Source organism: Serratia sp. Nf2, from assembly GCF_003028435.1.
GTDB lineage: Bacteria > Pseudomonadota > Gammaproteobacteria > Enterobacterales > Enterobacteriaceae > Serratia > Serratia marcescens_L.
On record NZ_PYTW01000008.1, the window covers coordinates 112,474 to 167,404 of the forward strand.

Sequence of the window (54,931 nt, forward strand, 5' to 3'; positions counted from 1 at the left end):
CGCTGGCGGCGCGCGGCGTGCGGGTGGTCGGCCTGAACTATAAAGACGACCGCGCCAAGGCGGTGACCTGGCTGAATTCCCTCGGCAATCCCTATGCTCTCAGCCTGTACGACGGCGACGGCATGCTGGGGTTGGATCTTGGGGTGTACGGCGCACCTGAGACCTTCCTTATCGACGGCCAGGGGATTATTCGCTATCGCCACGCCGGCGACATGAATGAGCGCGTCTGGCAGCAGGAAGTGCTGCCGCTGTATAAAAAGTACGGGGGTGAGGCATGAGGCTGATTGTCCTGCTGTGCGCCGCGCTGCTGAGTTGGAGCGCCGTCGCGGCGATCGATACCTATCGCTTCAACTCCGTCGAGCAGGAACAGCAGTATCGCGAGTTGACCGAACAGCTGCGCTGCCCGAAATGCCAAAACAACAGCATTGCCGATTCCAACGCCATCATCGCCGCCGACATGCGCACCAAGGTGTACGAGCTGATGATGCAGGGGCAAAGCAAGCAGCAGATCATCGATTACATGGTGGCGCGCTACGGCAACTTCGTCACCTACGAGCCGCCGGTAACGCCGGCGACGCTGATCTTGTGGATCGGCCCGCTGCTGTTCGTGCTGATCGGCGGGGCGGTAGTGATCCTGCGCGCCCGTCGCCGGCCCGACGCGACGGTGGACGACGCATTCTCCGAACGGGAACGGCAGCGCCTGGCGGCGCTGTTGCAAGAGACTGACAGGAAGAAACCCTAATGGCTTTTTGGCTGATTATTTGCGTGTTGCTGGCCGGCGCCGCCGCGTTGCTGGTGGTGCCGGCGATGCGCCACGGCAAGCAGAGCGCCACCACGCGCGATGCGTTGAACAAGGCTTTTTATCAGGATCGCCTCAGCGAGCTGGAGCAGGACGAGCAGCAGGGCGTGGTGGCCGAGCGCCCGGAGCTGGTCAAAGAGCTGCAACAGAACCTGTTGAACGACATTCCCGTCGAGCAGGCGGTGCAGGCGCAGCCGATCAACCGCTGGGCGCTGGTGCCGGGCGTGCTGTTATTGCTGGCGGTGACCGTTGGCTTTTATCTGAAAACCGGCGGGTTGGCGCAGGTGCTGGACTGGCGTCTGGTGCAGGCGCAAATGCCGGAATTGCGTGAGCGCGTCGCCAATGAGCGCGCCAAACCGCTGAGCATGGAAGAGATCGCCCGTCTCGGGCTGGGGCTGCGCACCGCGCTGCAGCAGGACGATCGCAACATCAACGACTGGATGATGCTGGGGCGGGTTGGCATGGCGCTGAACAACGCTACCACAGCCACGCAGGCGTTTGCCCATGCTTATCAATTGGATCCGAATAGTCTGGAAGTGCGGCTCGGCTATGCCGAGGTCTTGACGCGCTCCAACGATCCGGAGGATAACAAGCGGGCGACGCAGCTGTTGCGGCGCATGATCGCAGAAAATCACGGCGATCCGCGGGTGCTGAGCCTGCTGGCGTTCAATGCCTTCGAACAGGGCGACTTCAAGCAGGCGATCGGCGCCTGGCAGGTGATGCTGCAGCTGCTGCCGGCCAACGATCCGCGCGCGGAAGTGATAAAGCGCAGCATTGCACAAGCAAAAGCCCAGGCCGGCGGAGAAACTGTTAAACTGAATGTGACCGTTTCGCTGTCACCGCAGGCGGCGAAAGCCCTGCCGCCGCAGGGGACGCTGGTCATCTCGGTTACCGACGGCGCCAGCCCGGTACCGGTGGCGGTAAAACAATTGCCGCTGAGCCGTTTTCCGCTGTCTTTCTCTCTGGATGACAGCAACGCCATGATGCCCGAGCGTCTACTCTCGGCACAGCATCAGGTGCAGGTGCGTGTGCGCCTCTCACAGGACGGATTGGCCACGCCGCAGCCGGGAGACTGGTTCGGCGAAAGCTCGCTGCAGACATTCAGCGGTAAAGAGCAGGTTAGCGTTCAGATAAACAAGCAGGTCCCTGAAAAATAAGACCGAACGTGTTTTTATGGAGAAAAATATGAACTTTCGCCTGACTGGGGTGGCATTCGCAACGGTATTACTGGTGGGCTGTGCCAGCGCGCCAGACAACGATCCGCAAGGGCGTTCCGATCCTCTGGAAGGATTTAACCGGACGATGTTCGACTTCAACTACAACGTCCTGGATCCTTATATCCTGCGCCCGGTCGCGGTGGCCTGGCGCGACTACGTGCCGATGCCGGCGCGTAACGGCATCAGCAACTTCACCTCCAACCTGGAAGAGCCGGCCAGCATGGTCAACGCCTTCCTGAAGGGCGACCCTTACCGCGGGATGATCCACTTCAACCGTTTCTTCCTGAACACCCTGCTCGGGATGGGCGGCCTGATCGACGTGGCCGGCATGGCCAACCCGAAACTGGCGCGCGAAGAACCGAACCGCTTCGGCAGCACGCTGGGCCATTACGATGTGGGTTACGGCCCGTACGTGATGCTGCCGGGCTACGGCAGCTTCACGCTGCGTGACGAAGGCGGCGATTTTGCGGATACGCTGTATCCGATGCTGAGCTACCTGACCTTCTGGATGTCGGCGGGCAAATGGGTGGTCGAGGGTATCGAAACCCGTGCCCAGCTGCTGGATTCCGACGGCCTGCTGCGCAACTCCTCCGATCCTTATATCATGGTGCGCGAGGCTTACTTCCAGCGCCACGATTTCATCGCCAACGGCGGCTCGCTCAAGCCGGAAGAGAATCCGAACGCCAAGGCGATCCAGGGCGAGCTGGACGAGATCGACTCGCAGTAATCACGGGCGTTACGCCAATGAAAACCCGCCGTCAGGCGGGTTTTTTTTATGTCGGCGGCAAGCGACGGGCAAAAAAAAGCGCCCCACGGGGCGCTTTGGCTTCTTTCTCAAGCGAGATTAGAAGCGGTAGTTGAAGTTGGCGCCGTACAGCCAGGCTTTACCTTCAGAGTTAAAGGTGTAAGGGCCTTCTTTGATGGTGACTTTCTGGCCGTGCATGTAGGAAATGCCGACGTCAACCGACGCGTCTTTGTTGAACGCGTAAGAGGTACCTGCGCTGATCCAGAAGCGATCCTGATCCGGAATGGAGATGGAACGGTTCTGTGCCGGCACCGGGCTGTCATCGAAGGCGACACCGCCGCGGAAGGTCCAGTTGTCGTCGTAGAAGTAGGTGGTACCCAGCGCGATGCGGTAAGCGTCTTTGAAGCCTTCATGCTTTTCGAACAGCGTCTGGCCGTTGTTGCCGGTAGCTCTCAGCTCCTGGAACTGGCTCCAGCTGGTGTACGCCAGGCTGTAGTGGATGGCCCACTGCGGCGCAACTTTGTTGTAGCCGGACAGTTCCCACATCTCTGGCAGGTTCAGATCCAGAGAGCCGGGGATGGTGCTGCCGTTGGTGCCCAAAGGCAGGCCGAGGGAACCCAGAATTGGGTTATAGGCCGATGGCAGGCTGCTTTTGTAATCGCCGTCAAACTTGATTTTGACTTCGGAGCGATAGGTGAAACCGTAGCGGTTATTTTCGTCCACTTCGTACAGGATGCCGGCGTTCCAGCCGTAACCCCATTTATCGCCTTTCAGATGCGAAATTTGGGTATCAGCCGGGATCTGTGATACCGGGCCGGCTAGCTGCGGCGGTAATTGGCCAGAACCTGCGATCAGCTTCGGCAATTCACCGGCGTAGCGTTCCAGTTTGGCTTTGGCGTACACCGCATCGAAGCCCAGACCGAAGCTGAAGTGTTGGTTCAGACGGTAGGCGCCGCTCAGGTTGAGGTTAACGGTAGTCAGATCGGTCTTGCCGCCGTAAGCGCCGGCGGTATAGCCGTCGTTGAATTCGGTCGCCAGACCGTAGTTGCTGGTGACCGAGCCGCCTACGGCGAACTGATCGTTAATCGGGTGAACATAATGCAGGTTCGGCACCCAGGCGACAGGGGCGATATTTTTTGAGTCCAGGCTGGCACCGGAAGGCGATTTACCGGTGATGTCAACGTCTGGGTCGATGAAGACTGCGCCGATGGAGAGTTCCGGGCGGGTATACATCATCAACAATGCCGGGTTGCGGCTCGCCGAGGCCGCCGTATCCGCCATGGCGCCTTCGCCAGAATACGAACGTCCTAAACCAGCTGATGAGAACTCATTCAGCTGGAATCCTGCGGCAGACACGTTTGAAGAAATAATTGCCACTGCAGCTGCGAGAGCTGATTTAGTCAATAGGTTTTTCTGGCTCATGACCAAAACCTCATTATGTGTTTATTATTTAAACTATTGTTACACGAGGTAACAAGGAGCGCGGGATTGTAGGGTCCGTTATCGTTCAGACAAATCAGACCAGTGGCTGAAGTATAGGTCTGACCTGTGAAAATGTTGCAAGTTTGTTTTTGAAATATTTACAATCTGATATCAAAAAAGAGATCTGCTTAACAAAAAGCCAGCGGTAAATAACAAAATTCTTACCATTCCTTAGCAGACGCTCATTTTTATTTGTGATTTCCATCACTTAAAACACCCAGTAAAAGTAAGTGCTAGTGATTGACGGCGTGGAAGCGTAAAATAACCGCAGAATTTTGTGGCTTTGTGCCGGTGAGTAAAACGGCAATTTGGGCTGATAACCGAGGCCCTTGAGGAGAACCAATCATGTCAGATGCAATTAATAAATGCAGCGCCCAGGAAACCGCCGCGTGTTGCTGTGTGGATGTCGGCACCGTGATGGATAACACCGATTGCACCGCGTCCTACAGCCAGGTGTTCAGCAATCAACAAGATGCGGAGGCGATGCTGGCCGCACTGAGCGAAAAGGCGCGCGCGGTAGAATCCGACCCTTGTGACATCAGCAGTAGCATTAAACCGGTTGACGGCGGCGTGCAGTTGGAGGCCGATTTCACCTTCGCCTGCCAGGCGGAAACCCTGATCTTCCAGCTCGGCCTGCGTTAATCCTCGCTTTACCCCCCGGTGCCGCCTGCTGCGCGCCGGGGATTGCTTTCCCCACCCCCCCCCGATAGAAAGTGCGCCTGCTCGCAGTTTTGATCTCTGCCGGTTTGCCAAATGTAACCGTTTGGTTAACAATGACCTCATCAGGTCAGACCTCTTTCTGCCCATTGCGCTGACGTTATTTTCTTCAGGAGCATTTATGAGTAAGGCACTGCCTTTGGTGACCCGTCATGGTGACCGCATTGCGATTGTGGATGGACTGCGTACCCCCTTTGCCAAACAGGCGACTGCCTATCACGGCATTCCGGCGGTGGATTTAGGGAAAACGGCGGTGAGTGAGCTGTTGGCGCGCAGCGGCATCGATCCGCAGCTTATCGAACAGCTGGTGTTCGGCCAGGTGGTGCAAATGCCCGAAGCACCGAACATCGCGCGTGAAATCGTGCTCGGTACTGGCATGAGCGTCCATACCGACGCCTACAGCGTGTCGCGCGCCTGCGCCACCAGCTTCCAGGCGATTGCCAACGTGGCGGAGAGCATCATGGCCGGCAGCATCAGTATCGGCATTGCCGGCGGGGCGGACTCTTCTTCCGTCTTGCCGATCGGCGTCAGCAAAGCGTTGGCGCGCACGTTGGTGGACGTCAACAAGGCGCGCACGCTGTCGCAGCGTCTCAAGCTGTTCAGCCGGCTGAAATTCCGCGATCTGATGCCGGTGCCGCCGGCGGTGGCGGAGTATTCCACCGGCCTGCGCATGGGCGATACCGCCGAGCAGATGGCGAAGAGCCACGGCATCACCCGCGAGGCGCAGGATGCGCTGGCGCACCGTTCCCACGAGCTGGCGGCCAAGGCCTGGCAGCAGGGGTGGCTGCGCGATGAGGTGATGACCGCCTATGTGCCGCCTTACCGCGCGCAGCTTTCTGAAGACAACAACATCCGTAAAGATTCCAGCCTGGCCTCCTACGCCAAGCTGAAACCGGCGTTCGATCGCAAGCATGGCAGCGTCACCGCGGCCAACAGCACGCCGCTGACCGACGGTGCGGCGGCGGTATTGATGATGAGCGAATCGCGCGCCAAAGAACTGGGGTTGCAGCCGCTGGGCTATTTGCGCAGCTTCGCTTTCGCCGCTATTGACGTGTGGGAGGACATGCTGCTGGGGCCTTCCTACGCCACGCCGCTGGCGCTGGATCGCGCCGGCATCGGTCTGGCCGATCTGACGCTCATCGACATGCATGAAGCTTTCGCCGCGCAAACGCTGGCCAACCTGAAGATGTTCGCCAGCGAAGAGTTCGCCCGCGAGAAGCTTGGCCGCAGCCAGGCGATCGGCGAGGTGGACATGGACAAATTCAACGTCTTGGGCGGTTCCATCGCCTATGGCCATCCGTTCGCCGCCACCGGCGCGCGCATGATCACCCAGACGCTGCGTGAGCTGAAACGCCGCGGCGGCGGGCTGGGCCTGACCACCGCCTGCGCCGCCGGCGGATTAGGGGCCGCGATGATCGTGGAGGTGGAATGATGAGCTTTGAAAACGCATTGCATGAACAGCGCGCCAAACCGTCGGCCTTTCAGCTGACGATTCGCCCCGACAACATCGGCGTGATCACCATCGATGTGCCGGGCGATAAGGTCAATACGCTCAAGGCCGAGTTCGTCGAACAGGTGAACGATGTGCTGATCCGGGCGCAGCAGCATACCGCGCTGGAAGGGCTGGTGATCGTTTCCGGCAAGCCGGACTCGTTTATCGCCGGCGCCGACATCACTATGATTGCCGCCTGCACCAGCGCCAAAGAGGCGGAAACGCTGGCCAAGAAAGGGCAGAGCACGCTGGCGCAGATCGCCGCCTTCCCGGTGCCGGTGGTGGCTGCCATTCACGGCGCCTGCCTGGGCGGCGGCCTGGAATTGGCGCTGGCCTGCCACGGCCGCGTCTGTTCATTGGATGACAAAACCGCACTCGGTCTGCCGGAAGTGCAGCTGGGCCTGCTGCCGGGCTCCGGCGGTACGCAGCGCTTGCCGCGCCTGATCGGCGCCGCCAAGGCGCTGGACATGATCCTGACCGGCAAGCACATTCGCGCCCGCCAGGCGCTGCGCATGGGGCTGGTGGACGACGCCGTGCCGCAGTCGATCCTGTTGCAGACCGCCATCGAGCGGGTGAAACAAGGCTGGAAGCATCAGCGCGAGCTGCCGTGGCAGGATCGCCTGCTCAACGGCCCGCTGGGCAGAAGTCTGCTGTTCAGCATCGTGCGCAAGAAAACGTTGGCGAAAACCCACGGCAACTACCCGGCGGCGGAGCGCATCATTCAGGTGGTGCGCACCGGGTTGGATCACGGCAGCGCCAGTGGCTATGAGGCCGAAGCGCGCGCCTTTGGCGAACTGGCGATGACGCCGCAGTCGGCGGCGCTGCGCAGCCTGTTCTTCGCCTCCACCGCGCTGAAAAAAGAGCGGGGCGGTAATGCCAAGCCGCATGCCCTGCATCGCGTCGGCATTCTCGGTGGCGGTCTGATGGGCGGCGGGATCGCCTGCGTCACCGCCACGCGCGGCGGTTTGCCGGTTCGCATCAAAGACATTAATGAAACCGGCATCAATCACGCGCTTAAATACAGCTGGGACGTGCTCGGCAAACGGGTGCGCAGCAAGCGCATGCGCCCGGCGGAACGGCAAAAGCAGATGATGCTGATCTCCGGTTCTACCGATTACACCGGCTTTGAGCAGGTGGATATCGTGGTCGAGGCGGTGTTTGAAGATCTGGCGCTGAAGCAGAAGATGGTGGCTGAGGTTGAAGCGAACTGTGCGCCGCATACCGTGTTCGCTTCCAATACTTCCTCGTTGCCTATCGGTCATATCGCCGAACAGGCCCAGCGGCCGGAGCAGGTGATCGGCCTGCACTACTTCAGCCCGGTGGATAAAATGCCGCTGGTGGAAGTGATCCCGCACGCCGGCACCAGCGAAGAGACCATCGCGACCACCGTGGCGCTGGCGCACAAGCAGGGCAAGACCGCCATCGTGGTGGGCGACAGCGCCGGTTTTTATGTCAACCGCATCCTGGCGCCGTACATCAACGAAGCGGCGCGCTGCCTGCTGGAAGGTGAGCCGATTGAGTCGCTGGACAAGGCGCTGGTGGACTTCGGTTTCCCGGTCGGCCCCATCACTCTGCTGGATGAAGTGGGCATCGACGTCGGCACCAAAATCATTCCCGTGCTGGTCGAGGCGCTGGGGCCGCGTTTCGCCGCGCCGGCTGCGTTCGATGCGGTGCTGAAAGACGGGCGCAAAGGGCGCAAGAACGGCCGCGGCTTCTATCTCTACCCGAGCGAAGGGCAGCAGCGGCAGCGGCGCAAACGTGCGGATACCTCATTGTATACGCTGCTCGGCGTCACGCCGAAGGCGCACATGCTGCCGGCGACCGTCGCTCAGCGCTGCGTGATGATGATGCTGAACGAAGCGGCGCGCTGCCTGGATGAAGGCGTGATCCGCAGCGCGCGCGACGGGGATATCGGTGCGGTGTTCGGCATCGGCTTCCCGCCGTTCCTCGGCGGCCCGTTCCGCTATATGGACGAGCTCGGCGCCGAGAAAGTGGTGAAGACGCTGGACTACCTGCGTCAGCAGCACGGCGAGCATTTCGCCCCGTGCGAGCGCTTGCAGCGCATGGCGCAGCAGGGCGAGCGCTTTTACCCGCTGGGGAGCTGAACGCAGGGCGGCCCGATTTGCACTATAGTTGCAACAGGGCCGCGTTGTGATCGCCATCACTCCTTGCAACAGCGTCAGCCGGTGAGGCTGTACAGCAAGGCGCAGGCAGCGGTAACTTAGCTTGACCGCCATCAATAAATTTCATGGCGGCAAGGTTAAAATTTAACCCGTTGAATTGATTGTTCTGTGAGCAATCGAGGTTTGCCAGGGGAGGGTTGCTGTAAAAAACAGCATTTTCTTTAGGCAAACTTTCAGGCAAAATGCCCGGCCGCCATAAAGAGACGGCGCGTTATCGTTTTAAAGCTTTGGCTTTGGGTTGTAAAACTCGGCGGTACAGCACGCACGGCGTTTCTGTATAGCGTTACTTTGTCAACAACAGCGGTGCAATATGCAAGTTTTGATTATGCGTCACGGAGAGGCGGCGCTCGAGGCAGCCAGCGATGCGGTAAGGCCCCTTACCCTGTGCGGCCGCGACGAGTCCCGTCAGATGGCGGCCTGGTTGAACACCAAGTCTGTGGATATTGAACGCGTGCTGGTCAGCCCCTATCTGCGGGCCGAACAGACGCTGGCGACGGTGCGTGAAGCCTTGACGCTGCCGGAGGGCGAAGAAGTGCTGCCCGAGCTGACGCCGGGCGGCAATGCCGAACAGGTCGGCAGCTATCTGCAGGCGCTGGCGATGCAAGGGGTGAGCTCGGTGCTGATCGTGTCGCACCTGCCGCTGGTGGGCTACCTGGTGGCTGAACTGTGCCCGGGCGAGTGCCCGCCGATGTTCGCGACCTCAGCGATTGCCAACGTCGATCTGCCGGCAGACGGCAGTTACGGCAAGTTTGAATGGCAGGTCAGCCCATCGCAGGTGATGGCCAAGGTGTGAGCCGCAGATGCGGTGCGGAATAAACTCAGGGCGATGTCTGACATCGCCCTGAGTCGTTTCTGCGGGCCTACTCGGCCAGCTCCACCAACAGCAGGATGGCGGCATTGCCGCCCCATTCCTTCGGCGCCTGGTGGAATGCCAGCACGTCGGGATGCTGCGCCAACCACAGCGGCGTTTGCTGTTTGAGAATGTGCTTGCCGTGCCCGTGCATCACGCAGGCGCAGTGCACGTGCTCGCGTTTGCAGGCGGCGATCAGCGCCCCCAACTCCTGCTTGGCCTGCAGCTGGGTCAGGCCGTGCAAATCGAGAAACAGCTCCGGCGAATAATCGCCGCGTCGTAGCTTCTTCAGCTCATACGGGCTGCTGCCGGGGCGCACGTAGCGCGTCGGGCCTTCCTCTTCCAGTTGCGGCTGGTATTCATCTGAAAAATAATAGCTGGCATCGACCTGCTCCTGCAGCAGCCGCTGCGGGGCAATCTGTTTGACCTTGGGCTTCGGCGGACGGTGGACGATGGTGTCCTGGCGCAGCTTTTTCGCGCCCGCCACCGACTCTCTGAAGAGCTGTTGTTCGTCTTTGCTCAGAGGGGGCTTGTTCTTCATGCTTCATTCACCGGAAATCGTTTATTTCGCTAGTTTACCTTGTGAATGAGCGCTGTCGACGCAAAACTCGGGCCAGAGTGAAAAGCGCGAGGGGCAAGCGTGATTTGTCGCGGGCTTCATGGCAAACTATGCGGCTAAATCATGAAACACAGCGCCTGCCGGAGGGCAAATTGGACAAAATTTTCGTCGACGAAGCAGTGAACGAACTGCACACCATTCAAGATATGCTGCGCTGGACGGTAAGCCGCTTCAACGCCGCCAATATCTACTATGGTCACGGAACCGATAATCCGTGGGACGAAGCGGTGCAATTGGTGCTGCCAAGCCTGTTCCTGCCGTTGGACATTCCGGAGGACATGCACACCGCCCGCCTGACCTCCAGCGAGCGCCATCGCATCGTTGAGCGCGTGATCCGCCGCGTCAACGAACGCATCCCGGTCGCTTACCTGACCAACAAGGCCTGGTTCTGCGGCATGGAATTCTACGTCGATGAACGCGTGCTGGTGCCGCGTTCGCCGATCGGCGAGCTGATCAACGATCGCTTCAGCGCGCTGATCCCGCACCCGCCACGCCATATCCTCGACATGTGCACCGGCAGCGGCTGCATCGCCATCGCCTGCGGCTACGCTTTCCCGGAAGCGGAAGTGGACGCGGTGGACATCTCCAGCGAGGTGCTGGCGGTGACCGAGCGCAACATTCAGGCGCACGGCGTCGAACACCAGGTGATCCCGATCCGTTCCGATCTGTTCCGCGACGTTCCCGCGATCCAGTACGATCTGATCGTCACCAACCCGCCGTACGTCGATGCGGAAGACATGTCCGATCTGCCGCAGGAGTTCCGCTTTGAGCCGGAGCTGGGCCTGGCGGCGGGCAGCGACGGCCTGAAGCTGGTGCGCCGCATCCTGGCCTGCGCGCCGGACTACCTGACCGACGACGGCGTGCTGATTTGTGAAGTGGGTAACAGCATGGTACATCTGATGGAACAATATCCGGATATTCCGTTCACCTGGCTGGAGTTCGAAAACGGCGGCGACGGCGTGTTCATGCTGACCAAGCAGCAGTTGGTGGATTGCAAGGAACACTTCAGCCTCTATCGCAGCTAAGCCGCATTTTCAGGGCCCGCAAGGCGGGCCTCATAACGATAAAAGACTAACGGTAAGGAGCCGTGATGGCAGGAAACAGTATTGGGCAGATTTTCCGCGTCACCACCTTCGGTGAATCTCACGGGGTGGCGCTGGGTTGTATCGTCGACGGCGTGCCGCCCGGTATCCCGCTCACCGAAGCCGATTTGCAACACGATCTGGACCGCCGTCGTCCGGGCACCTCGCGTTACACCACCCAGCGTCGCGAACCGGATCAGGTGCGCATTCTCTCCGGCGTATTCGAAGGCGTGACCACCGGCACCAGCATCGGTCTGATCATTGAAAACACCGATCAGCGCTCGCAAGACTACAGCGCGATCAAAGACGTGTTCCGCCCGGGGCATGCCGACTACACCTACGAGCAGAAATACGGCCTGCGCGACTATCGCGGCGGCGGCCGCTCTTCGGCGCGTGAAACCGCCATGCGCGTTGCGGCGGGTGCTATCGCCAAGAAATACCTGCAGCAGAAGTTCGGCGTGCAGGTGCGTGGCTATCTGGCGCAGATCGGCGACGTGACCTGCGAGCTGAAAGATTGGGATCAGGTCGAACAGAACCCGTTCTTCTGCCCGGATCCGGACAAGCTGGAAGCGCTGGACGAACTGATGCGCGCGCTGAAAAAAGAGGGCGACTCCATCGGCGCCAAGGTCAGTGTGATTGCTGAAAACGTGCCGGTTGGCCTGGGCGAGCCGGTGTTTGACCGCCTCGACGCCGATCTGGCGCACGCGCTGATGAGCATCAACGCGGTGAAAGGCGTGGAGATCGGCGACGGGTTTGCCGTGGTGACCAAGCGCGGCAGCGAAAACCGCGATGAAATCACCCCGGAAGGCTTCCAGAGCAACCATGCCGGCGGCATTCTCGGCGGCATCAGCAGCGGCCAACCGGTGGTTGCACATCTGGCGCTGAAGCCGACCTCCAGCATCATGGTGCCGGGCCGTACCATCAATCGCCAGGGCGAAGCGGTGGAAATGGTCACCCGCGGCCGCCACGATCCGTGTGTGGGCATCCGCGCCGTGCCGATCGCCGAAGCGATGATGGCGATCGTGCTGATGGATCACCTGCTGCGCCAGCGTGCGCAAAACGGTGATGTGGTTTCCGACGTGCCTCGCTGGTAATCGCCATGAGAAACTGGATGTTGGGCCTGGTGGCCTTGACGGCCTCCGCCTCCGCCATGGCGCTGACGCCGTGGCAGAAAATTGATCACCCGGTGGCCGGCGCGCCGCAGGCGGTGGGCGGTTTCGCCAACGGCTGCGTCATCGGCGCCCAGCCGTTACCGCTGAACTCACCGAACTACCAGGTGATGCGTACCGACCAGCGCCGCTATTTCGGCCATCCGGATTTGCTGGCGTTTATTCAGCGCCTCAGCAGCCAGGCGAACCAGAAAGCGCTGGGCACGGTGCTGATCGGCGACATGGCGATGCCGGCCGGCGGGCGCTTCAGCAGCGGCCACGCCAGCCACCAGTCGGGGCTCGACGTCGACATCTGGCTGCAGCTGCCGCGCCAACGCTGGAGCGCACAGCAGCTGCTGAAGCCGCAGCCTATCGATCTGGTGTCAAGTGACGGCAAGCAGGTAGTGGCGCGCCAATGGCAGCCGCAGATCGAGTCGCTGATCAAGCTGGCGGCGCAGGATGCGGATGTGACGCGCATCTTCGTCAATCCGGCCATCAAACAGCGTCTGTGTCTGGATGCCGGCGCCGATCGCGCCTGGTTGCACAAGGTGCGGCCGTGGTTCGGTCACCGCGCGCACATGCACGTGCGCCTGCGTTGCCCGGCGGGCAGCCTTGAATGTAAAGAGCAGGATACGCCGCCGCCGGGCGACGGCTGCGGCGCCGAACTGGCGAGTTGGTTCGTGCCGCATCAACCGAGCGCCAAACCGGGTAAACCGGTGCCGCCGCCGTTACCGCCGACCTGTCAGGCATTGCTGGATAATCACTTCGCAGCGGAATAATACATGGACTGGTTCGTCATCGGCCCCGAGATGCTCGGGGTGTTGTTTGCAGTAGCGCTGCTGGCGGGGTTTATCGACTCCATCGCCGGCGGTGGCGGGTTGCTGACGGTACCGGCCTTGCTGGCGGTGGGGGTTCCCCCGGCCCAGGCGTTGGCCACCAACAAACTGCAGTCGGTCGGCGGCTCCTTCTCCGCCAGCCTGTACTTTATTCGTCGGCGTGCGGTGAACCTCAACGATCAAAAGCTGACGATATTTCTGACGCTGATCGGTTCGATCATCGGCGCCATTCTGGTGCAGCATATGCGCGCCGATGTGTTGCGGCAGATGTTGCCGCTGCTGGTGATCGGCATCGGCCTCTACTTCCTGCTGATGCCGCGGCTGGGTGAGGAAGATCGTCAACGTCGCCTCGGCGCCTTGCCGTTCGGGCTGGTGGCCGGCGGCTGCGTCGGGTTTTACGACGGCTTCTTCGGCCCCGGCGCCGGATCGTTCTACGCGTTGGCCTATGTGACGCTGTGCGGTTTTAACCTCGCCAAGTCCACGGCACACGCCAAGGTGCTGAACTTCACCTCCAACGTCGGCGGATTGGCGCTGTTCATCATCGGCGGCAAGGTGGTGTGGAGCATCGGTCTGGTGATGCTGGTGGGGCAGGTGCTGGGCGCGCGTCTGGGCGCCCACATGGTGCTGACCCGCGGGCAGAAGCTGATTCGGCCGATGATCGTGATCGTCTCGCTGGTGATGAGCCTCAAGCTGCTGTACGACAATCACGGCGCGGAAATTCAGCAGTGGTTGACCGCCCTGGTGCACGGCTAAAGATGAAAAGTGGGCGCGGCTTACGCGCCCTGTCTTATTGAGTATAATGGCCTCTTTATTTCTGTGGTTATAGAGTTTTTATGTCAGACATGCAGACCCGTCATCGCTATGAACAGCTGATCGAGATCTTCAATCAGTGCTTCAGCGATGACTACAACACCCGCCTGGTGAAGGGCGACGACGAGCCGATCTACCTGCCGGCCGACGACGAACTGCCGTATCACCGCATCGTGTTTGCCCATGGCTTCTACGCCAGCGGCCTGCACGAAATCTCGCACTGGTGCATCGCCGGCGAAGCGCGCCGACAATTGGTGGACTTCGGTTACTGGTATTGCCCGGACGGGCGCGACGCGCAAACCCAGAGTGAATTCGAAGCGGTAGAGATCAAACCGCAGGCGCTGGAATGGATGTTTTGCGTGGCGGCCGGTTTCCCGTTCAACGTCAGCTGCGACAACCTGAACGGCGACTGCGAGCCGGATCGCATCGCGTTCCAGCGCAAGGTGCGCGCCCGGGTATTGGCGCTGCTGGAGCAGGGAATACCCACACGGCCTGCGCGCTTTATTCAGGCGTTGCAATCGTTCTACAATACGCCACCGTTGGCGGCCGAGCATTTTCCGTATCCGGAAGATCTCAACTGACGCCACAGCCCGCTATTTAATGAGGAAATTTGATGATCGCAGAATTCGAAGCGCGCATTTTGGCGCTGATTGATGACATGGTAGAGCACGCCAGCGATGATGAACTGTTTGCCGGTGGCTACCTGCGCGGTCATCTGACGCTGGCGGTGGCCGAAGCGGAAGAGCAGGGTGAGCACACTGCCGAAGCGCTGAAAGCGCGGGTGGAAGAGAGCCTGCATAAGGCGATCGCCGCCGGGGAACTTTCGCCGCCGGATCAGATCCTGGTGCGCGGCATGTGGGAAAACCTCTATCAGGCCGCCACGCCTGCCGCTTGACCGCCATGCCGGGGCGCATCATCGCGCCCCTCATTCATGAATTAAACCGCACGTCCTTTCAGCAGCTTCCGTACCCACATCCGATTCGGATTCAACGCCGCCAGCAGGCGCGCGTCGCCCGGCAACGGTTCGCCGAACAGCTGCGCCGCCAGAATTTCCGCCGCCAGCGGTGCCGAGCACAGGCCGCGCGATCCCAATCCGCCGATAGCGAACAGGCCGGGATAGACCGGCGCATCGGCGACGGTTTCACCGCGCTGGTTCTGTCGCTGCAAATCCTGATACTGCGTCACCGTGGCCTGATAGTCCGGCAGTGCGCCGACCATCGGCAGATGATCGCGGGTGGCGCTGCGCACGCCGCAGCGCGCCAGGTGAGCGCTGACGTCCACCTGCTGCGGCCAGGCTTGTTCCGGCAGGCAGCGCAGCAGGCGCCCGCGGTTTTCCTGTTGCTCCTGTTCGCGGTAGTCGGTGGCGGTGTCGCCACGCTGGTAGCTGGCGCCGATGCAGTGTTGGCCGTTGTTGGCGTTGACCGGCGTCAGGTAGCCGTCGTAGCACAAGACCTGTTTCAACTGACCGAGGGCCGGCGAGGTTGGGATGTGCGACACCTGCCCGCGTACCGCATACAGCGGCAGGGCTTGCGTCGGTGCCAGCTCGGCCAACCGGTGGCCGTTGGCCAGGATCACCGTCGCATGGCGGCGGCATTCACCGTGGGCGAAGTCGATACGCCAGCCGTTTTCTTCACGCGCCAGCGCCTGCGCATCGTGCCGGTAGTGGCAGACCAGACCCTGACGCTGCGCCAGCGCGATAGCGCCGCGCGTCAGCTCGGCCGGGCAGAGCCAGCCGCCCTGCGGGTAGGTGATGCCGCCAAAGCCGGTATCGACGCCGCACAGTTCGCTGAGCGTCTCGCGGTCGGCTGCCGCCGCCAGCGCTGGCGGCCAGTCGGTTTTCAGCATATTGGCGATCTTGTCGCCGCTCTTTTCGTCGTAGGCCAGCTGGCTGACGCCGCACCACTGGTGATCAAAGATGACGCCTAGTTGCAACAGGGTGTCGTATTGGCGACGGGCGAAGGGAAACGCGGCGCTGAAGAAACTCTCCAGCGCGTCGCCGCTGCCGTTCAGCAGAGGATAAATCGCCCCCTGGCGGTTGCCGGAAGCGCCCTCGGCCGCCTGTTCGTCGGCGCAGTACAGCGTGACGGTGGCGCCGCGCCGCAATAAGGCCAGCGCGGTAAGCGCGCTGGCGACGCCGCCGCCGATCAGGGCGATGTCGGCGGTGTTGTCCGCCGCCGGACGCCGATACCAGGGCGCCGGGTGGGGCGTGGGCTGCGCATCGGCCGGCAGACCGCCGGCGAGCATCTCACGTTTTTGGCCGAAGCCTTTGCAACGGTTGACCTGAAAACCGGCCTGCTGCAAGCCGCGGCGCACGAAGCCGGCGGCGGTAAAGGTGGCGAAGCTGCCTTCCGGCCGGGCGAAACGCGCCATGGCGGCGAACAGTTGCTCGGTCCACATGTCGGGATTTTTGGCCGGCGCGAAGCCGTCGAGGAACCAGGCATCGACCTGGTTATTCATGCTGGCGTCGAACTGAGGCAGCAGTTCGTTGACGTCGCCGAACCACAGATCGAGCGTAATACGGCCTTCGGCCAACAGCAGGCGATGACAGCCCGGCAGCGGCAGCGGCCATTGGGCGCGCAGCTCGTCGGCATAGGGTGCCAGCTCCGGCCAGCGTGCATGCGCTGCCGCCAGATCGGCCTGCTGCAGGGGGAATTTTTCGAAGCTGATAAAGTGCAGGCGCTGCAGCGCGGCGTCCGGCTCGCCCTGGCGGAAGTCTGCGAAGGCCTGCCACAGCGTCAGGAAATTGAGCCCGGTGCCGAATCCGGTTTCCGCCACCACCAACAGCGGGCGCGGGTGAGTGGCGAAACGCTGCGGCAGCCGGTTGCCGTGCAGAAAGACATAGCGGGTTTCTTCCAGCCCATCCTGATTGGAAAAATAGACGTCATCAAACTGTTTCGAAACAGGTGTACCCTGTTCGTTCCAGGTTAGCGTTGCGGTTTGGATGGGGGCGTGGTTCACGGTCAATAGCTCGAAATTCAAGGGATGTCGCGAATTCTAACGGCGCTGGCGCCCTGGCGCAAACTGGACAACAATAAAGCTGAAAAACGCTGATCGGACTTGTTCGGCTTACATCTGTACGCTAAAGTGCGATGCAAAATCCCGTAGGTAAATAGTGGAAGAGGTATTGAATGAAACGTGCAGTGATTACTGGCCTGGGAGTTGTCTCCAGCATTGGTAATAACCAGCAGGAGGTCCTGGCGAGCCTGCAGGAAGGACGTTCTGGGATCACTTTCTCCCAGGAACTGAAAGATTCCGGCATGCGTAGTCACGTATGGGGGCAAGTTAAGCTCGACACAACCGGCCTGATCGACCGCAAGGCGGTGCGTTTCATGAGCGATGCTTCCATCTATGCCTTCCTGGCGATGCAAGAAGCGATCGCTTCTTCCGGCCTGAAGGAAGAAGAGTATCAAAACAATCCGCGCGTGGGCCTGATCGCCGGTTCCGGCGGTGGTTCTCCGCGCTTCCAGGTGTTCGGCGCCGATGCGATGCGCAGCCCACGCGGCCTGAAAGCGGTTGGCCCATATGTGGTCACCAAAGCCATGGCTTCCGGCGTTTCCGCCTGCCTGGCGACGCCGTTCAAAATCCACGGCGTAAACTACTCCATCAGCTCCGCTTGCGCGACCTCCGCACACTGCATCGGTAACGCGGTTGAGCAAATCCAACTGGGCAAACAGGACATCGTGTTTGCCGGCGGCGGCGAAGAGCTGTGCTGGGAAATGGCCTGCGAGTTCGACGCGATGGGCGCGCTGTCCACCAAGTACAACGACACGCCGGAAAAAGCCTCCCGCACCTACGACGCCGATCGTGACGGTTTCGTCATCGCCGGTGGCGGTGGCATGGTGGTGGTTGAAGAACTGGAGCACGCGCTGGCGCGCGGTGCGCACATTTACGCAGAAATCGTTGGCTACGGCGCAACGTCTGACGGCGCCGACATGGTTGCGCCATCGGGCGAAGGCGCGGTGCGCTGCATGAAGATGGCGATGCAGGATCTGGATGCGCCGATCGACTACATCAACGTGCACGGCACCTCCACACCGGTAGGCGACGTGAAAGAGCTGGGCGCGATTCGCGAAGTGTTCGGCGACAATACCCCGGCTATCTCCTCCACCAAGGCGATGACCGGTCACTCGCTGGGCGCCGCAGGCGTGCAGGAAGCGATCTACAGCCTGCTGATGCTGGAGCACGGCTTTATCGCGCCGAGCATCAACATCGACACCCTGGATGAGCAGGCGGCCGGCATGAATATCGTGACTCAGCCGACTCAGCGTGAGCTGACCACCGTGATGTCCAACAGCTTCGGCTTCGGCGGGACCAACGCCACCCTGGTGATGCGCAAACTGGCGAAATAATTCCGCCTGAGCCTCACCTCGCCATCAAGCCCGCGTTTTCGCGGGCTTTTTACTGCCCGAACCCCGCCGGCTGGGCGCTCGGAGTTTTCCCAAATAACATCCCCTGACACATCATTACCTCGCCATTACATGCGTTGGGCATACAATAGCCAGGTAGCGTGATTATCGCTCGGCGTAGCTTTCTAAAGTGATCGAACATTGAGGCAAGAAGTATGAAAAAGTTAATTGCGGTTGGGTTACTGTCGGCCGTGCTGGCCGGATGCGCCACCGATTCCCCCTGCGTTCCGGTCTACGATGATCAGGGGCGTCTGGTGCACACCAACACCTGCATGAAGGGCACCACCCAAGATAACTGGGAAACCGCGGGCGCGATCGCCGGCGGCGCGGCGGCAGTGGCCGGTCTGACCCTCGGCATCATCGCGCTGACCAAGTGATCGGCGCGGCGCCTGCGGGCGCATGCAACCAGCCCGGCCATTGCGTGCCGGGCTTTTTTATTTCACTGCACCAAAAACGCCTTGAACTGCGGCGTCATCACGGCGCTGAAACCGTCGTCGGTTTTGCTGATCAGGTAGACCGCCAGCCCTTTCTCTTCGGCAAGCTTCAACGCTTTCTCCGTGCCCAGCACCATCAGGCCGGTATCCCAGCCGTCGGCCTCGAGCGCGGTGGGGGCGATCACCGTGGCGGAAACCAGCCGGTGCTTGATCGGCCTGCCGGTGGTCGGATCGATGACATGGGAGTAGCGCTGGCCGTTTTCTTCAAAGTAGTTGCGGTAGCTGCCCGCGGTGCTGATGCCGTAACCGTGCAGATCCACCAGCGCCTGCACCGCATTTTCACGGTCGGTCGGCTTTTGGATCGCCACCCGCCAGGGTTTGCCCTGGCCGTTGACGCCGCGTGAAGAGACCGCGCCACCGACCGATACCAGGTAGTTGGTAATGCCGTTGCGGTTCATCAGGCGCACCAGTTCATCGGCGCCGTAGCCTTCGCCCAGCGTCGAGAGATCGACATACATGTCCGGCAGATCTTTTTGCAGCCACTCCCCGCGATTGTCGCTGATCAGCTTCAGGTGCTGCAGGCCGATGCGCTGCTTCGCCGCGTCGATCTGCGCCTGTTCCGGCACCTTGACCGGATGCTTGTCGGGGCCGAACCCCCACAGGTTCACCAGTGGGCCGACGGTGATGTCCATGGCGCCGCCGGTATCGCGGCCGATGCGCTGAGCCATCAGCACGATGTCCGCCATGCCGCGCGGGATCGGCTGCGGTTCGAGGCTGGTGCTACGGTTAAATTGCGACAGCACCGAGTCGGCGCGGTAGGTGGAGATATCGTCGTTGGCCCGTTCGAGCACTGCGTCAATCTGCCGCTGCAATGCTTGCTTGCCGATCGCGACGTCACCGCTGACTTTAACGCTGTAGAAGGTGCCCATGGTCTTGCCGTCGATATCGATTTGCGGGCGGGAGGAGGCATCGTCGCAGGCGGCGAGCAGGGCGCATAAGGCGCTGAGCAATGCCCCTTTGGCGAACAGGGAAGCCATAACATGTCCTTTGAAAACGAGAAAGCCGCTACAAATAAAGTAAAGCGCGGCAAATGGAAAGTGGATAAAGGTAAAATAGCATTTTGCTGGCGTTGCGGCTGCGCCTGAGCTAACGTCTCGCTCATGCTTTTCGCTGAGGTTTCAAGCTGCCGCCATGAGTTCAACCGCCATTTCCCGGCTTATCCATCCCTTTGTCAAAGACCGCTTCCTGCATGTGCTGTTGCTGGCCGGCGCAGCGATGTTCGCCTTTCATCCGCAGCCACTGGCGGCGCTGGGCGGTTTCATCGACGGCCGCACCCTCATTACTCTGTTGGGGCTGATGCTGCTGACCAAAGGCGTTGAGGTCAGCGGCTACTTCGACTTCGTTGGCCGCAAGATTATCAATCGGTTGCACAGCGAACGGCGGCTGGCGCTGTTCCTGGTGTTTTCCGCCGCGCTGCTGTCGTCGTTTCTGACCAACGACGTGGCGCTGTTTATCGTCATTCCGCTCACCATCACGCTGAAAAAGCTGTCGGCGCTGCCGGTTGGCCGTTTGATCATCTTTCAGGCGCTGGCGGTGAACGCCGGTTCGCTGCTGACGCCGATAGGCAACCCGCAAAATATCCTGCTGTGGAGCCGCTCCGGCCTCTCTTTCCTCGGTTTCATCGGCCAGATGGCGCCGTTTGGCGCCGCGATGATGCTGAGCCTGTTGGTGTTGACCTGGTTCAGCTTCCCGGCGCGCGACATCGTGAAAACGCCGAATACCGAGGGCTACCCCTATCAACGGCCGCTGTTGCTGAGCTGCGTGGGGCTGTATGCGATCTTCCTGCTGTGCCTGGATATCGGTCTGCCGCTGTATGGGCTGCTGGCGGTGTTCGCCGGCTTTTTGTTGCTGGCGCGCCGGGTGCTGTTGCTGATCGACTGGAGCCTGATTTTCGTGTTCGCCGCCATGTTTATCGATGTCGGCCTGTTTACCCGCCTGCCGCCGCTTCAGCCGGCGTTTGCCGCCATCGCCGGGCTGAGCGACGGCGGGGTGTACGCGCTGGGCGTCGGGCTGTCGCAGATCGTCAGCAACGTGCCGGCCACTATTTTGCTGCTCAACTATGTGCCTTCCAGCGCGCAGTTGGCTTATGCGGTCAATGCCGGCGGCTTCGGGTTGGCGATCGGATCGCTCGCCAACCTGATTGCGCTGCGCATGGCGGGGGAGCGCAAGATCTGGTTGCGCTTCCACTATTACTCGCTGCCGCTGCTGGCGTGGGCCGCGCTGGTCGGCTGGCTGTTGAGCTAACTCTGATTACCGCTCTGCCGGGCGGCCAACAAGCAAATGCTTCGGGTCACTTGGTAGGATTTCACGAAGGCGCTGACGGGTAAAAATTCGAAGCGCGAGTGGAAGTTATGCGCGCCGGTGAAGTAATTGGGCGTCAGGATGCCGCGGCTCGAGAGCGCCGCGCCGTCGGTGCCGCCGCGCATCGGGATCACCTTCGGCGGGATGCCGTGGGCGGCAAGGGCGCCGAAGATCAGATCGATGGCGCGCCGATCTTCGCCGATGGCGTTGCTGATGTTGCTGTAGATGTCGCTGATGCTGCAGCTGACGTTGGCGCGCGGATAGCCGGCCGCCACCTGACGCACCGTCTCCTCAAGGCGAGCTTTGCGCGCCTCGAAGGTTGCGCGATCGAAGTCGCGAATCGACACCTTCAGCGTCGCCTGATTGGCATTGGCGGCCAGATCCGTGAACCAGAAATAGCCCTCGCGCCCGTCGGTGTGTTCCGGAGTATCCTGCTCGTCGAATTGGTTGATGATGTCGTTGGCGATGCGTATCGGGTTGATTAACACGTTTTTCGCCGACATAGGGTGGGCAGTCACCCCCTCGATGCGGATCTCCGCCGACGCCGCGTTGAAATTTTCGTACACCACTTCACCCAGTTCGCAGCAGTCGATGGTGTAGGCGAAATCGACGGGGAAACGCTGCAAATCCAGCGCCTTGGCGCCGCGCAGGCCGATCTCTTCATCCGGCACGAACGCCACCACGATATCGCCGTGGCGATCGGCGGCGGCCAGGTTGGCCAGCAGTGTCATCACCACGGTGACCGCCGCCTTGTTGTCGGCGCCCAGCACGCTGGTGCCGTCGCTGAACAGGATCTCTTCGTTTCGGTAGGGTAGGATCTCCGGGTGCTCGGCGACCCGCAGCCAGATGTCTTGCTCGGCGTTCAGGCATAAATCTTCGCCGGTGAAGCGCAGGCGCTGCGGCCGAATCTCGGGCGACAGGCCGACGTCCACGGTGTCGATATGGGTGATGAAGCCGATGCGCGGCGCGCCGGGGTGGGTGCCAGGCTTGCGGGCGGTGACGGTGGCGTGTTCGTCTATCTGCACGTCGGCCAGGCCGAGATGGCGCAGCTCTTCCGCCAGCAGCTGCGCCATCTCATGCTGCCCCGGCGTGCTGGGCAGGGTGGTTGCGGCGGCATTGCTCTGGCTGGTGACCGCCAGGTAGCGGAAGAAACGTTCGGTAAGCTGTTCGGCAATCGGGCTGGTCATCGGAATTCCTCGCGGTTGGCAATCTACCGGTTTTAAAACGAAATCAGCTGTTTGTCCAACGGTGCAATGCGTAAACTGCCAGAATGCGAAGCATCGCGCAGAAACGAAAAATAGCGGTGCAACTAGGAAATAGTCGCAGGTTTCTGCGGCAAAATCGGTGTTAGCTGTGGGCCGGGAAGCGCCTACATAACACTTATCTGTCCCTCAAGGAGAATTCATGCACACCGGTCACGCTCTGCTTATCACTTTACTGTCCCTGGGCATCTCTCACAGCGCCTGGTCGTCTGCCGATACCGGGCACGCCAACAGCAACGCCAACAGCCGCGAAGTGGCCAGCGCGTTGGGCGGCCTGAAGAACAAAACCTACGAGCTGGAGCAGGCGCCGAAGATCCGCGTCGCCAGCTTCAATATCGCCGCCGGCAAGGTCAGCGACATGACCGCCATTGCCAAGGCGATTCGCGCGATGAACGTCGACGTGGTGGCGCTGCAGGAGGTGGATAAACTCACCGCCCGCAGCGGCCGGGTCGATCAGGCGGCGGAGCTGGCGAAGCTGACCGGTATGCAGGCGGTGTTCGGCCGGGCGATCGATTACGATGGCGGCGAATATGGCCTGGCGTTTCTCTCGAAGTATCCGTTGCACGATGCCGTGATCTATCCGCTGCCGTCCGGCCAGCGCGAACAGCGCATCGCCTTCAGCGCCAAGGTTGACGTGCCGGAGTTCCCGGCGCCGATCACCCTGTTCAACGCCCACCTCGATACCAAGGAAGATCCGACGATGCGTCTGGATCAGGTGCGGGAGCTGAACGATCGCGCCATCGAAGTGCGTGGTATCAAGCTGCTGTTCGGCGACATGAACGATGTGCCGGGCAGCGTGACCTGGCTGGAGCTGAGCCGCTATTGGAACGACATCATGCCGAACGGGCAGGACGGCCGCAGCTGGCCGGCAGAAAATGCCGAGATCAAGGTGGATTACCTCTTCACCGGCAACGCGCAGCGCTGGCATCTGGACAGCCTGACGGTGCCGAACGCCAGCGGCGACTGGAACGGCGTGCATTGGCCGGCGGTAAGCGACCACCTGCCGCTGGTGGCGGAGATGCGCCTGACCGAGCAATAAGCGGGTGGGCGTTCCATTGGGGCCATTGGGGCCGCGCTAAGCCACGGCGATCTGCGCCAGCCGCTCGACGGCGCTGCGGATCTCGCCCGGCGCCAGGGCCGAAAAACCCAGCAGCCAGCCGTCGCGCTGTGCCTGTGCCGTCTGGTATTGCGCCTTCAGCCCGGGCGTGAGGATGCCGAGCCGCTGCGCCCGCTGGCTGAGCGCCGCCTCCTGGCCGGGCGGCAGCCAGACGCTGAGCTGTAGGCCACCGGCGGCGGGAGCGGGCGTGGCGAAGTGGCCGAGTTTTTCGCGTACTTCCGCCAGCAACACATCGCGCCGGCTGCGGTAGAGCTGGCGCATGTAGCGGATATGCGCGGCGAAGTGCCCCTGGCGGATGAATTCGGCGGTGACTGCCTGCATCAGCTGCGCGCTGTGGCCGTCATACACCGTGCGCGCGGTGACGAACGCTTCAACCAGCGCGGGCGGGGCGATCAGGTACGCCAACCGCAGCGAAGGGAACAGCGACTTGGAGAAGGTGCCGAGGTACAGCACCCGGCCACGGCGATCCAGGCCCTGCATCGCCGGTATCGGCAGGCCGTCGTAATGAAACTCGCTGTCGTAATCGTCCTCGATGATCCAGGCCTGATGCCTCTCCGCCAGCGCCAGCAACGCCAATCGGCGTGCCAGGCTGAGCGCTGCGCCGGTTGGATATTGGTGCGAGGGCGTCAGATAAATCAAACGAGGATCGGGCAAGGAGGGGTCAGCACACAGGCCGTCGCTGTCCACCGCGACCGGTGTCAGGGCGGCTCCGGCGCTGATAAAGGCGTTTCTTGCCCCGGTGTAACCCGGTTCTTCCATCCAGACGCTGTCGCCGCTGTCCAGCAGCAACGTGGCGATCAGCTGCAGCGCCTGCTGCGAACTGGTCAGCACGATAACCTGGCGAGCATCGCAGATCACGCCGCGCGTTTGGTTGACGTGAGCGGCAATCGCTTCGCGCAGCGGCAAATAACCCTGCGGGTCGCCGTAGCGCAGCAGGCTTTCTCCCTGTAGCCGCAGGCGCTGTGCGGTCAGTTGCTTCCACAAGGCCAGCGGAAACGCACGCAGATCCGGCGAGCCGGCAGCGAAGGCCTGAGGATGCTGCGGATCGCGGCAGCCGCCGGTTTGAACGATCTGTTGGCCGCGCTGCGAAAGGCGCGGTATGCCGGCGCCGGTCGCCGGCGGCGGCGATTTGGCGATGATAATCGCCACAAAGGTGCCCTGGCCGACGCGGCGCTGCAGATATCCCTCCGCCTCCAGCTGACCGTAGGCCGCTTCGACGGTTACCCGCGAGAGGCCCAGATCGCTGGCCAGCACCCGGCTGGAAGGCAGGCGTTGCCCAACGCTCAATGCACCCTGGTGGATGGCCTGCCGCAATGCGCCGCACAGGCGATCGCGCAGCGTGCCGGCGGCGTGGGGCGATTGCTGAAACAATGTGACCAGCGAGTGCCGCATAATGGGCCTTATCACGGTTGGGAAATGGGTATCAATCATAAGACCAAAATGGGGCACTATTGTCATCTGTCTTGATGCACGGGAGTGAGTGGTATGTTGAAAGAATCATTGGTGCTGGCTTTTCCGCCGGCGGCGCCGGAAGAGAGCCAGGCCTACCTGGCGACCAAGCTGAGCCGCTATGCGGATGCCTGGGACGTGGCGGAAGATCTGCGCAATGGCGTGGAAGAGATGGTAGTGATCGACACCCGCGCGGAGGCGCTGTATGCCGCCGGGCATATTCCCGGTGCGCTCAGTTTGCCGCATCGCCTGATGGATGAAGCCGGCACGGCGCAGCTGGATCGCCGAAAAGTGTATGTGACTTACTGCGACGGTATCGGCTGCAACGGTTCCACCAAAGGCGCTTACAAGCTGGCGAAGCTGGGATTCCGGGTGAAGGAGCTGATCGGCGGGCTGGACTTCTGGCTGCGCGACGGCCATCCGTTGGCCATCGGCGAACAGCCGGGATCGTTGCGCGATCGGGCGGCTGTTGCGGACTGCGGCTGCGCCTGAGGCGTTAAAACACCAGCGCCAGCACGACGGCCAGCGCCATCAGCAGCAGGATCAGCGCCACGGCCGGCTTGCTGAGCGCTTTTTGCAACGGCAGAGGCAGGGCGGCGATCAGCGGGTTGAGCAGCGGCTGCGGATCGACAGGGTGGCTGACGATAGGCTGGGCCTGGCCGGCTTTTTCCAGGCGGCGGGCAAACAGCTGATGAATGGCGTCGCTCATTTGCGGATGCGTCAGCGGCGAATTGGCGCCGCAGTTGAAGCGGGCTTGGCAGTAGTCGTTCATCTGCTGCAGCTCTTGCTCATCCGCCGGCTGTTTGAGCGCCGCCAACAGATTGTTCAGCGTCGGCGCGCTCTGCGGGCTGAGCGCCACCTTCACTTGCAAAAACTGGTTCAGCAGCTGGAAGTGGCGTGCCGGCAGCGGATCGTTGGTTTTCACGCCCGCGAGATCAAACAGCGTTTGCCAGATTTTAGCCGGCGCTTCGCCGGTGGCGGCGCTGAGTTTGGTTATCTGCTGCTGCAGGCTCTGATGCTCTGCGGGCAGCAGCGGGCGATCGCTGGTGGCGGTTTGCTGCGGCTGGGGAATGGCCAGGCCGCCGGTCTGCAACAGATTCAGCACCTGCTGCAACTGCGGCGGGCTCAACTGGCTCAGCACCGTGTGGCCGAACTGCTGGCGAATAAAGTCGCTGACGGCCTGGCGGTTGTTGCCCTGCGGCAGCAATTCGGCCAGCTGTTGCAACAGCTGGCGCCCGGCATGGTTTTGCTGCGCCTGCGTCAGGCGCGTTTGCAGCAGCTGTTCCGCCGGTTGAAAATGGCGCGCCAGCAGTTCGCCGCCGTTGTCGGCGCCGAGATCGTGACGCAGAGATGCCCAGATCTCCGCCGACTTTGCCGGGCTGAGTGCCATGATTTTCACGATCAGCTTTTCCAGCGTCGTGCGCTGCGCCGGAGAGAGGGGCTGATCGTCAGTGGCCGCCGTTTTGCCCGGGGAGGGAGGGCGTTCGCCGGCGATTGGGGTGCCCGGCCCACTCAAAGGTTGCATATCACCAGTCCTTCGCTGTGTATCCCCGCAGAATGCCTGGAGGAGAGAATCATCATCGTACCCGGCGAAAAGCGCAGGCTTACCCTCTATGATACCTGTAAATCGCCGCCATCAATACCGCCGCTCAGACATTTCTTTACCGACAAAACGTTGCTAATCGCGCCCGCGCCGCTAAGATAACCCCAGACCCGAACATGAGGATGGCATGGTTAAACGGCAGCGGATTGCAAAATGGTTTTTATGCCTGGCTTGCCTGGTGGTGCTGACGTGCATGACCCAGCGCATGGCGGGCCTGCATGCGCTGCAGCAAACGCTCGGGATCCCGGCAGCTACCGCCGTTCAGTCCAGTGACACCGCCGCCGAAGCGCAGCCGACGCCCTGTGAGCTGAGCGCCAAGTCATTGCTGGCCGCGCCGCCGGTGATGTTCGAAACCGTACTGTTCGGGCTGGGCCTACTGCTGGCGCTGTTGGCGCCGACCATCGCCGCGCGCCTGCGCATTCCTCCTCCTCGCGCCATTTCACCGCCCACCCTCAGGGTGCACCTTCGATTATGCGTATTCCGTGAATGAGTTAATCGCCCGTTTTTCGCGGTGAATTAATCATTTATGGAGAATTAACATGTTGAAAATTATCAGGCTGGCCTGCGCTTGCCTGTTTATGCTGTGGCTGCCTGCCTTGCAGGCGGCGGACAGCGGCTGGCTGCAAAACCCGGCCAACGATCATGCCAAGGTGCGGCTGCGCGCCGACACGTCACTGCCGGGGGAGACTCGCCTGCTGCTGTCGGTCGAGCTGCAAAAGGGCTGGAAAACCTACTGGCGTTCCCCAGGCGAAGGCGGCATCGCGCCGGCTATCGTCTGGCAGGGCAATCCGCCGCCGGCGACCTGGCACTGGCCGACGCCGCAGCGTTTCGAGGTGGCCGGCATTTCCACCCAGGGCTATCACGATCGGGTCACGCTGCCGATCGTGATGTCAGCCCACGTATCCGGCCCGCTGGCGGGCACCCTGACGCTATCCACCTGCAGCAACGTCTGCATTCTGACCGACTACCCGTTCAGCCTGGATCTGACGACGCCGAACGATCCGCAGTTTAACCACGACTTCGCGCAGGCGATGGGGCAGGTGCCGATCGCCGCCGGGGTGGCGGAGAGCGTCAAGGCCGGTTACCGCAACGGCGAGCTGCAGATCGCCGCCGAACGTGCCGCTGGCTGGCAGCAGCCCTCGCTGTTCTTCGATACGCTGGCGGATGCCGATCTCGGCAAGCCGAAGGTCGAGACCGACGGCGCTCAGCTGTTGGCGCGAGTGCCGGTCAGCGACGGTTGGGGCGATGCGGCGCCGGATCTGCGCGGTAAAATGCTGACGCTGGTGATCGACGACGGCGGCATGGCGCAGCAGATTACGCTGCCGATTGGCGATCCGCTGGCCGCGCCCGCCGGTACGGCGTTCTCGTTATGGCAGGCGGTATTGATGGCGCTGGCGGGCGGGTTGATCCTCAACCTGATGCCGTGCGTACTGCCGGTGCTGGGCATTAAGCTCGGCTCCGTCCTGCAGGTGGAACGGCGCGATCGGCGCAGCGTGCGTTTGCAGTTCCTGGCGTCGTCACTGGGTATCGTCGCCTCGTTTATGGCGGTGGCTTTGCTGATGACGTTACTGCGGCTCGGCAACCATGCGCTCGGCTGGGGCATTCAGTTCCAGAATCCGTGGTTTATCGGTTTTATGGTGCTAGTGACGCTGCTGTTCAGCGCCAACCTGTTTGGCCTGTTCCATCTGCGCCTCTCGTCCGATCTGAACACGTCGCTGGCCACCCATAACGGGCACGGTCTGAGCGGCCATTTCTGGCAGGGCGCGTTCGCCACGCTGCTGGCGACGCCGTGCTCGGCGCCGTTTCTCGGCACGGCGGTGGCCTTCGCGCTGGCGGCGTCGCTGCCGGTGCTGTGGGGCATGTTCATCGCGCTCGGCATCGGCATGAGCCTGCCGTGGCTGCTGATCGCCGCCTGGCCATCGCTGGCGCTGCGCTTGCCGCGCCCCGGCCGCTGGATGAATACCGTCAAGCTGGCGATGGGGATGCTGATGCTGGCGTCGTCGCTGTGGTTGCTGAGCCTGTTGAGCAATCATATCGGCGTGCAGGCCACGCTGTGGCTGGGGGCGTTGGCGCTGCTGGCGTTGCTGTTGGCGGTGTGGCGTCAGCAGGGTGCACGGTTGGCGGCCAAGCTGGCGGCGGGCACGTTGGTGCTGGCGGGCGTGGCCTTGCTGGCCGGATCGCTGACCGCCGGCCTGTGGCGCCAGCCGTTGCAGGATCGGGTGCAGTGGCAACCGCTGAGCGAACAGGCGATTGCCGAGGCGCTGGCTCAGCATAAGCGGGTGTTCGTCGACGTGACCGCAGACTGGTGCGTGACCTGTAAAGCCAACAAATTCAATGTGCTGCTGCGCGATGACGTACAGCGCGCGCTGAGCGCCGCCGACGTGGTTGCGCTGCGCGGCGACTGGAGCCGCCCGTCGGCCGACATCAGCGCCTTCCTGCAAAAGCGCGGCAGCGTCGCCGTGCCTTTCAACCAAATCTATGGCCCCGGCAGCCCGGACGGCGAGGTGTTATCCCCGCTGTTGACCCGTGACGCCGTGCTGCAAACGCTTTCCCATGCCAAAGGAACCGAACAATGAAAAAGCTACTGATTTTACTGATGATCATCGCCGCCCCAGTGTGGGCCGCCGAGCCTTTCACCCCGGCACAAGAGGCGCGTATCAAAGAGATGATCCGCGAAACGCTGGTGTCCAACCCGGACATTCTGGCGCAGGCGGTGGACGCCTGGCAGCAGCAAACCGCCGGCCAGCAAATCAGCCAGGCTATCAAGCAGAACGCCAAAACGTTGTACCAGGATCCGGCCAGCCCGCGCCTCGGCGCCGCCAACGCCAAACTGACGCTGGTGACCTTTACCGACTATAACTGCCCGTACTGCAAGCGTTTTGATCCGATGCTGGAGAAGATCGTCAAGCAATACCCGGACGTGGCGCTGGTGGTGAAGCTGCTGCCGTTCAAGGGCGAAAGCTCGGTCAGTTCGGCGCGCGTGGCGCTCACCACCTGGCAACAGCACCCGGATCAATTCTGGGCTCTGCACCAGCGGCTGATGGCGAAAAAGGGCTTCCACGACAACACCAGCATCGCCGCCGCGCAAGAGAAAACCGGCGTCAAGGCGGTGGCGCCCAGCGAACAGAGCATGACCACGCTGCGCACCAATATGGAGCTGGCGGAACAATTGGGCGTGCAGGGGACGCCGGCGACGCTGATCGGCGATCGGATGCTGCCGGGGGCGGTGTCGTATGAAGAGCTGGAAGCGATGGTGAAGCAGCAGCTGGCGAAGGCCACCAATGGCTAAGCTCAAGCGCTGGGGGCGCGAGTTGCTGCTGCTGGCGCTGATCGCGCTGGCGGTGGTGACGGTGATGGATTGGCTGAACGCGCCGCAGGCGCCGCCGGCCTTCGATGCTCAGACCCTGACCACGCTGGACGGCGAGAGAGTGTCGTTGGCGCAGCTCAGCCATGAGCGGCCACTGCTGGTTTACTTCTGGGCCAGTTGGTGTGGCGTCTGCCGTTTCACTACGCCGGACGTCGCCCGCTTGCAGGCGGCGGGCGGCAACGTGCTGACCGTCGCGCTGCGCTCGGGCGACGATACCCAGGTGAAACACTGGCTGACACGCAAGCGGCTGGCGCTGCCGGTGGTCAACGATCCGGCCGGTACGCTCTCGGCGCAGTGGCAGATTGGCGTGACGCCGACCTTCGTGGTGGTCTCGCAGGGCAAGGTGGTGCAGAGCACCACCGGCTGGACCAGCTACTGGGGGATGAAGCTGCGGCTGTGGTGGGCCGCCGTCTAACCGGCGTTTTTCTCCGTTATCACCTCCTCAATCGCCCGGCACAGCCGGGCGATACCTTCTTCAATCTGCGGCGGCGAGTTGGCGGCGAAGTTCAGCCGCAGGCCGTGCGCGCCCAGCTGTTCCTGCGCATAAAAGCATTCGCCGCGTGCGAAAGTCACTCCGTATCGCCAGGCGACCGGCATCAGCTCGGCGGTGGTCACCGCCGCCGGCAGCGTCAGCCAGATAAACAAACCTCCCTGCGGCGTTTCAAAGCGGCACCCCGGTGGTAGCCGCCGTTGCAAGGCATCAATCATCACCTCGAGATGGCGGCGGTAGACGCGCCCGGCGCGCCGCAGCTGCTTGTCGTAACGGCCGACGGTGACGAACGCGTCCAGCGCTCGCTGGATCAGGCTGGAACTGGTGAAGCTGTCGACGTGTTTCAATCGTGCGAAACGCTGATAGTGTTCGCTGTCCGCCACCAGATAGCCGATGCGCATGCTGGGCAGCAGCATTTTGGAGAAGGTGCTGACGTAGATCACCGCGCCCGGCGGCGCCAGCGCGCGCAGCGACGGCAGCTGTTTGCCCTGATAACGCAGATCGCCGACGAAATCGTCTTCCAGGATCACCACGCCGGCCTGTTGGGCGATCGCCAGCAGGCGTCGCCGCCGTGCTTCACTCAGGCAACGGCCGGTCGGGTTGTGGAAATTGGGGATGGTGTAGATCAGTTTAGGGCGGTGGCGCGCCAGCAGCTCGGGCAACCGCTCGACCAGCATACCGTGGCGGTCGCCCGGTACGGTGACGATATTGACGCGGTGCTGGCGCAGCAGGCCCAGCGCTTCGGCGTAGGTCGGCTCTTCGACGATCACCGTATCGCCCGGCGCCAGCAGGCTTTGCACCACCAGACTGATGGCGTGCTGCGAACCGTTGGTGATCAGCACCTGTTCCGCCTGCGTGGGGATGCCCTGTGCGCTGAGTATGCGGCTCAGCGTATCGCGCAGCGGGTAGTAGCCGCAGTATTCCCCGTAGCTGAAGGCCTCTTCCGCATGGCGGCTGAGCACCGACAGCAGCACTTTGCGAAACGCCTCCAGCGGAAACACCTTAGGGCTGCCGACGCCGGCGGCGAAGTTGATCAGCCCCTCCGGCAGCGGGGCGTCGGCGTAGCCGTCCAGCCGCGAGGTGAGGGTGGTGAAGCTCTCCAGCGGGAATGGGGCATCGCTGCTCGGTCGGGCCGGGCGCGCCTGCGCTTGCGGGTGCGCGACATAGGCGCCGCTGCCGCGCCGCTGATGCAAAAAGCCCTTGGCCGACAGTTCGGCGTAGGCGTTATCCACCGTTAAACGGCTGACCGCCAGCTCGGCCGCCAGCGTGCGCGTCGAGGGCAGTTTGTCACCATCGACGAACACGCCGGTGAGGATGGCGCGCCGCAGCGCTTCTTCGATCTGTAAATAGAGCGGAACGTCCTGCTCGCGATCCAACGGGATATGCATGCGAAATTGGCCCGGTTATGGAGAGTGATTTTTACTATACCCCATGTCAACAGGGCTTCAAGCGCAGAAAAGTGGCCTGCATGACAACACCGAAAAGTGGCTATAGTGAGAAAAAATGGCTGCGTTACACTCTGTGCTTGAGCATTTACGTCGCCATTTCTCCGAGGATCTCATGTCATTACCGTCAGGCGTTTCCGCCCGGCCGGCGCTGCCCGGCGCGCGCCTTTTTCAGGGCAGCAGCCAGGGTTACGTCATCGCCATTATCAGCGCCATGCTGCTGGCCTTTACCGCCATCATCATCCGCGCGCTGACCGAGTACTACCACCTGCCGACCTTCGTGCTGGCGTTCTGGCGTGCGGCGCTGGTGGCGCTGGTGCTGTTGCCGCTGCTGTTGCTGGTGAAACCGCAGTGGGCGCGCCTGCGCCGTGAACAGGTGGTGTTCTACGCGCTTTACGGGCTGCTGCTGGCACTATTCAACAGCCTGTGGACACTGTCGGTGGCGCTGAACGGCGCGTCGGTGGCGACCATTCTGACCTACTGCTCGGTGGGATTTACCGTGTTCCTCGGCTGGGTGATGTACAGCGAACGCCTGACGCTGCGCCAATTGCTGGTGATCGCCATCAGCCTGGGCGGTTGCTTCCTGGTCAGCAACGGCGACAGCATGGGGAACAGCCACTTCGATCTGCTGGGGCTGCTGGTCGGGATGTTGTCGGGCATCGGCTATACCCTGTATACCCTCGGCGGGCGGGTGGCCAGCGAACGCGGCTATCCGGTGTGGAACACTATCCTGTATGTGTTCGGTTTTTCGGCGCTGTACCAGTTGGCGTTCAACGCTGCGCTGACGGCGTTCCCGCTGGCGGCGTTCCACGGCATGGCCGGCTCTCTGTGGTTCCTGTCGCACGGTGCGCAGGGCATTCAGTGGAGCGGCTGGCTGTTGTTGCTGGCGCTGGCCGCCGGGCCGACGCTGCTGGGCTTCGGGCTGTACAATATCAGCCTGAAAACGCTGCCGCTGGCGGTGGCCAACCTGATCCTGTCGCTGGAGCTGGTGTTCACCGCGGTGATCGCTTATTTCCTGCTGGGGGAAAGCATGAATCAGCTGCAGCTGCTGGGCAGCGCGCTGGTGATGGGCGGGGTGCTGCTGTTGAAAAGCAAGACCGCCGAGGCGTGATCGGCTACCATTACGCCTCGCAAGAGAGGCCGTCATGATGAATAACCCGAGATTGAAGCGAGCGCTTATCGCTTGAATGGCCGTGTTGAGTGAACGACAACACGGCCACAGACATTCCGTTCCGTGGCTTTTATTCCCGTAACAAGAGAATACGCCATGTCCGAAAAACACTGGTCCAACACCGAGCTGCTGCATCAGACGGTGACCAATCCGAATATTATCGTCAAAGGCACCCACAGCTACTACAGCGACTGTTGGGATAACGGCTTCGAACGCTCGGCGGTGCGTTATCTGCACGGCGACGCGGTCAGCCGGCAATGGCAGCCGCTGGGCGAAATAGACCGCCTGTTGATCGGCGATTATGTGTGCATCGCAGCCGAAGCGGTGATCCTGATGGGCGGCAATCACACCCATCGCATCGACTGGCTGAGCCTGTATCCGTTTATGGCAACCATCAAGCAGGCGTACAGCCCCAAAGGCGATACGCGACTGGGCGATGGTTGCTGGATCGGCATGCGGGCGATGCTGATGCCAGGGGTATCGATAGGAGAGGGGGCGATCGTCGCCGCCGGCAGCGTGGTGGCCGGCGATGTTGAGCCTTATGCCATCGTTGGCGGTAATCCCGCGCGGTTTATCCGTTGGCGGTTCGCGCCGGAGGTCATTGCGCGGTTGCTTGCCTTACGCCTCTATGACTTGTCCGAGGCGGACTTTGCGGTGATTCAACCGCTGCTCGCCGATGACGATATCGATGCGTTGGAAAGGGGCATTGCGACCTTGCGTCGTTAAACATAACGGGCGGGGGATCCCCGCCCGTTTCGCGTTACTCGGCTTTGACCTCGGCCGCTGGTTGGCGGCGTTTGCGCATCAGGCGCAGCAGCGGCGGCAGCGCCAGTACCGCAACCGCCAGTACCAGCAGCGTTTGCGCGATGCTGCTGCTCCACAGAATGCCGAACTCGCCGTTGCTGATCGACAACGCGCGCCGCAGATTTTGCTCCAGCATCTCACCCAGCACGAAGCCCAGAATCAGCGGCGACATCGGGAAGTGCATTTTGCGCAGGATGTAGCCGAACACGCCCAACCCGACCATCAGCAGCAGGTCGAAGGTGGTGCTGTGCACCGCATAAACCCCCACCGCCGAAACCGCGGCGATCGCCGGCACCAGGAACCACAGCGGGATGGTCAGCATGCGGGTGAACAGGCCGACCAGCGGCAGGTTCATGATCAGCAAAATGACGTTGGCGATCAGCAGCGCGGCGATCAGCCCCCAGACGATATCCGGCTGTTCGGTGAACATCGCCGGGCCGGGGGTGATGTTGTACAGCGTCAGCGCACCCATCATCACCGCTGTGGTGCCGGAGCCCGGCACCCCCAGCGTCAGCATCGGAATGAACGAACCGCAGGCCGAGGCGTTGTTGGCCGCTTCCGGCGCCGCTACGCCGCGGATGTCACCCTTGCCGAAGGTGTCGCTGTTGCCGCTGATTTTCTTCTCGGTCATGTAGGTCAGCGCACTGGCGATAGTGGCGCCGGCGCCCGGCAGAATGCCGACGAAGAAGCCGATCACCGACGAACGCAGGGTTGGGCCTGCGCACTGCGCCGCCTCTTTGCGGTTGAACAGCAACCGGCCGGTTTTACGCACCAGTTTTTGCCCGGCGCTGGTGCTTTCCAGCATCAGCAGGATTTCGCTGACCGAGAACAGGCCGATCACCACCACGATAAACTGCACGCCGTCGGAGAGGTGCACGCTGTCGAAGGTAAAGCGGTAAACGCCGGTGTTGGCGTCGACGCCCACCGTCGCCAGTCCCAGGCCGATCAGCGCCGCCAGCAGCGATTTCAGCGGGTTCTGGCTCATCATGCTGCCGAGGCAGGCGATGGCGAACACCATCAGGGCGAAATACTCCGCCGGGCCGAAGGCCAACGACCAGCGGGCCAACAGCGGCGCGAACAGGATGATGCCGCCGATGGCGATCATCGATCCGACGAACGAGCTGACCGCCGAGATGGACAGCGCCACGCCGGCGCGCCCCTGCTGCGCCATCGGGTAGCCGTCCAGCGCGGTCATGATCGCCGCCGCGTCGCCCGGTACGTTGAGCAGAATCGACGAGATGCGTCCGCCGTACTCGCAGCCGATATACACCGTCGCCAGCAGGATCAGCGCCGATTCGGCCGGCAGCTTGAGGGCAAACGCCAACGGCAGCAGGATCGCCACGCCGTTGATCGGCCCGAGGCCCGGCAGCAGGCCGACGATGGTGCCGACGAAGCAGCCTATCAGGGCGATAATCAGGTTCTGCGGCACCAGCGCCACTTCGAACCCTTGAGTCAAATACATCCAGGTATCCATCATCGCTCCCGTTAGCTCAGCCAGGTGCCGAGCGGCAGTGTGACATCGAGAAGTTGGTCAAAGGCGTAATACAGCGCTGCGCCCATGACGACGCCGGAGATGGCCGCCGCCGGCAGGCTGGCCTGAAACAGCAGGCCGATGCTGAACGTCAGCAGCGCGGTGGCCAGCGGAAAGCCCAGCCATTCAAAGCCCCAGGCATACAGCACCAGGGTGATCACCAATACCAGCAGCCGTTGCAGCACCTTGTGATGCGGCCACTCCACCGCCTGCGGGCGGCGCAGCAGCAGCAGGGCCGCGCACAGCGCCATCAGGCTGAGGATCGCCAGCGGGAACGGGCGCGGCCCCAGCGGTTCATAGCTGTATTCGCTTTGGATGCCCCAGCCGATGAACAGCCCACCGATGCACAGCAGCAGCCAGAAGCCGGCAAAAATACGATCGCTCATGGTTTTCCCCTGCGGTTATTTGGCCAGGCCGAACACTTTTGCCTGCTCACGGTATTGAGCAACCTGATTCTTCACGTAGGCGTCCAGCTCTTTGCCGGTCATGTTGAATTCGAACAGGCCGCGCAGATCGCGCTGCTGCTTGAATTCGTCGGTCGCCATCATTTTCTGGAAGGTGTCAATCCACCATTGATACTCTTCATCGCTGACTTTCGGCCCGACGTAGAAGCCGCGAATGATCGGCCACACCAGGCTGTATCCCTGCTCTTTGGCGGTCGGAATGTCGGCCAGTTGGCCCGGCAAACGTTGCTCGGCATACACCGCCAGCACGCGGATCTTGTCACCCTGCAGATAAGGCACCATCTCGCTCAGGTCACCGGAAACCGCCTGGATATGGTTGCCCAGCAGCGCGGTGACCGGTTCGCCGCCGCCTTCGAACGCCACGTAGCGCATCTTGCGCGGATCCACGCCGACTTCGCGTGCCAGCAGCGCGGTTTTCATCCAATCCTGGCTGCCGATGGAGGCGCCGGCGCCGAACACCACGCTATTGGGATCTTTTTGGAAGGCGTCCATCAGGTCTTTCAGGGTTTTGTATGGCGAGTCGGCACGCACCGCGATCATGCCGTAGTCGGTACCGACCGCCGCCAGCCATTTGACGTCGTCCACGTTATAGCGGCCGAACTTGCCCTGGGCCAGGTTGAGCAGCGAGCCGCCGGAGAAGGCCACCACGGTGCCGAACTCCGCCGGGCGCTGCGCGACGATGGCGTTGTAGGCCACCGCGCCGACGCCGCCGGGCATATAGGTGACGCGCATCGGCTTATCGATGGCCTTGGTGTCCTGCAGCGACACCTGAATCAGCTTGCAGGTCAGATCGAAGCCGCCACCGGGCTTGGCCGGCGCGATGCATTCGGTGCGTTTGGGCGCTTCCACGGCAAAGGCCTGATTGGCCGCCAGCAGCAGGGCGGCGGCGGTAAAGGTACGGGTCATTATTTTTTTCATTGTGGCTTGCCCTCGGTATTGTTCTGGTTATGAATCCCGCCAGGTGCGGTTGCGGAATTGTTAAAACAACAACCTTTCATTTACCTTTCAGCGGACGGAAAAGTTTCCAGTCTGTGATTGGGGTCGCTCGTTGCGAGCGAATGGCGGGGGCGCTACCATAGAAATGAAGGCAAGAACAGGGCGCAAAACCGGCCAAAATACTGCGTAATATCAGGTTTGCCGTTCTGCTTCTGCGATAAAATCATGATCAGTGAAATGAATAGAGACGCAGCAATATGTTTTTGTTAGGGAAATTGTTTGGTGGCAGGGACAGCGCCAAAGTGTGCGCGATTAAACGGCTGCCGGAGGTCTATGCGGAGATGACCGGTGAAAGCGGGCAGTGCCGTTTGAAGCGACTGCGTGCTGATATTGGCGTATTTGAGCTGCATTTCGTCAATGCCGACGGTGAAAAGTATGCCTGCCAGATGACCGCCTGCGTGACCGGCATCGATCTGGTGTTTGCCGCCAACAATCGCTCCGTGCTGGTTTCTTCGCCGTTTACCGCCGACAAGCTGCGCCCGGTGCTGGACATTGCCGTTGCCGATAGCCCCATTCCGCTGATCTGATACCGTCCTGCGATCGTCCCCCATACGCATATACGCATAATTGTGTGCCAGCTCCCAAAACGGGCGGCGCGGCGCTCTTTTATCCCCTTATTTTCCATGCCATTCTCTGTTATCAGCCTGTTAACGGACGCCGTGTCGGCGCCAGGTTGTTCAGGTAAATCAATGGAATGGGAACATGCGACTGTTATTGGTTGAAGATCACCCCGAGCTGTCTCACTGGTTGCAAAAGGCGCTGACCGGCGCCGGGTTTGCCGTCGACGTCGCCCCGGACGGCGTGGCCGCCGATCATCTGTTGCTCAACGAACGCTATGCGTTGGCGGTGCTGGATGTGGCGCTGCCGCGTTTGAACGGCCTGGATTTGCTGGCGCGCCTGCGCAAGCGCGGGCAGGATCTGCCGGTGCTGCTGCTGACGGCGCGCACCGACGTGGCCGATCGGGTAAAGGGCCTGAATCTGGGGGCGGACGATTATCTCACCAAGCCGTTCGAATTGGACGAGCTGGAAGCGCGTATTCGGGCGCTGCTGCGCCGCAGCGTCGGCGCCGCGCAGCCGGCGTTGCAGTATGGCGCGTTGACCTATCACGACGAAGGCTATTTCTTGTTGGAGGGCAAGCCGCTGGCGCTGACGCCGCGCGAACTGGCGGTGTTGACCGCGTTGATGCACCGGCGCGGCCGCCCGGTGGCCAAGCAGCAGCTGTTCGAGCAGGTGTTTACGCTGTCCGACGAGGCCAATCCGGAGAGCATCGAGCTTTACGTGCATCGTTTGCGGAAAAAGCTGCAGGGCAGCGACGTGGCAATCATCACGCTGCGCGGTCTGGGTTACAGCCTGGAGCGGTGCAATGCGGTGGTTTAACGCGCCGCGTTCGTTGTTCTATCAACTGCTGCTGTTTTTTGGCCTGCCGCTGGTGGCGTTGGGCGGTATCTCGATCTACACCCACTATTTCAGCGCCATGAGCGCCGCCACCCTGGCTTACGATCGCACGCTGCTGGCGTCGGCGCGCACCGTGGCGGAGCGGCTGGTGGTGCGCGAAGGCAAGCTGGCGGTCGATGTGCCCTATGTGGTGCTCGACAGCTTCGAGCGCAACATGAACGATCAGTTGTATTACGAGGTGATTTCGCCGCAGGGAAAAAGCATCTCGGGCTATGACGATTTGCCGTCGTTGCCGCCCCATATCCCGCGTTCCACGCTCTACCCGGCGCTGGTGCATTTTTACGATGCGGAATACCTCGGCCGGCCGATCCGCGTGGCGGCGCTGTTTCAACCGATCAACGAGTCGGGCGTGAGCGGCATGGCGACCATTTTGGTGGCAGAAACCCTGGAGTCGCGCCGTTACCTGGCGCGGCAGATGATGATCGCGGCGCTGCTGAGCCAGGGCACGGTGGTGGTGTTGACCCTGATCCTGGCGTTCGCGCTGCTCAAGCGGGTGTTGAAGCCGATGCGTAAACTCTCCGGCATCATGTTGAGGCGCGATCCGGGCGAATTGACGCCCTTGCCGCGGGTATTGCCGTGGTCGGAGATGCAGCCGTTGCTGGTGGCGTTCAATCGCTACATCGAACGGTTGCGGCTGATGGTGGCGCGCCAGGAGCGTTTCAGCGCCGACGCTTCGCACCAACTGCGCACGCCGCTGGCGGTGTTGAAGACCCAGGTTGGGGTCGCGTTGGCCAGTGACCGGCCGCAGCAGTGGCGCGAAAGTCTGCAGGCGATGAGCGCGACGCTGGATAATACCGTGGCGCTGACCGACCGCCTGCTGCATCTCTCACGCCTGAAGGCCAGCGAGCACCAGGCCGAGCGCCAGCTGCAGCCGGTCAATCTGGCGCAGGTGCTGCGCGACGCCTGCTTTTCCCGCTTGCCGCAGGCGCGCAGTAAACAGATCGATCTCGGGTTTGAAGGTGAGGCGGTGTGCCAGGTGGCAGGGGAACCGCTGCTGTTGGCCGAGCTGTGCGCCAACCTGCTGGACAACGCGCTGAAATACACGCCGCGTCAGGGCGTGGTCACCGCCCGCCTCACTCAGGATAAGGCGGCGGGGGAAGGTGTGCTGGAGATAGAAGACAGCGGCCCCGGCATTGCTTTGCAGGACAAGGCGCTGGCGCTGCAGCCGTTTCACCGGCTGGACAACGTGGGCGATCAGCCGGGCGCCGGCCTGGGGCTGGCGCTGGTGAAGGATATCACCGCGTATCACGGCACCCGCCCGGAGCTGTTGAGCTCCGCCGCGCTGGGCGGCCTGTTGGTGCGGGTGCGTTTCAGGCTGCTGCCTTAAGCCTGTTCTTTGCAGGATTCGACGTCGGCCGCCGGGGCCTTGGCTTTACGCGTCAGCGGCGTGCGCAGCCGCTGCGACAGGATCACGCCCAGCAAGGTGATGCCGCCGCCGATCAGGTGGTAACCGTGCAGTTGCTCATGCAGGAACAGCACGGCGATAGCGGCGGTAAACACCGGCGCCAGGTTCATGAAGATCGAGGCGGTGTTGGCGCCCAGACGCATCACGCCCTGGATCCACAGGAACGGAGCGATAATCGAAGCCGGAATGCCGGCGAACAGCACCAGCGGCAGGTTATGGCCGTTCAAGCCGACATCCTCCGCCATCAGGAAATTAGGCAGCAGCAACAGCACGCCGAACAGGATCTGCACGTACAGCGATTGCCAGTTCGGTAGCGCGATAGCCCAGCGTTTGGTCAATACGCCATACAGCGCGTAAGAGGCGGTGGCGAGCAGCATCATCAATTCCCCCTTGCCGATACCGTGCTGCAGCAGCACGCCGGGCTGACCGCCGCTGACCAGCCAGATCAAGCCGCAGAAGGAGAGTATGCTGCCGAGCAGCACGCCGACGGTCGGCGCAATGCGCAGCAGTACGATGCTGATCAGGATGGTCAGCAGCGGGATCAGCGACACGATGATGCCCATAAACAGCGCGCTGACGCTGTGCGCCGCGTAATAGGCCAGGCTTTGGTACAGCACCATGCCCAGCAAACCGAGGATCATCAGCTTCCACCAGTTGGCGCGCACCTGCGCCCAGTTGCGCAGTACGCCCGGCAGCACGAACGGCGTCAGGGCAATCAGCGCCAGCAGCCAGCGGTAGAGCGAGATGGCCGCCGGATCGATGGCGGTGGCGGAGAGTTTGCTGACGACGGCGTTAATCGACCATATCAGCACGGCCAACAGCGGGAAGAGCATATTCATGATAATTATTCTCAATAACGTCCAACATGCTGGCTAGTCTACGCGTGTCCGGTTTATCATATATAGCGATATTCAGACAAAAATCGGCGTAAACAAGACAAATCACGGGACGAAACCATGCCAGAAATCCGCCATTTCCCCGAGTCGCTGATCCCGGCGCCGAAGCCGGTGCAGTTCCGCTGCGAGGAGTTCAACGCGCGCACTGAATTCCAGCCGCACAGCCACACCTGGGGCCAGTTGATGTGGGTCAAAGCCGGGGTGATGGTGCTGCGCATCGGCGGGCAGCGCTTTCTGGCGCCGCCGGAGTTCGTGCTGTGGGCGCCGGCCGGCATCGAACACTCCTGCTATAACCAGCGGCTGGCGCAGTGCCGCATGGTGGACATCACGCCGGCGCTGTGTGCCGGCATGCCGGCCGACCCTTGTCTGGTGAGCGTGACACCAATCTTCCGCGCCATCGCCGAGGATTTCTATGCGCGCAAGCAGTACATTCCGCAGGCGGAGGAGGATTTGCGCCTGTGTCAGGTGTTGATCGATCAGCTGCGCCTGTCGCCGCGCCAGCAAACCTATCTGCCGTCGTCGGACGACAAGTTTTTGGCGCCGGTGCTGGAAGCGCTGGAGCATTGCCCGGCGGACAACACCTCGCTGGCGGCGTGGGCGGCTCGGGTTTACACCACCGAGCGCACGCTGTCGCGCCGCTGCCAACAGGATCTGGGCATGTCGTTCAGCGAATGGCGCCAGCGCCTGCGTTTTCTGCACGCCGTGTCGCTGCTCGAGCAGGGCAAAACCGTGCAGGACGTGGCGCTGGACGTCGGCTACAGCTCCGCGTCGGCGTTTATTGTCATGTTCCAGCAGATCGCCGGCACCACCCCTGAGCGCTTTCGCCGTGCCTGATTCAGTGGCACACTATTTCGCAGACAAATAGCCGTAAACCGTCGGAGAACGCAGTGAAGATTCTGGTTGATGAAAATATGCCGTACGCGGCCGAGCTGTTCAGCCGCCTGGGCGACGTGCAGGCGGTGCCGGGTCGCCCGATCCCGCGCGAGGCGCTGGCAGATGCCGATGCGCTGATGGTGCGTTCGGTCACCAAGGTCAATGAAGCCTTGTTGGCCGGCAGCCGCATCGGCTTTGTCGGCACCGCCACCGCCGGCACCGATCACGTCGATGACGCCTGGCTGCAAGGGCAGGGCATCGGATTTTCCGCCGCGCCGGGCTGCAACGCCATCGCGGTGGTTGAGTATGTGTTCTCCGCCTTGATGCTGCTGGCCGAACGCGATGGCTTCCATCTGCGGGATAAAACCGTCGGCATCGTCGGCGTGGGCAACGTCGGTTCGCGCCTGGACGCGCGCCTCAAAGCGTTGGGCGTGCGCACGCTGCTGTGCGATCCGCCGCGCGCCGATCGCGGCGACGCCGGGGAGTTTTGGCCATTGGCGAAGCTGGTAGCCGAGGCCAACGTGCTGACCTTCCATACGCCGCTGAATAAATCCGGCCAATACCATTCGCTGCATCTGGCGGACGCCGAGCTGTTGGCGGCGCTGCCGGACAACCGCATTCTGATCAACGCCTGCCGCGGGCCGGTGGTGGATAACGCCGCACTGCTGCAGGCGCTGGAAAAAGGCAAAAAGCTGAGCACGGTGCTGGACGTGTGGGAACCGGAGCCGGACCTCTCCTTGCCGCTGCTGGCGCGGGTGGATATCGGCACTGCGCACATCGCCGGGTATACGCTGGAAGGCAAGGCGCGCGGCACCACTCAGGTGTTCGAAGCGTTCAGCCGCCATCTGGGACAGCCGCAGCAGGTGGCGCTGGCCTCGCTGCTGCCGGTGCCGGAGTTCAGCCAGATCCGCCTCAACGGGCCGCTGGATGAAGCGCGGTTAAAACGATTGATGCACTTGGTGTATGATGTGCGCCGCGATGATGCGCCGCTGCGCAAAGTCGCCGGGCAACCGGGCGAATTCGATCGCCTGCGCAAGCACTACCAGGAACGCCGCGAGTGGTCTTCGCTGGCCGTGCAATGCGATGACAGCGCCAGCGCCGAGCTGCTCGGCAAGCTGGGCTTCAGCGTGGCGTAGCGCATAAGGTTGTCTTAAGCCAACGCCGCTACAGTGAGCGGCAAAGATTATCGGGCGGTGGCTGCACTGCCCGTCTGCATTTATGAATGAAATACTCTGGAGAAAACCCGATGTCTGACGGCTGGAATATCGCGCTGCTCGGCGCCACTGGCGCGGTAGGTGAAGCGTTGCTGGAATTGTTGCAGGAACGCCAGTTCCCGGTGGGTGAGCTCTATCCTCTGGCAAGCGAACGCGGCGCGGGCGCCAATGTGCGCTTCAACGGCAAGTCTCTTCTGGTGCAAAACGCCGAAGAGTTCGACTGGTCGCAGGCCCAGCTGGCCTTCTTCGTCGCCGGCAGCGAAGCTTCCGCGCGCTATGCCGAAGAAGCCGGCAACATGGGCTGCCTGGTGATCGACACCAGCGGCCTGTTCGCCATGGAGCCGGATGTACCGCTGGTGGTGCCGGGCGTCAACCCGCAGGTGCTGGCGGATTACCGCAACCGCAATATCGTGGCGGTGGCCGACAGCATGGTCAGCCAGCTGCTGACGGCGACCAAACCGCTGACCGAACAGGCGGGGCTGTCGCGTCTGCATGTCACCACGCTGATGTCGGTATCGTCGCGCGGCAAGGCGGCGGTGGACGATTTGGCAGGCCAGAGCGCGCGCCTGCTGAACGGTATTCCGGCCGAAGAAGGCATTTTCGGTAAGCAGCTGGCGTTCAACCTGTTGCCGCTGATTGCCGACGAGCAGGGCAGCGTGCGCGAAGAACGCCTGATCGTCGATCAGGTGCGCAAGGTGTTGCAGGATGAAGGGCTGCCGATTTCGGTGAGCTGCGTGCAGTCGCCGGTGTTTTACGGCCACGCGCAGGTGGTGCACCTGGAAGCGCTGCGCCCGCTGTCCGCCGAAGAGGCGCGCAGCGAACTCGAAGAGGTTGAAGACATTCAACTGAGCGAAGAGGACGATTACCCGACTCAGGTCACCGATGCCTCCGGCAGCGATGCGCTCAGCATCGGTTGTCTGCGTAACGATTACGGTATCCCCGAGCTGCTCCAGTTCTGGACGGTGGCGGACAACGTGCGCTTCGGCGGCGCGTTGATGGCTGTCGAAACCGCCGAGCGTCTGGTGCAGGAGCAGATGTACTGATGTCTGAGGTGGTCTCGCCCGCTCAGCCGACGTTGAAGATCGCGCTGGGCATCGAATATGACGGCAGCCGGTACTACGGCTGGCAGCGGCAGCAAGAAGTGGCCAGCGTGCAGCAACGCCTGGAGCAGGCGTTGAGCAAGGTGGCGGATGCGCCGATTACCGTGCTGTGCGCCGGGCGTACCGACGCCGGGGTACACGCTACCGGGCAGGTGGTGCATTTCGAAACCTCCGCGCGCCGCAAGGACGCCGCCTGGACTATGGGGGTAAACACCCATCTGCCGCCGGATATCGCGGTGCGTTGGGTGAGCCCCGTCGCCGACGATTTTCACGCGCGTTTCAGCGCCACCGCGCGCCGCTACCGCTATATTATTTTCAACCATCGCTACCGGCCGGCGGTGCTGCAACAGGGAGTGACACATTTTTATCACCCGCTGGACGCCGATCGCATGCATCGGGCGGCGCAGGCGCTGCTGGGCGAGAACGACTTCACTTCGTTCCGCGCGGTGCAGTGTCAGTCGCGCACCCCGTGGCGCTGCGTAAAACACGTTAAGGTTACGCGCTACGGCGAATATATTGTGGTAGATATCAAGGCGAATGCCTTTGTGCATCACATGGTTCGCAACATCGTCGGCAGCCTGATGGAGATCGGCTGCGGCAATCAGGATGAGAACTGGATGGCCGAGTTGCTGGCGCTGAAAGATCGCAATCTGGCGGCGGCGACGGCGCGAGCCGAGGGGCTGTATCTGGTTGCCGTGGATTATCCCGACCACTTTGGTCTACCGCGGCCGCCGATGGGGCCGCTGTTTTTGCCCGACGATTAAACGCCGGCACGCCTGAAAGCGTCGCTCCCTTGTGCTTCTGCCGGGTGATTGAAACACCCGGTATCAATGAGAGAATTTATGGACATCATCAAGTTTATTATTGATTTCATTCTGCATATTGATGTGCATCTGGCCGAACTGGTCGCACAATACGGCATGTGGGTCTACGCTATTCTGTTCCTGATCCTGTTTTGCGAAACCGGTCTGGTGGTGACGCCGTTCCTGCCGGGGGATTCTTTGCTGTTTGTCGCCGGCGCGCTGGCGGCGTTGCCGACCAACGATCTGAACGTGCACACCATGGTGGCGTTGATGGTGGTGGCGGCGATCCTCGGTGATGCGGTGAACTACACTATCGGGCGGTTGTTCGGCGAGAAGCTGTTCAGCAACCCGAATTCGAAAATTTTCCGCCGTAGCTATCTGGACAAGACGCACCAGTTCTATGAGAAGCACGGCGGGAAAACGATCATTCTGGCGCGATTCGTGCCGATCGTGCGTACTTTTGCGCCGTTCGTCGCCGGTATGGGGCATATGTCCTATCGCCACTTCGCCGCCTATAACGTGATTGGCGCACTGGTTTGGGTGCTGCTCTTCACTTATGCTGGCTACCTGTTCGGCGATCTGCCGGTGGTGCAGGAGAACCTGAAACTGTTGATCGTCGGGATCATCATCGTTTCGATTCTGCCGGGCGTGATTGAAATTTGGCGCCACAAGCGCGCGGCCGCCCGCCAGCAAAAACAGTAAAAACATCGCTTAACCTGTCGGTTCGACCAGTTTTTTGTCCACAGCGTCGGGCCGATATGGTTTAATGAGCGACATTATGGTCTGTTCCTGCGAACAACCCTGAAGCCGATGCCTCAGTCGCCGCGCTTGCCGCGCCGCGAACGGGCATTTTTTCATTGGGGTGTTTTCGGGGGGATTGTTAAAGCATGAACAGCGGACTGGCGTGTGCCAGGTTCAAACAGAAAGGTCATCGATGAGCTGGATTGAACGAATTCTTAACAAGAGCAATATCACACAAACCCGTAAGGCGAGCATTCCTGAAGGGGTCTGGACCAAATGCGACAGCTGCGGCCAGGTTCTCTACCGCGCCGAGCTGGAGCGTAATCTGGAAGTGTGTCCGAAGTGCGACCACCACATGCGTATGGGCGCGCGCGCGCGTCTGCATACCCTGCTGGACGAAGGCAGCGAAGTGGAGCTGGGCAGCGATCTGGAGCCGAAGGACGTTCTGAAATTCAAGGATTCCAAGCGCTATAAAGATCGTCTGGTCGCCGCACAGAAAGCGACCGGCGAGAAAGACGCGCTGGTAGTGATGAAGGGCACGCTGTACGGCATGCCGATCGTCGCTGCGTCCTTCGAATTCGCCTTCATCGGCGGCTCGATGTCTTCCGTGGTCGGCGCGCGTTTCGTGCGTGCGGTTGAGCAGGCGCTGGAGGACAACTGTCCGCTGGTGTGCTTCTCCGCCAGCGGCGGCGCGCGCATGCAGGAAGCGCTGATGTCGCTGATGCAGATGGCGAAAACCAGCGCGGCGTTGGCCAAAATGCAGGAGCGCGGCTTGCCGTACATCTCCGTGCTGACCGACCCGACCATGGGCGGCGTCTCCGCCAGCCTGGCGATGCTGGGCGACATCAACATCGCCGAGCCGAAAGCGCTGATCGGTTTTGCCGGCCCGCGCGTCATCGAGCAGACCGTGCGCGAGAAACTGCCGCCGGGCTTCCAGCGCAGCGAGTTCCTGATCGAAAAAGGCGCGATCGACATGATCGTTCGCCGTCCGGAAATGCGCCAGACGTTGGCGAGCATTCTGTCCAAGCTGACCAATCAGCCGCAGCCGCATTTCGATGAGGCCGCGCCGGTCGTTGAGCCGGAGCCGCAGGCCGACGCCTGAGGCAAAGACAGATCCCGCCCGGGTTCAGCCGCCACTTTGTGGCTAAGTGACGGCTGAACCCGTTCCCTGCCGGCCGTGGCCTATCGCGCCATGGCTTGCGGATTGGCGGCGGTAACGAAGCGCATCGCCTTTACCGCGGTGAGGGTGGTGCCCTGATGGATTAATGAACCCAAGTTCAGTGACGGGACTCATGCAAAACCACCAAATTCCCCAAGCCACGTCGCCATTGAGCTCGTGGCTTTACTATCTGGAACGTCTGCACAGCCAGGCGATCGAACTCGGCCTTGAGCGCGTACAGCGCGTCGCGGCGCATCTGGATTTACTGACCCCTGCTCCCACGGTGTTCACCGTTGCCGGCACCAACGGCAAAGGCACCACCTGTCGCACCCTCGAAGCCATTCTGCTGGCCGCCGGCCTGCGCGTCGGCGTCTACAGTTCGCCGCATCTGGTGCGCTATACCGAACGCGTGCGCATTCAGGGGGAAGAGTTGAGCGAAGCGGAGCACAGCCGCTCGTTCGCCGCCATTGAGGCCGGCCGCGGCGAAACGTCGCTGACCTATTTCGAATTCGGCACCCTGTCGGCGCTGCAGCTGTTCAAACAGGCGCGGCTCGACGTGGTGATCCTGGAAGTGGGCCTGGGCGGGCGTCTCGACGCGACCAACATCGTCGATCCGAGCGTGGCGGTGATCACCAGCATCGCGCTCGATCATACCGACTGGCTGGGCAACGATCGCGAAAGCATCGGCCGTGAAAAGGCCGGCATTTTCCGCAGCGGCAAGCCGGCGGTGGTGGGCGAACCCGACATGCCGGAGAGCATTCGTCAGGTTGCCGAAACGCTGAGCGCGCCGCTGTATCGCCGCGGTGAAGCCTGGCGCTTCAGCGAGCAGGGCGATCGCTGGCAGTGGCAGGGTGGCGACACGCTGCTGACCGATCTGCCGACGCCGAACGTACCGCTGGCCAACGCCGCTACCGCGCTGGCGGCGCTGAACTGCTCCCCGCTGGAAATCGACGAACGCGCGATTTTCACCGGGCTGCAGCAGGCGACGCTGCCGGGGCGTTTCCAGATCGTGCGGCGGGAGCCGATGCTGATCCTCGACGTGGCGCACAACCCGCACGCCGCCGGCTATCTGGCCGGGCGCCTGGCCAAACTGCCGCGCGACGGCGGCAAGGTGCGCGCGGTGGTGGGCATGCTGTCGGACAAGGACATCGCCGGCACGCTGGCCTGCCTCAGCGAGCAGGTGGATGAATGGTACTGCGCGCCGCTCGACGGGCCGCGCGGCGCCAGCGTCGAACAGCTGGCGCAACATCTGACGGAACCGCGCCGCTTTAATGATGTCGAAACTGCCTGGCGGCAGGCTATGCAGGATGCTGATAAACAGGATATTGTGATCGTCTGTGGATCGTTCCACACCGTGGCGCAGGTGATGGCGGCGTTAGACGAGATGCGGGGAGTGTGAGTGGCGAGTAAATTTCAGAACCGACTGGTCGGAACCGTGATTCTGGTGGCGCTGGGGGTAATCATCCTGCCAGGGCTGCTGGACGGCAAAAAGAAGCATTACGAGGATGAATTCGCGGCCATTCCGTTGGTGCCGAAGGCGGGCGACGTCGAGGAGAACGACGTGCTGCCGCCGGTGACGCAACCGCTGCCGGCGCAGCCGCCGGAAGGGGCGGGCGCGCTGGTCGAGCAGCAGGCGGCCAACGAAGCGGCGGCGCAACAGGCAGTGCGGCAGAGCGCTCAGCAACCGACGCAGGTGGCGCCGCCGCCGGTCGAAACGCGTCCTCAGCCGGTGCCACAGCCTAAGCCGAAACCGGTGGAAACCAAACCGGTAGAAGTGAAGCCGAAACCGACACCGCAACCGAAGCCGGTGGAAGTGAAGCCGGCGCCGAAACCTGAACCGACGCCGAAGCCTGAACCGGCGCCGCAGCCGAAACCGACGGAAGAAAAAGCGCCGGCAGGGCAAGCCTATGTCGTGCAGCTCGGGGCGTTGAAAAACGCCGCCAAGGCGAACGAGATTGTCGCCTCGCTGCGCCTCTCGGGCTATCGCGCCTTTACCGTGCCGTCAACGCCGGTGCAGGGGCAGATCACCCGCATCTACGTCGGCCCGGATGCCTCCAGGCAGAAGCTGCAGGCGGCGCTGCCGTCGCTGAACTCGATCAGCGGGCTGAGCGGGCAGGTGAAACCGTACGGCCGTTAAAACCCCGCAGGGGCGCAGCAGGATGCGCCCCTGAATTAAGGAGTGGTGGAGAGATCGCAAGAAAAACCGCGCCTTTTACAGGCGAAATCACCTATGTAGGCGCGGCGATTGGGAATTTTTTGATCGCCGCTTTTTATTTGTAACGTGGTAGGAAATCCCCTACGCAAACGTTTTCTTTTTCTGTTAGAATTCGCCGCGAATTGGATGCAGGGGCGATTCATCATTGGAATAGTTCATGGTCTGGATTGATTACGTCATTATAGCGGTGATTGGATTTTCGGCTCTGGTGAGCCTGATCCGAGGGTTTGTTCGCGAAGCATTGTCACTTGTGACATGGGGATGTGCGTTTTTTGTTGCCAGCCATTTCTACTCTTACCTTGCGGTCTATTTCACTCGTTTTGAAGATGAACTGGTGCGAAACGGTATCGCGATCGCGATTTTGTTCATCGCGACCTTGATCGTAGGGGCTATTGTTAACTATGTGATTAGCTCACTGGTAGAGAAAACCGGGTTGTCGGGCACCGACCGGGTGTTGGGCATCTGCTTCGGCGCGCTGCGCGGAGTGTTGATCGTCGCGGCGATCCTGTTCTTCCTGGACACCTTTACCGGCTTTTCACAGAGTGCCGACTGGAAACAGTCGCAGCTCATTCCCCAGTTCAGTTACGTCATCAGGTGGTTCTTTGACTACCTGCAGAGCACGTCGAGTTTCTTGCCGACCCAATTGCCGGGGCGGTAGCGCTGATGAGGAAAAGACAACATGTGCGGTATTGTCGGTATCGCCGGTTTCATGCCGGTAAACCAGTCGATTTATGATGCGCTGACGGTGCTTCAGCACCGGGGCCAGGATGCCGCAGGCATCGTCACCATTGACGCCCACAATGGGTTCCGTTTGCGTAAAGCCAACGGTCTGGTGAAGGATGTGTTTGAGGCGCGCCATATGCAACGCTTGCAGGGCAACATGGGCATTGGCCATGTGCGTTACCCGACGGCCGGCAGCTCGAGCGCCTCTGAGGCCCAGCCTTTCTACGTCAACTCGCCGTTCGGCATTACGCTGGCCCACAACGGTAACCTGACCAACGCCCATGAGCTGCGCCAAAAGCTGTTCGAAAGCGGCCGCCGCCATGTCAACACCACCTCCGACTCGGAAATCCTGCTGAACGTGCTGGCCAGCGAGCTGGACCGTTTCCCGCATTACCCGCTGGAGGCTGACAACATCTTTACCGCGGTCGCCGCCATGCATCAGCAACTGCGCGGCGCTTACGCCTGCGTAGCGATGATCATCGGCCACGGCCTGCTGGCGTTCCGCGATCCGAACGGCATTCGCCCGCTGGTGATCGGCAAGCGCACGCTGGAAGATGGCCGCAGCGAGTACATGGTGGCTTCCGAGAGCGTGGCGCTGGATACCCTGGGCTTTGAATTCCTGCGCGACGTGGCGCCGGGTGAAGCGGTGTACATCACCACCAAGGGCCAGCTGTTCACTCGCCAGTGCGCAGAGAACCCGAAAACCAACCCGTGCCTGTTCGAATACGTTTATTTCGCGCGCCCGGACTCCTTTATGGACAAGATCTCGGTCTACAGCGCCCGTGTGCGCATGGGCCAGAAGCTGGGCGAAAAGATCGCCCGCGAGTGGGAAGATCTGGACATCGACGTGGTGATCCCGATTCCGGAAACCTCCTGCGACATCGCGCTGGAGATCGCACGCATTCTCGAGAAGCCATACCGCCAGGGCTTCGTGAAGAACCGCTACGTCGGCCGCACCTTTATCATGCCGGGCCAGCAGGCGCGTCGTCAGTCGGTGCGCCGCAAGCTGAACGCCAACCGCGCCGAGTTCCGCGACAAGAACGTGCTGCTGGTGGATGACTCCATCGTGCGCGGCACCACGTCGGAACAGATCGTCGAAATGGCGCGCGAAGCGGGTGCCAAGCGCGTGTACCTGGCTTCCGCCGCGCCGGAAGTGCGTTTCCCGAACGTCTACGGCATCGACATGCCAAGCGCCAACGAACTGATTGCCCACGGGCGTGAAGTGGATGAGATCCGCCAGATCATCGGCGCCGACGGGCTGATTTTCCAGGACCTGGACGATCTGATCGAAGCGGTGCGCGAAGAAAACCCGGACATCACCCAGTTCGAATGCTCGGTGTTCAACGGCATCTACGTGACCAAAGACGTCGACCAAAGCTATCTGGAATACCTGGAGTCGCTGCGCAGCGACGACGCCAAGGCGCTGCGGGTGCAAACCGAAGCGGAAAATCTGGAACTGCACAACGAAGGCTAACCCCCTGCGTTGATCCCTCAAGGTGCATCGCCGCGTCTGCGGCGGTGCGCCTTGCTCCTCCGACTTGCTTATCCCTCGCCATTGCGGCAAAGTCTGCCTGATCTTACTTTTTACGGCAGAGGCCATTTTCCATGAAACGACTCATCATCGGCATTTCCGGCGCCAGCGGCGCTATCTACGGCGTGCGCCTGTTACAGGTTTTGCGCGACGTCGCAGAGGTGGAAACCCATTTGGTGATGAGCAACGCAGCAAGGCAGACGCTGGCGCTGGAAACGCCGTACAGCCTGCGGGAAGTGCAGGCGCTGGCCGACGTGGTGCACGATGCGCGCGACATCGCCGCCGGCATCTCCTCCGGCTCCTTCAAAACCCTGGGTATGGCGATCCTGCCCTGCTCGATCAAAACCCTGTCCGGCATCGTCAACAGCTACAGCGACGGGCTGCTGACCCGCGCCGCCGACGTGGTGCTCAAAGAGCGCCGTCGTTTGGTGCTGTGCGTGCGGGAAACGCCGCTGCATCTGGGGCACCTGCGGTTGATGACCCAGGCGGCGGAGATGGGCGCGGTGATCATGCCGCCGGTGCCGGCGTTTTACCACCAGCCGAAAAGCGTGGAAGACATCATCGATCAGACCGTCAATCGGGTGATCGATCAGTTTGATATCGAACTGCCGACCGATCTGTTCACCCGCTGGCAGGGTGTCAATTAACAGTTTTATCCCTAAATTGGCACATTTGTGCAACACCGCACTGAATTGGGGCGGAGTATGCACCATAATGATCCCACTTCATCACGCTCACTGTTTCATGGCGCCGCCTTGTCGCGGCTGCCAGTGGCGCGGCCCCGACCGGCCGATTTAATTTTGCGGTTATCGTCCCAGGAAACAGTATTGTGTAGGCCGGAGCCGTTCCCTCCGCCCGTAGCATCGAATGTGGCACGATTACTGCAAATTGATTTGGTGGGGAAAGTAATGCCCGTAGTGGCATCAAAAAAATCAATTTGAGGGTAATTTATGAAAAAGCGGGTTTTGATTTTGCCGTTAGTTCTGGCTTTGAGCGCCGCCAGCAGCGCCTTTGCCGCCATTCCTTCCACGCTGAAGATTGGCACCGATCCGACTTACGCACCGTTTGAATCCAAAAACGCCAAAGGCGAATTGGTCGGCTTTGACATCGATTTGGCCAAAGAGCTGTGCAAACGCATCAATACCCAATGCACCTTCGTGGAGAGCGACTTCGACGCGCTGATCCCATCCCTCAAGGCGAAGAAAATCGACGCCATCATCTCTTCGCTGTCCATCACTGAAAAACGCCAGCAGGAAATCGCCTTTACCGACAAGCTGTATGCTGCCAACGCGCGTCTGATCGCGCCGAAGGGCTCCAAGCTGTTGCCTACCGTGGACGCCCTGAAAGGCAAGAGTGTGGGCGTGTTGCAGGGCACTACCCAGGAAGCCTACGCCAACGCCATGTGGCAGCCGAAGGGCATCACCGTGGTGCCTTACCAGAACCAGGATCTGGTTTACGCCGATCTGGCTTCCGGCCGTATCGACGCCGCCTTCCAGGATGAAGTGGCGGGCAGCGACGGCTTCCTGAAACAGCCGCCGGGCAAAGACTATGCGTTCGCCGGCGAATCGGTGAAGGATGACAAGTTCTTCGGCGTCGGCACCGGCATGGGGCTGCGCAAGACCGATACCGAGCTGAAAGCGGCGCTGGACAAAGCCTTCGCCGAGATGCGCAAAGACGGCACCTACGACAAATACGCGAAAAAGTACTTCGACTTTGACGTCTACGGCGGGTAATCCGCTTACCGTTCCATGCTGTGACTGCGGGGCCGCGTGCCGGCCCCGATGGTTCGGATCCTAGACCACAGGGTGAAGTAGATGCTGCAAGGCTATTCCCAACTGATTTTCGAGGGGGCTCTGGTGACATTGGAGCTGGCCCTCAGTTCCGTGTTGCTGGCGGTGGTGATCGGCCTGATCGGCGCCGGTGGCAAACTGTCTCATAACCCCTTTATCTCCGGTCTGTTCGGCGCCTATACCACGCTGATCCGCGGCGTGCCCGATCTGGTGCTGATGCTGCTGATCTTTTACGGTCTGCAAATCGCGCTGAACAACATCACTACGCTGCTGGGCTTCTCGCAGATCGATATCGATCCGCTCGGCGCAGGCATCATTACCCTCGGCTTTATCTACGGCGCTTATTTTACCGAGACCTTCCGCGGCGCCTATCTGGCGGTGCCGAAAGGGCAGATCGAAGCGGCGACGGCCTACGGCTTCAGCGGCGCGCAGATCTTCCGGCGCATTCTGTTCCCGGCGATGATGCGCTTCGCTTTGCCGGGCATCGGCAACAACTGGCAGGTAATCCTGAAGGCGACGGCGCTGGTGTCGATCCTCGGCCTGAACGACGTGGTAAAAGCCACGCAGCTGGCGGGGAAAGGCACCTATCAGCCGTTCTTCTTCGCCATCGTAGCCGGCGTGGTTTACCTGATCTTCACTACCGTTTCCAACGGCGTGCTGCTGTGGCTTGAACGGCGTTACTCACTGGGCGTCAAGAGGGCCGAGCTATGATTGAGATCCTGCAACAGTATTGGCAGTCGCTGCTGTGGAGCGACGGCTACCGCTTCACCGGCGTGGCGGTAACGCTGTGGCTGCTGATCGCCTCGGTGGTGATGGGCGGGCTGCTGGCGATCCCGATGGCGGTGGCGCGCGTCTCTTCCATCCGCTGGGTGCGTTTCCCGGTGTGGCTCTACACCTATGTGTTTCGCGGTACGCCGCTGTACGTGCAGCTGCTGGTGTTCTACTCCGGCATGTACAGCCTTGAGATCGTGCGCGGCAGCGAGTTTCTCAATGCGTTTTTCCGCAGCGGGCTCAACTGCACCATCCTGGCGCTGACGCTCAACACCTGCGCCTATACCACCGAGATCTTCGCCGGGGCGATCCGCTCGGTGCCGCACGGTGAAATCGAGGCCGCCAACGCCTACGGTTTCTCGCGCTTCAAGATGTATCGCTGCATCATTTTACCTTCGGCGCTGCGCACCGCGCTGCCGGCTTACAGCAACGAAGTGATCCTGATGCTGCACTCCACCGCGCTGGCGTTTACCGCCACCGTGCCGGATCTGCTGAAGATCGCGCGCGACATCAACGCCGCGACCTATCAGCCGTTCTACGCTTTCGGCATCGCGGCGGTGCTATACCTGATCATCTCCTACGTGTTAATCAGCCTGTTCCGCAAAGCTGAAAAACGCTGGATGGCACACGTTAGTCACTGATAAATGACGGGAAGAAAAACCATGTCTGAGAATAAATTAGCCGTCACCGAACTGCACAAACGCTATGGCGACCACGAAGTGCTGAAGGGCGTCTCGCTGGCTGCCAACGCCGGGGATGTGATCAGCATCATCGGCTCCTCCGGCTCCGGCAAAAGCACCTTTCTGCGCTGCATCAACTTCCTCGAGAAGCCGAGCGAAGGCTCGATCAGCCTGAACAACGAAGACATTCGCATGGTGCGCGACAAAGACGGCCAGCTGAAGGTGTTCGACAAGAAGCAGCTGCAGCTGCTGCGCACCCGCCTGACCATGGTGTTCCAGCATTTCAACCTGTGGAGCCACATGACGGTGCTGGAGAACGTGATGGAAGCGCCGGTGCAGGTGCTGGGGGTGAGCAAGGCCGAAGCGCACGATCGCGCGGTTCGCTATCTGGATAAGGTGGGCATCGATGAGCGGGCGCGCGGCAAATACCCGGTGCACCTGTCGGGCGGCCAGCAGCAGCGCGTTTCTATCGCCCGCGCGTTGGCGATGGAGCCGGAAGTGCTGCTGTTTGACGAACCGACGTCGGCGCTGGATCCCGAGCTGGTGGGCGAGGTGCTGCGCATCATGCAGAAGCTGGCGGAGGAGGGGAAAACCATGGTGGTGGTGACTCACGAAATGGAGTTTGCGCGCCACGTTTCCAACCACGTGATTTTCCTGCACAAAGGATTGATTGAAGAGCAGGGGCCGCCGGCCGA

Annotated in this window: 55 protein-coding genes (2 of these 55 running past the window's edge); 43 read left to right on the forward strand and 12 right to left on the reverse strand. The window is 61.7% G+C overall.

Translation table 11 applies throughout. The features are described from left to right. The 4 genes in view from C9411_RS17900 to mlaA are tightly spaced (at most 28 nt apart) and all read left to right on the forward strand, a layout consistent with a single transcriptional unit that may run on beyond the window. Nucleotides 1–278: the 3' portion of a DsbE family thiol:disulfide interchange protein gene (locus tag C9411_RS17900; RefSeq protein ID WP_033653726.1), read on the forward strand. 274 nt of this gene lie to the left of the window's left edge; only the last 278 of its 552 coding nucleotides appear in the window; its start codon lies off the left edge, out of view; the stop codon is at nt 276–278. Beyond that, the gene (locus C9411_RS17905) at nt 275–742 is read left to right on the forward strand and encodes a cytochrome c-type biogenesis protein (RefSeq protein WP_107227592.1); all 468 of its coding nucleotides are present in this window, start codon (nt 275–277) and stop codon (nt 740–742) included. Before C9411_RS17900 ends, C9411_RS17905 begins: the two co-directional genes overlap by 4 nt. Then, complete coding sequence (gene ccmI, locus C9411_RS17910) at nt 742–1,956, forward strand: c-type cytochrome biogenesis protein CcmI (protein ID WP_107227593.1); 1,215 nt, start codon at nt 742–744, stop codon at nt 1,954–1,956. Before C9411_RS17905 ends, ccmI begins: the two co-directional genes overlap by 1 nt. Before the next feature lie 28 nt (nt 1,957–1,984). Beyond that, nucleotides 1,985–2,743, forward strand: coding sequence for a phospholipid-binding lipoprotein MlaA (gene mlaA / locus C9411_RS17915; protein ID WP_021505590.1), 759 nt, complete (start codon nt 1,985–1,987; stop codon nt 2,741–2,743). A gap of 117 nt (nt 2,744–2,860) precedes the next feature. Here mlaA and fadL read toward each other — a convergent pair whose 3' ends face one another. Then, nucleotides 2,861–4,183: a long-chain fatty acid transporter FadL gene (fadL, locus tag C9411_RS17920; protein WP_063988947.1), complete on the reverse strand. Its 1,323-nt coding sequence runs from the start codon at nt 4,181–4,183 to the stop codon at nt 2,861–2,863. Between the two features lie 405 nt (nt 4,184–4,588). Here fadL and C9411_RS17925 point away from each other — a divergent pair, with 405 nt between their 5' ends. The 4 genes from C9411_RS17925 to sixA all read left to right on the forward strand — a co-directional run bounded on the left by C9411_RS17925 (nt 4,589) and on the right by sixA (nt 9,428). Next, a complete protein-coding gene (locus C9411_RS17925) occupies nt 4,589–4,885 on the forward strand; it encodes a YfcZ/YiiS family protein (RefSeq protein WP_072145088.1) in 297 nt (98 codons plus the stop codon). 196 nt (nt 4,886–5,081) lie between these two features. Further along, on the forward strand, nt 5,082–6,392 hold the full coding sequence (fadI, locus tag C9411_RS17930; protein WP_063988948.1) for an acetyl-CoA C-acyltransferase FadI: 1,311 nt from the start codon (nt 5,082–5,084) through the stop codon (nt 6,390–6,392). Then, complete coding sequence (gene fadJ / locus C9411_RS17935; protein ID WP_063988949.1) at nt 6,392–8,557, forward strand: fatty acid oxidation complex subunit alpha FadJ; 2,166 nt, start codon at nt 6,392–6,394, stop codon at nt 8,555–8,557. Before fadI ends, fadJ begins: the two co-directional genes overlap by 1 nt. 388 nt (nt 8,558–8,945) lie before the next feature. Further along, a complete protein-coding gene (sixA, locus tag C9411_RS17940) occupies nt 8,946–9,428 on the forward strand; it encodes a phosphohistidine phosphatase SixA (protein ID WP_004936230.1) in 483 nt (160 codons plus the stop codon). A gap of 67 nt (nt 9,429–9,495) precedes the next feature. Here the strand turns inward: sixA and smrB are convergent, their stop codons facing one another. Then, complete coding sequence (gene smrB / locus C9411_RS17945) at nt 9,496–10,026, reverse strand: endonuclease SmrB (protein WP_004936226.1); 531 nt, start codon at nt 10,024–10,026, stop codon at nt 9,496–9,498. A gap of 170 nt (nt 10,027–10,196) precedes the next feature. Here smrB and prmB point away from each other — a divergent pair, with 170 nt between their 5' ends. The 6 genes from prmB (at nt 10,197) to C9411_RS17975 (ending at nt 14,875) form a co-directional block, all read left to right on the forward strand. Then, nucleotides 10,197–11,129 carry a 50S ribosomal protein L3 N(5)-glutamine methyltransferase gene (gene prmB / locus C9411_RS17950; protein WP_028127753.1) on the forward strand — a complete coding sequence of 311 codons (933 nt, stop codon included), beginning with the start codon at nt 10,197–10,199 and terminating at the stop codon, nt 11,127–11,129. Nucleotides 11,130–11,194: 65 nt separating this feature from the next. Continuing rightward, a complete protein-coding gene (gene aroC / locus C9411_RS17955) occupies nt 11,195–12,280 on the forward strand; it encodes a chorismate synthase (RefSeq protein ID WP_033635387.1) in 1,086 nt (361 codons plus the stop codon). Nucleotides 12,281–12,285: 5 nt separating this feature from the next. After that, the gene (mepA, locus tag C9411_RS17960) at nt 12,286–13,113 is read left to right on the forward strand and encodes a penicillin-insensitive murein endopeptidase (RefSeq protein ID WP_063988951.1); all 828 of its coding nucleotides are present in this window, start codon (nt 12,286–12,288) and stop codon (nt 13,111–13,113) included. A 3-nt stretch (nt 13,114–13,116) separates the two neighbouring features. Beyond that, nucleotides 13,117–13,923, forward strand: a complete 807-nt coding sequence (locus tag C9411_RS17965; RefSeq protein ID WP_063988952.1) for a sulfite exporter TauE/SafE family protein — start codon at nt 13,117–13,119, stop codon at nt 13,921–13,923. Nucleotides 13,924–14,012: 89 nt separating this feature from the next. Continuing rightward, nucleotides 14,013–14,561, forward strand: a complete 549-nt coding sequence (locus C9411_RS17970) for an elongation factor P hydroxylase (RefSeq protein ID WP_162215436.1) — start codon at nt 14,013–14,015, stop codon at nt 14,559–14,561. A 32-nt stretch (nt 14,562–14,593) separates the two neighbouring features. Then, nucleotides 14,594–14,875, forward strand: coding sequence for a YfcL family protein (locus C9411_RS17975; RefSeq protein WP_016926855.1), 282 nt, complete (start codon nt 14,594–14,596; stop codon nt 14,873–14,875). Nucleotides 14,876–14,916: 41 nt separating this feature from the next. Here C9411_RS17975 and mnmC read toward each other — a convergent pair whose 3' ends face one another. Next, nucleotides 14,917–16,938, reverse strand: coding sequence for a bifunctional tRNA (5-methylaminomethyl-2-thiouridine)(34)-methyltransferase MnmD/FAD-dependent 5-carboxymethylaminomethyl-2-thiouridine(34) oxidoreductase MnmC (gene mnmC, locus C9411_RS17980; RefSeq protein WP_107227654.1), 2,022 nt, complete (start codon nt 16,936–16,938; stop codon nt 14,917–14,919). Nucleotides 16,939–17,108: 170 nt separating this feature from the next. Here mnmC and fabB point away from each other — a divergent pair, with 170 nt between their 5' ends. Both fabB and C9411_RS17990 read left to right on the forward strand, forming a co-directional pair. Then, complete coding sequence (gene fabB, locus C9411_RS17985) at nt 17,109–18,329, forward strand: beta-ketoacyl-ACP synthase I (RefSeq protein ID WP_041036107.1); 1,221 nt, start codon at nt 17,109–17,111, stop codon at nt 18,327–18,329. A gap of 212 nt (nt 18,330–18,541) precedes the next feature. Then, a complete protein-coding gene (locus C9411_RS17990) occupies nt 18,542–18,763 on the forward strand; it encodes a hypothetical protein (RefSeq protein WP_004936201.1) in 222 nt (73 codons plus the stop codon). A gap of 62 nt (nt 18,764–18,825) precedes the next feature. On the opposite strand, the gene apbE is transcribed toward C9411_RS17990, so the two are convergent. Continuing rightward, on the reverse strand, nt 18,826–19,857 hold the full coding sequence (gene apbE, locus C9411_RS17995) for an FAD:protein FMN transferase ApbE (protein ID WP_107227594.1): 1,032 nt from the start codon (nt 19,855–19,857) through the stop codon (nt 18,826–18,828). 154 nt (nt 19,858–20,011) lie between these two features. Here apbE and C9411_RS18000 point away from each other — a divergent pair, with 154 nt between their 5' ends. Continuing rightward, nucleotides 20,012–21,124: an SLC13 family permease gene (locus C9411_RS18000; protein WP_063988954.1), complete on the forward strand. Its 1,113-nt coding sequence runs from the start codon at nt 20,012–20,014 to the stop codon at nt 21,122–21,124. Here C9411_RS18000 and pepT read toward each other — a convergent pair. Next, entirely contained in the window at nt 21,121–22,368 is a 1,248-nt protein-coding gene (pepT, locus tag C9411_RS18005; protein ID WP_107227595.1) for a peptidase T, read from the reverse strand. The genes C9411_RS18000 and pepT overlap by 4 nt on opposite strands. A gap of 217 nt (nt 22,369–22,585) precedes the next feature. Between pepT and C9411_RS18010 the strand changes: the two genes are divergently transcribed. Beyond that, nucleotides 22,586–23,482, forward strand: coding sequence for an endonuclease/exonuclease/phosphatase family protein (locus C9411_RS18010; RefSeq protein ID WP_063988956.1), 897 nt, complete (start codon nt 22,586–22,588; stop codon nt 23,480–23,482). A 36-nt stretch (nt 23,483–23,518) separates the two neighbouring features. Here C9411_RS18010 and C9411_RS18015 read toward each other — a convergent pair whose 3' ends face one another. Beyond that, nucleotides 23,519–24,952 (reverse strand): PLP-dependent aminotransferase family protein, encoded by a 1,434-nt coding sequence (locus C9411_RS18015; protein WP_199200138.1) that lies wholly within the window; start codon nt 24,950–24,952, stop codon nt 23,519–23,521. 93 nt (nt 24,953–25,045) lie between these two features. Between C9411_RS18015 and C9411_RS18020 the strand changes: the two genes are divergently transcribed. Further along, nucleotides 25,046–25,501, forward strand: a complete 456-nt coding sequence (locus tag C9411_RS18020) for a rhodanese-like domain-containing protein (RefSeq protein WP_107227597.1) — start codon at nt 25,046–25,048, stop codon at nt 25,499–25,501. Between the two features lie 4 nt (nt 25,502–25,505). Here the strand turns inward: C9411_RS18020 and flk are convergent, their stop codons facing one another. Continuing rightward, the gene (gene flk, locus C9411_RS18025; protein WP_107227598.1) at nt 25,506–26,534 is read right to left on the reverse strand and encodes a flagella biosynthesis regulator Flk; all 1,029 of its coding nucleotides are present in this window, start codon (nt 26,532–26,534) and stop codon (nt 25,506–25,508) included. A gap of 205 nt (nt 26,535–26,739) precedes the next feature. On the opposite strand from flk, the gene C9411_RS18030 reads away from it, so the two are divergent. From C9411_RS18030 to C9411_RS18045, 4 genes are read left to right on the forward strand one after another with little or no spacing between them, the layout of a single operon-like run. Next, nucleotides 26,740–27,102 (forward strand): hypothetical protein, encoded by a 363-nt coding sequence (locus C9411_RS18030; RefSeq protein ID WP_047730175.1) that lies wholly within the window; start codon nt 26,740–26,742, stop codon nt 27,100–27,102. Between the two features lie 49 nt (nt 27,103–27,151). Then, nucleotides 27,152–29,188 (forward strand): protein-disulfide reductase DsbD, encoded by a 2,037-nt coding sequence (locus C9411_RS18035; protein ID WP_107227599.1) that lies wholly within the window; start codon nt 27,152–27,154, stop codon nt 29,186–29,188. Next, nucleotides 29,185–29,901, forward strand: coding sequence for a DsbA family protein (locus tag C9411_RS18040; protein ID WP_063988961.1), 717 nt, complete (start codon nt 29,185–29,187; stop codon nt 29,899–29,901). The genes C9411_RS18035 and C9411_RS18040 overlap by 4 nt, the downstream gene beginning before the upstream one ends. Then, nucleotides 29,894–30,394, forward strand: a complete 501-nt coding sequence (locus C9411_RS18045) for a protein disulfide oxidoreductase (protein ID WP_063988962.1) — start codon at nt 29,894–29,896, stop codon at nt 30,392–30,394. Before C9411_RS18040 ends, C9411_RS18045 begins: the two co-directional genes overlap by 8 nt. Here C9411_RS18045 and C9411_RS18050 read toward each other — a convergent pair. Next, nucleotides 30,391–31,857, reverse strand: a complete 1,467-nt coding sequence (locus C9411_RS18050; protein WP_063988963.1) for a PLP-dependent aminotransferase family protein — start codon at nt 31,855–31,857, stop codon at nt 30,391–30,393. The two genes, C9411_RS18045 and C9411_RS18050, sit on opposite strands and share 4 nt — an antisense overlap. Nucleotides 31,858–32,029: 172 nt before the next feature. On the opposite strand from C9411_RS18050, the gene C9411_RS18055 reads away from it, so the two are divergent. Next, nucleotides 32,030–33,025, forward strand: coding sequence for a DMT family transporter (locus tag C9411_RS18055; protein ID WP_063988964.1), 996 nt, complete (start codon nt 32,030–32,032; stop codon nt 33,023–33,025). 156 nt (nt 33,026–33,181) lie between these two features. Next, on the forward strand, nt 33,182–33,811 hold the full coding sequence (locus tag C9411_RS18060; RefSeq protein ID WP_107227600.1) for a CatB-related O-acetyltransferase: 630 nt from the start codon (nt 33,182–33,184) through the stop codon (nt 33,809–33,811). A gap of 34 nt (nt 33,812–33,845) precedes the next feature. Here the strand turns inward: C9411_RS18060 and C9411_RS18065 are convergent, their stop codons facing one another. The 3 genes from C9411_RS18065 to C9411_RS18075 are packed head-to-tail and all read right to left on the reverse strand — an operon-like array spanning nt 33,846 to nt 36,802. Beyond that, the gene (locus C9411_RS18065; protein WP_049200154.1) at nt 33,846–35,363 is read right to left on the reverse strand and encodes a tripartite tricarboxylate transporter permease; all 1,518 of its coding nucleotides are present in this window, start codon (nt 35,361–35,363) and stop codon (nt 33,846–33,848) included. Nucleotides 35,364–35,374: 11 nt separating this feature from the next. Then, a complete protein-coding gene (locus C9411_RS18070) occupies nt 35,375–35,806 on the reverse strand; it encodes a tripartite tricarboxylate transporter TctB family protein (protein ID WP_063988966.1) in 432 nt (143 codons plus the stop codon). 15 nt (nt 35,807–35,821) lie between these two features. Continuing rightward, a complete protein-coding gene (locus C9411_RS18075) occupies nt 35,822–36,802 on the reverse strand; it encodes a tripartite tricarboxylate transporter substrate binding protein (RefSeq protein ID WP_033635359.1) in 981 nt (326 codons plus the stop codon). A 275-nt stretch (nt 36,803–37,077) separates the two neighbouring features. Between C9411_RS18075 and C9411_RS18080 the strand changes: the two genes are divergently transcribed. From C9411_RS18080 to C9411_RS18090, 3 genes are all read left to right on the forward strand, one after another. Further along, on the forward strand, nt 37,078–37,407 hold the full coding sequence (locus C9411_RS18080) for a hypothetical protein (RefSeq protein WP_063988967.1): 330 nt from the start codon (nt 37,078–37,080) through the stop codon (nt 37,405–37,407). Between the two features lie 175 nt (nt 37,408–37,582). Then, the gene (gene tctD / locus C9411_RS18085; RefSeq protein WP_038876462.1) at nt 37,583–38,257 is read left to right on the forward strand and encodes a transcriptional regulator TctD; all 675 of its coding nucleotides are present in this window, start codon (nt 37,583–37,585) and stop codon (nt 38,255–38,257) included. After that, complete coding sequence (locus tag C9411_RS18090; RefSeq protein WP_107227601.1) at nt 38,244–39,662, forward strand: sensor histidine kinase; 1,419 nt, start codon at nt 38,244–38,246, stop codon at nt 39,660–39,662. Before tctD ends, C9411_RS18090 begins: the two co-directional genes overlap by 14 nt. Here the strand turns inward: C9411_RS18090 and C9411_RS18095 are convergent. After that, nucleotides 39,659–40,579: a DMT family transporter gene (locus C9411_RS18095; RefSeq protein ID WP_063988969.1), complete on the reverse strand. Its 921-nt coding sequence runs from the start codon at nt 40,577–40,579 to the stop codon at nt 39,659–39,661. The genes C9411_RS18090 and C9411_RS18095 overlap by 4 nt on opposite strands. A 117-nt stretch (nt 40,580–40,696) precedes the next feature. On the opposite strand from C9411_RS18095, the gene C9411_RS18100 reads away from it, so the two are divergent. From C9411_RS18100 to hisP, 15 genes are all read left to right on the forward strand, one after another. Next, nucleotides 40,697–41,470 (forward strand): helix-turn-helix domain-containing protein, encoded by a 774-nt coding sequence (locus C9411_RS18100; protein WP_063988970.1) that lies wholly within the window; start codon nt 40,697–40,699, stop codon nt 41,468–41,470. Between the two features lie 53 nt (nt 41,471–41,523). Beyond that, nucleotides 41,524–42,645 (forward strand): 4-phosphoerythronate dehydrogenase PdxB, encoded by a 1,122-nt coding sequence (pdxB, locus tag C9411_RS18105; protein ID WP_107227602.1) that lies wholly within the window; start codon nt 41,524–41,526, stop codon nt 42,643–42,645. Nucleotides 42,646–42,755: 110 nt separating this feature from the next. Then, entirely contained in the window at nt 42,756–43,766 is a 1,011-nt protein-coding gene (locus tag C9411_RS18110) for an aspartate-semialdehyde dehydrogenase (protein ID WP_107227603.1), read from the forward strand. Continuing rightward, entirely contained in the window at nt 43,766–44,587 is an 822-nt protein-coding gene (gene truA / locus C9411_RS18115; protein ID WP_063988973.1) for a tRNA pseudouridine(38-40) synthase TruA, read from the forward strand. Before C9411_RS18110 ends, truA begins: the two co-directional genes overlap by 1 nt. 78 nt (nt 44,588–44,665) lie before the next feature. Then, the gene (locus tag C9411_RS18120) at nt 44,666–45,328 is read left to right on the forward strand and encodes a DedA family protein (RefSeq protein WP_019453745.1); all 663 of its coding nucleotides are present in this window, start codon (nt 44,666–44,668) and stop codon (nt 45,326–45,328) included. 232 nt (nt 45,329–45,560) lie between these two features. Continuing rightward, nucleotides 45,561–46,469: an acetyl-CoA carboxylase, carboxyltransferase subunit beta gene (accD, locus tag C9411_RS18125; protein WP_063988974.1), complete on the forward strand. Its 909-nt coding sequence runs from the start codon at nt 45,561–45,563 to the stop codon at nt 46,467–46,469. A 190-nt stretch (nt 46,470–46,659) separates the two neighbouring features. After that, nucleotides 46,660–47,925, forward strand: a complete 1,266-nt coding sequence (gene folC, locus C9411_RS18130) for a bifunctional tetrahydrofolate synthase/dihydrofolate synthase (RefSeq protein ID WP_063988975.1) — start codon at nt 46,660–46,662, stop codon at nt 47,923–47,925. Continuing rightward, a complete protein-coding gene (gene dedD / locus C9411_RS18135; protein ID WP_063988976.1) occupies nt 47,926–48,663 on the forward strand; it encodes a cell division protein DedD in 738 nt (245 codons plus the stop codon). Between the two features lie 235 nt (nt 48,664–48,898). Beyond that, nucleotides 48,899–49,399, forward strand: a complete 501-nt coding sequence (gene cvpA, locus C9411_RS18140; protein WP_004936119.1) for a colicin V production protein — start codon at nt 48,899–48,901, stop codon at nt 49,397–49,399. A 21-nt stretch (nt 49,400–49,420) separates the two neighbouring features. Continuing rightward, nucleotides 49,421–50,938, forward strand: coding sequence for an amidophosphoribosyltransferase (gene purF, locus C9411_RS18145; protein ID WP_019453742.1), 1,518 nt, complete (start codon nt 49,421–49,423; stop codon nt 50,936–50,938). A gap of 131 nt (nt 50,939–51,069) precedes the next feature. Continuing rightward, nucleotides 51,070–51,642, forward strand: a complete 573-nt coding sequence (locus C9411_RS18150) for a UbiX family flavin prenyltransferase (protein ID WP_038876440.1) — start codon at nt 51,070–51,072, stop codon at nt 51,640–51,642. Nucleotides 51,643–51,945: 303 nt separating this feature from the next. Next, entirely contained in the window at nt 51,946–52,728 is a 783-nt protein-coding gene (gene hisJ / locus C9411_RS18155; RefSeq protein WP_004936109.1) for a histidine ABC transporter substrate-binding protein HisJ, read from the forward strand. Nucleotides 52,729–52,809: 81 nt separating this feature from the next. Next, complete coding sequence (locus tag C9411_RS18160; protein ID WP_025303686.1) at nt 52,810–53,496, forward strand: histidine ABC transporter permease HisQ; 687 nt, start codon at nt 52,810–52,812, stop codon at nt 53,494–53,496. Beyond that, nucleotides 53,493–54,197 carry an ABC transporter permease gene (locus tag C9411_RS18165; protein WP_033635343.1) on the forward strand — a complete coding sequence of 235 codons (705 nt, stop codon included), beginning with the start codon at nt 53,493–53,495 and terminating at the stop codon, nt 54,195–54,197. Before C9411_RS18160 ends, C9411_RS18165 begins: the two co-directional genes overlap by 4 nt. 21 nt (nt 54,198–54,218) lie before the next feature. Further along, on the forward strand, nt 54,219–54,931 hold the 5' portion of the coding sequence (gene hisP / locus C9411_RS18170; protein ID WP_107227604.1) for a histidine ABC transporter ATP-binding protein HisP. 61 nt of this gene lie beyond the right edge of the window; only the first 713 of its 774 coding nucleotides appear in the window; the start codon lies at nt 54,219–54,221; the stop codon falls past the right edge of the window.

What these genes read in the sequence shown, in the direction of transcription:
- C9411_RS17905 (WP_107227592.1), top strand. Translation starts at nt 275, where the DNA reads ATGAGGCTGATTGTCCTGCTGTGCGCCGCGCTGCTGAGTTGGAGCGCC.
- ccmI (WP_107227593.1), top strand. Translation starts at nt 742, where the DNA reads ATGGCTTTTTGGCTGATTATTTGCGTGTTGCTGGCCGGCGCCGCCGCG.
- mlaA (WP_021505590.1), top strand. Translation starts at nt 1,985, where the DNA reads ATGAACTTTCGCCTGACTGGGGTGGCATTCGCAACGGTATTACTGGTG.
- fadL (WP_063988947.1), bottom strand. Translation starts at nt 4,183, where the DNA reads ATGAGCCAGAAAAACCTATTGACTAAATCAGCTCTCGCAGCTGCAGTG.
- C9411_RS17925 (WP_072145088.1), top strand. Translation starts at nt 4,589, where the DNA reads ATGTCAGATGCAATTAATAAATGCAGCGCCCAGGAAACCGCCGCGTGT.
- fadI (WP_063988948.1), top strand. Translation starts at nt 5,082, where the DNA reads ATGAGTAAGGCACTGCCTTTGGTGACCCGTCATGGTGACCGCATTGCG.
- fadJ (WP_063988949.1), top strand. Translation starts at nt 6,392, where the DNA reads ATGAGCTTTGAAAACGCATTGCATGAACAGCGCGCCAAACCGTCGGCC.
- sixA (WP_004936230.1), top strand. Translation starts at nt 8,946, where the DNA reads ATGCAAGTTTTGATTATGCGTCACGGAGAGGCGGCGCTCGAGGCAGCC.
- smrB (WP_004936226.1), bottom strand. Translation starts at nt 10,026, where the DNA reads ATGAAGAACAAGCCCCCTCTGAGCAAAGACGAACAACAGCTCTTCAGA.
- aroC (WP_033635387.1), top strand. Translation starts at nt 11,195, where the DNA reads ATGGCAGGAAACAGTATTGGGCAGATTTTCCGCGTCACCACCTTCGGT.
- mepA (WP_063988951.1), top strand. Translation starts at nt 12,286, where the DNA reads ATGAGAAACTGGATGTTGGGCCTGGTGGCCTTGACGGCCTCCGCCTCC.
- C9411_RS17965 (WP_063988952.1), top strand. Translation starts at nt 13,117, where the DNA reads ATGGACTGGTTCGTCATCGGCCCCGAGATGCTCGGGGTGTTGTTTGCA.
- C9411_RS17970 (WP_162215436.1), top strand. Translation starts at nt 14,013, where the DNA reads ATGCAGACCCGTCATCGCTATGAACAGCTGATCGAGATCTTCAATCAG.
- C9411_RS17975 (WP_016926855.1), top strand. Translation starts at nt 14,594, where the DNA reads ATGATCGCAGAATTCGAAGCGCGCATTTTGGCGCTGATTGATGACATG.
- fabB (WP_041036107.1), top strand. Translation starts at nt 17,109, where the DNA reads ATGAAACGTGCAGTGATTACTGGCCTGGGAGTTGTCTCCAGCATTGGT.
- C9411_RS17990 (WP_004936201.1), top strand. Translation starts at nt 18,542, where the DNA reads ATGAAAAAGTTAATTGCGGTTGGGTTACTGTCGGCCGTGCTGGCCGGA.
- apbE (WP_107227594.1), bottom strand. Translation starts at nt 19,857, where the DNA reads ATGGCTTCCCTGTTCGCCAAAGGGGCATTGCTCAGCGCCTTATGCGCC.
- C9411_RS18000 (WP_063988954.1), top strand. Translation starts at nt 20,012, where the DNA reads ATGAGTTCAACCGCCATTTCCCGGCTTATCCATCCCTTTGTCAAAGAC.
- pepT (WP_107227595.1), bottom strand. Translation starts at nt 22,368, where the DNA reads ATGACCAGCCCGATTGCCGAACAGCTTACCGAACGTTTCTTCCGCTAC.
- C9411_RS18010 (WP_063988956.1), top strand. Translation starts at nt 22,586, where the DNA reads ATGCACACCGGTCACGCTCTGCTTATCACTTTACTGTCCCTGGGCATC.
- C9411_RS18015 (WP_199200138.1), bottom strand. Translation starts at nt 24,952, where the DNA reads ATGCGGCACTCGCTGGTCACATTGTTTCAGCAATCGCCCCACGCCGCC.
- C9411_RS18020 (WP_107227597.1), top strand. Translation starts at nt 25,046, where the DNA reads ATGTTGAAAGAATCATTGGTGCTGGCTTTTCCGCCGGCGGCGCCGGAA.
- flk (WP_107227598.1), bottom strand. Translation starts at nt 26,534, where the DNA reads ATGCAACCTTTGAGTGGGCCGGGCACCCCAATCGCCGGCGAACGCCCT.
- C9411_RS18030 (WP_047730175.1), top strand. Translation starts at nt 26,740, where the DNA reads ATGGTTAAACGGCAGCGGATTGCAAAATGGTTTTTATGCCTGGCTTGC.
- C9411_RS18035 (WP_107227599.1), top strand. Translation starts at nt 27,152, where the DNA reads ATGTTGAAAATTATCAGGCTGGCCTGCGCTTGCCTGTTTATGCTGTGG.
- C9411_RS18040 (WP_063988961.1), top strand. Translation starts at nt 29,185, where the DNA reads ATGAAAAAGCTACTGATTTTACTGATGATCATCGCCGCCCCAGTGTGG.
- C9411_RS18045 (WP_063988962.1), top strand. Translation starts at nt 29,894, where the DNA reads ATGGCTAAGCTCAAGCGCTGGGGGCGCGAGTTGCTGCTGCTGGCGCTG.
- C9411_RS18050 (WP_063988963.1), bottom strand. Translation starts at nt 31,857, where the DNA reads ATGCATATCCCGTTGGATCGCGAGCAGGACGTTCCGCTCTATTTACAG.
- C9411_RS18055 (WP_063988964.1), top strand. Translation starts at nt 32,030, where the DNA reads ATGTCATTACCGTCAGGCGTTTCCGCCCGGCCGGCGCTGCCCGGCGCG.
- C9411_RS18060 (WP_107227600.1), top strand. Translation starts at nt 33,182, where the DNA reads ATGTCCGAAAAACACTGGTCCAACACCGAGCTGCTGCATCAGACGGTG.
- C9411_RS18065 (WP_049200154.1), bottom strand. Translation starts at nt 35,363, where the DNA reads ATGGATACCTGGATGTATTTGACTCAAGGGTTCGAAGTGGCGCTGGTG.
- C9411_RS18070 (WP_063988966.1), bottom strand. Translation starts at nt 35,806, where the DNA reads ATGAGCGATCGTATTTTTGCCGGCTTCTGGCTGCTGCTGTGCATCGGT.
- C9411_RS18075 (WP_033635359.1), bottom strand. Translation starts at nt 36,802, where the DNA reads ATGAAAAAAATAATGACCCGTACCTTTACCGCCGCCGCCCTGCTGCTG.
- C9411_RS18080 (WP_063988967.1), top strand. Translation starts at nt 37,078, where the DNA reads ATGTTTTTGTTAGGGAAATTGTTTGGTGGCAGGGACAGCGCCAAAGTG.
- tctD (WP_038876462.1), top strand. Translation starts at nt 37,583, where the DNA reads ATGCGACTGTTATTGGTTGAAGATCACCCCGAGCTGTCTCACTGGTTG.
- C9411_RS18090 (WP_107227601.1), top strand. Translation starts at nt 38,244, where the DNA reads ATGCGGTGGTTTAACGCGCCGCGTTCGTTGTTCTATCAACTGCTGCTG.
- C9411_RS18095 (WP_063988969.1), bottom strand. Translation starts at nt 40,579, where the DNA reads ATGAATATGCTCTTCCCGCTGTTGGCCGTGCTGATATGGTCGATTAAC.
- C9411_RS18100 (WP_063988970.1), top strand. Translation starts at nt 40,697, where the DNA reads ATGCCAGAAATCCGCCATTTCCCCGAGTCGCTGATCCCGGCGCCGAAG.
- C9411_RS18110 (WP_107227603.1), top strand. Translation starts at nt 42,756, where the DNA reads ATGTCTGACGGCTGGAATATCGCGCTGCTCGGCGCCACTGGCGCGGTA.
- truA (WP_063988973.1), top strand. Translation starts at nt 43,766, where the DNA reads ATGTCTGAGGTGGTCTCGCCCGCTCAGCCGACGTTGAAGATCGCGCTG.
- C9411_RS18120 (WP_019453745.1), top strand. Translation starts at nt 44,666, where the DNA reads ATGGACATCATCAAGTTTATTATTGATTTCATTCTGCATATTGATGTG.
- accD (WP_063988974.1), top strand. Translation starts at nt 45,561, where the DNA reads ATGAGCTGGATTGAACGAATTCTTAACAAGAGCAATATCACACAAACC.
- folC (WP_063988975.1), top strand. Translation starts at nt 46,660, where the DNA reads ATGCAAAACCACCAAATTCCCCAAGCCACGTCGCCATTGAGCTCGTGG.
- cvpA (WP_004936119.1), top strand. Translation starts at nt 48,899, where the DNA reads ATGGTCTGGATTGATTACGTCATTATAGCGGTGATTGGATTTTCGGCT.
- purF (WP_019453742.1), top strand. Translation starts at nt 49,421, where the DNA reads ATGTGCGGTATTGTCGGTATCGCCGGTTTCATGCCGGTAAACCAGTCG.
- C9411_RS18150 (WP_038876440.1), top strand. Translation starts at nt 51,070, where the DNA reads ATGAAACGACTCATCATCGGCATTTCCGGCGCCAGCGGCGCTATCTAC.
- hisJ (WP_004936109.1), top strand. Translation starts at nt 51,946, where the DNA reads ATGAAAAAGCGGGTTTTGATTTTGCCGTTAGTTCTGGCTTTGAGCGCC.
- C9411_RS18160 (WP_025303686.1), top strand. Translation starts at nt 52,810, where the DNA reads ATGCTGCAAGGCTATTCCCAACTGATTTTCGAGGGGGCTCTGGTGACA.
- C9411_RS18165 (WP_033635343.1), top strand. Translation starts at nt 53,493, where the DNA reads ATGATTGAGATCCTGCAACAGTATTGGCAGTCGCTGCTGTGGAGCGAC.